The following is a 56,537-nucleotide window of genomic DNA, read 5'->3' as shown; positions in this document are numbered from 1 at the left end:
AGTTCAGTCCGACGGTGAAATGCGCGAAACCGAACCACCAGCCGAGCCAGGCCGCAGCCCGTGGGCGCTCCGTCCGGGCGACCAGCGCGCAGAAGATCGCCAGGCAAAGCAGCGCGAGCGGCCAGAGCGAGAGCGGCGCAAAGCCGGTCGCCGACACCGCGCCAAGCACGGCGGATGCGATGCGCGGGTGGCGCGCGATGCGGGTTGCGACGGGATCGAAGCGGCTCATCACGGTCCGCAATGGCGGCGCACTGTTACCGTTTCAAGCCGCTATGCGCCCTGCTCAGCCCAGCGCCTCGCGCGGGCCGTCGTCGTCGGCCGCCTTCTTGCGGACCGTGCGGCGACGGGGGGCAGGCTTTTCACCCGCATCATCGCCAGATTCGTCGCCCTTCTCGTCTCCGGCAATGGCAGGCGGCAAAACCGCGAGGTCGAGCGAGGCATCGTCGCTGCCCTTCCCGTTCGAATTCCCATTCGCATCGGCCTTGCGGCGCGGCGTGCGGGCCTTGCGCGGCTTGTCGTCGCGCGGTTCAGGGCGCGTTTCGGGGCGCGCGCTGCGCTCTTCGCCATCGTCGGCGTCATCGCCATCGTCGTCATTGTCGCGCGAGCGGCGGCGGGGCTTGCGATTGTCGTCGTCGTCGTTCCGACTGCGGCGCGGGCGGCGGTCCTGCCGATCATCCTGCTCGCCGTCGTCATCGTCGTCCGACTGATTGCGCCCGCGCTCTTCGTCGCGCTTGGCCCGGGCCTCGTCCTGCCGCGCCTTCGTGTCGGCGACGACGCGGAAGTAGTGGTCGGCGAATTGCAGGTAATATTCGGACTGCACCCGGTCGCCGTTCATCGAGGCGTCGTGGGCCAGCTTCTTGTACTTGTCGAGCAGCTGCGGGGCGTTGCCCCGCGCGCGACTGTCGATCCGGTTGGCCTGGCCGGGATTGCCGCCCCCGCCGCGGTTGTTGTTGCCACGGCCCCGACGCCGGTTGTTGTTGTTATTACGGTTGTTGTTCAAGGGAAAACCCGATCCTTAAGCAATGTCGCGCGGGCAACTCTCCATTTGCACCCGCGCCCATGACGCTTGCAGTCCGGCGCGCGCCGCATGCGCGCAGCCGGTTTCTCCTCGCTTGCGATGTGCGCAGGCACCCGGCCCGCGCGTTACCGCAAATTTTGGAGTACAGCCGCGCCGGAGGGGAATGTTCGTCCCTCGGGAGGCCGTGTCACAAGAGTTAGCTACCGATTCAACCCTTGCCAAGCCCTAATTACCGGCTTTCCCCACGGTCAAGCGAGAGAATCAGCGCGCGCGGACGCCCGCCGAGGTCCTGCCGCAGCGTCACAGAGAAGCCCGCTTCCGCCGCGATGGCGCCTACGGCCTCTGCCTGCGTGTGCCCGATTTCCAGCACGGCGACCCCGTCCCCGGTCAGCAGGGCGGGCAGCTGCGGGATGAGGATGCGGTAGTCGTCCAGCCCTTCGGGTCCGGCGAACAAGGCGCTTGCCGGCTCGTACTCGCGCACGTCGCGCTGCAATTCGGCGTCATCCTCGACGTAGGGGGGATTGCAGATGACGAGGTCGAACCGGCCGAAATCGTCCGCCCAGCCCGCTTGCGTCCAGTCGCCCAAGCGAAAATCCGCGCGTTCGGCCACATGGCGGTTCACCAGTGCGTTCTCGGCTGCAATCTCCAGCGCCGCCGCAGAGGCATCGATTCCCACTCCCGTAGCTTTCGGCAGCTTCCTGAGCAGGATGATGAGGAGCGCGCCCGAACCGGTGCCGAGATCGAGCACCCGCGTTGCACCGGGCGCAGCCTCCAAAGCCGCATCGACCACGCTTTCGCTGTCCGGGCGGGGGATGAGAACATCGGGCGTCACCCGGAATGGCCTGCCATAGAATTCGGCGGATCCGACGATGTAGGCCAGCGGCTCGCACGCCGCCCGCCTGTCCACCAACGCCTCGAAACCCTCCGGCGCGTGCCAGTTCTCCACCGCCAGGCCGCGAACCAGGAGGTCCGAGCGCGAGACCCTGAGCGCGTGGGCCATCAGCAATTCGGCATCGAGCCGTGCGGTATCGCTGGTTGCGGAAAGCCGCGCCGTTGCCTCGCGGATGGCTTCGGCGGCGGTCATGCTCGCGAGCCTCGTGACTGTCCTTCGGAAGCGAAGCTCTCGCGAAGCGACACCGGCTCAGGACGAGCGGATTCTCGATCAAGTATCCTCCACGCCCGCTCAGCCTGAGCCTGTCGAAGGCCAAGCTTGACTGCTCGAAAGCCCGTCACCCGTCCATCGCCGCCAGCCGCTTGGCCTCGTCCTCGGCGATCAGCGCGTCGACGAGTTCGCCGAGACCCGGCCCGGCGATGATCTGCGGCAGTTTCTGCAAGGTCAGGCCGATGCGGTGGTCGGTCACGCGGCCTTGCGGGTAATTATACGTGCGGATGCGTTCCGACCGGTCGCCGCTGCCGACCATCGCCTTGCGCGCCTCGGCCTCCGCGCCCTGCGCCTCTTCGCGCTGCTGTTCGTAGAGCCGCGCGCGCAGCACCTGCATCGCCTTTTCGCGGTTCTTGTGTTGGCTGCGCCCGTCCTGGCAGGTGACGACCGTGTTCGTCGGCAAGTGAGTGATGCGGATCGCGCTGTCGGTGGTGTTGACGTGCTGGCCTCCCGCGCCGCTGGCGCGATAGGTGTCGATCTTGAGCTCGGTCGGATCGATCTGGACGTCGACCTCGTCCGGTTCGGGCAGCACGGCCACGGTGGCAGCGGAAGTGTGGATGCGGCCGCCACTTTCGGTTTCCGGCACGCGCTGGACGCGGTGGACGCCGCTCTCGAACTTGAGCTTGGCGAACACGCCGGTGCCGGTGACGTTGGCGACGATTTCCTTGAAACCGCCGACTTCGCTGGCGCTCATGCTGACGGGCTCGACTTTCCAGCCCTGTTCGGCGGCGAAGCGTTCATACATGCGGAACAGGTCGCCGGCGAACAGCGCCGCCTCGTCCCCGCCCGTGCCGGCGCGGATTTCGAGCATGGCGGGCTTCGCATCGGCGGAATCGCGCGGGAGCATTGCGATGGCGAGCTGCCGTTCGGCTTCGGGTAGACGCGCGCGGATGTCCGCCAGCTCCTCAGCCGCCATATCCTTCATTTCCGGGTCGGCGAGCATCTCTTCCAGCCCGGCGATTTCGCCGCGCATGTCGCGCACGCCCAGCGCCAGCTTCGCGACCGGCTCCAGCTCGGCATAGTCGCGGCTCGCCTGCACGAATGCATCGCCTTCAAGCTGGCCCGACGCCATCCGCGCTTCGAGCTCGGCGAAGCGATGGGCGATCTGGTCGAGGCGTTCGGCGGGTACTTGCACTAGATATCTTTCACTTCGTCATCCCGGCCATCGAGCCGGGATCCCGCTACTTACCGTCCCGCCGGAAGATTGAAAGCGGGACCCCGGATCACGTCCGGGGTGACGGTCAGCGCGACTTCAGTCGCTCCACTAGCGGACGCACCGTTTCTCCAAAATGCTTTGCAGAATCATTCTCGAACAGCAGATCGAATACCCCCTGGGGTATCCATTCGCGTTTCATCGGAGCTTGTTCCCCGGATTTCATATCGCGCACGGTCACTATGCCATTTGCAATTTCGTCCTCGCCCAATAACAGCGCGTAGCGAGCACCGGCCGCCGAAGCTTTTTGCATTCTTTTCTTCATGTTGCCTTTGAACGCATATTCGCAAGAGATGCTCTCGTTGCGCAAAGCGGCGACAATCTGCTGCGCCTCATTCTCGGCATCATCACCTATTGGAATGACCGCAACAGTCCAATCGTCGCTCCATAGGGCCTTGCCTTCGTCCACCAACATCGCCAGCCGCTCGATGCCCGCAGCCCAGCCCACAGCCGGCGTCGGTGCGCCGCCGAGGCTTTCCATCAGCCCGTCGTAGCGTCCGCCGCCGAGGATCGTGCTCTGGCTGCCGAGCTTGCCGGCGGCCTCGCTACCCTCGTCGGGAATAAATTCGAAAGCCGTGTGGCGATAGTAATCGAGGCCGCGCACGAGGCTTTCTGCGCGGGTCCACTTCACGCCCGCCGCATCCAGCCCGGAGGTGACCGCCTCGAAGAAGGCGCGCGCCTCGTCCGACAGGAACTGGTCGATCTTCGGCGCATCGGCCACGAAGCGCCGGTCGCGGCGGTCCTTGGAATCGAGGATGCGCAGCGGGTTCTTCTCCAGCCGCTCCTGCGAATCCTCCGAAAGCTCGTCCTTCACGGCGCGGAAATGCTCGACCAGCGCAGCGCGCCATGCCTCGCGGCTGTCGCCGTCGCCCAGCGTGTTGAGATGCAGCGTCACGCCTTCGATGCCGACCTCCTTCAGCAGCTGGTCGGCCATCGCGAGCAGTTCGACATCCGCCTGCGGCTCTGCCGCGCCGATTATCTCCGCATCGATCTGGTGGAACTGGCGATAGCGCCCCTTCTGCGGCCGCTCGTAGCGGAACAGCGGGCCGTGGGTCGCGACCTTCAGCGGCGCGTGCTGCTGCCAGCCGTTGGAGAGAAAGGCGCGCGCTATCCCGGCGGTGAATTCGGGCCGCAGGGTCAGCGAATCCCCGCCGCGATCCTCAAACGAGTACATTTCCTTCGACACGACATCGGTCGTCTCGCCGATCGCGCGGCTGAACACCTCGGTCTTTTCGAACACCGGCATTTCCACGCGGCGGAAGCGGTAGAGCTTGCGGACGCGTTCGAACGTGTCGACGACGAAGGCGAATGCCTCCGCTTCGGCGCCGAATATGTCCTGCGTTCCGCGAATTGCCTGCAGGTTCTTGGGGGGTGTCTTTGCCATGGCCGCGCAATTAGGCGAGGCGCGGGCATTCTGCAATCGCGCTGCCGAAACACCCTTTCGCATGTGCAGCATCGCGGCTAGAGCGCGCCCCACTATGGACATCAGCAAGATCCCCACGGGCGACAACCCGCCCGAGAGCCTCAACGTCATCATCGAAGTGCCGACCGGCGGCGAACCCGTGAAGTACGAGTTCGACAAGGCATCCGGCGCGCTGTTCGTCGACCGCATCCTGCACACGCCGATGCGTTATCCGGCGAATTACGGCTTCGTGCCCCACACGCTCAGCCCCGACGGCGACCCGCTCGACGCGTTGGTCATCGCGCGCAGCCCCTTCATCGCCGGCAGCGTCGTGCGCGCCCGGCCCATCGGCGTGCTCAACCTGGAAGACGAGCACGGCGGCGACGAGAAGCTGATCTGCGTGCCGGTGGACACCACCTTCCCCTATTACTCCGACGTCGGGGAAACGAAGGACCTGCCGAGCATCATCTTCAGCCAGATCGAGCACTTCTTCACCCACTACAAGGACCTGGAAGCCGAGAAGTGGGTACGCGTCGGCAACTGGGGCGACGCGGCCGAAGCGCGGCAGATCGTGCTGGAAAGCATCGAGCGGGCCAAGGGTTCGTAATCCTCCCTGCCGTTCCCTCCGCCGGGACTGCGTTCCGGCTGCGGGGCAGGTCCGGGCGGGCGCCCTTCTGCTATCACCGCCTGGTTAGTCGACCTATTCCACCGGCCTGCCGCTATCGAGCAGGTCGGTCTCGCCCCCTGCGGCGCGTTCGCTGTCGACCATGCGGGCGACTTCGTTGTCCGGCGCGACATCGTGGTCGGCGGCGTCGGGCGAAGGCTTGGGCGCGGGCTTCCTGGGCTGCGGCGCCGCTTCCTTCGGTTTGCCTTTCGACGCCTCGATATTCTCGAACGGCAGGGTCGCGCTGCGCGGGTCGAAGCGCAGGCGATAGATCGGCTCGGGCAGGCCGAACCCGGCCTCCTCCAGCGCGACCTTGACCGCGGGGATCGTGCGGCTGCGCGCCTTGTGCCAGTCGGTCTGCGACTGGTCGATCCACGCCAGCACCTGGATGACGACGTTCGAATCGCCCACCGCGGTAACGCGCGCCTCGGGCGGCGGATCGCCGAGCACGTAGGGGAGGCCTTTCAGCGTCTCGATCGCCAGTTCGCGCGCGGCCATGGCATCGTCATCCGCATCCACGCCCAGCTCGAATTCGAAGCGGCGCTGCGGATTGCGGGTGTAGTTGAGGATGATGTCCTTGAAGACCTGCCCATTGGGGATGCGCAGGTGGTTGCCGTCCAGCGTCATCAGGATGGTAGCGCGGCTGGTCAGGCGGATGACCCGGCCTTCCTTGTCGCCGATGACCACATGGTCGTTGGCGCGGAACGGCTGGCGCAGGCTGAGCATCAGCGAGGCGACGTAATTTTCGACTGTATCGCGCATCGCGAAACCGAGCGCGAGGCCGATGACGCCCGCCCCGCCGAGCACCGCGCCGAGCAGAGCGGAAGCGCCCAGCATGTCGAGCGCGATGACGAGACCACCGACGATGAAGACGAAGCGGATCGCCGTCTGGATCACGCCGACCATGAAGCTGTTCGGCGCAACCCGCGCCCACAGCGGCTTGAACCCGGCAATCAGGTAACCGAGCATCGCGATCAGGAAAGCCACCACCAGCGCCGCGGCGATGAGCGGCAGCATGGCGACGAAATCGCGGAATTTCTCCGCCACGCCGCCGAGCCCGAAATCCTGGCCGAGCGAGGTATCGCGGGCGATATCGTTCTGCACCGTCACGACGTCCTCGCCGCGGGCGGCGATTTCCTCCGCCCGGGTGATCGATTCGGCATCGGGAGCCAGCCCGCCGAGCGTCACGACGCCTTCGTTGACGCTGACCTCGACCTGCTCCAGCGCCGGGATCGCGGTGTAGATCGCGCGCAGGCGGGCGGCGGTCGCCTCGTCGGCGCTGGCGTCACGGGTGCTCGAAATGGCGCCTTCGGGTTCTGCCGTCGCTTCGGCCGGCGCAGGCTCGCCTAGCGGGATGGCAGCCTGGGAGGAAGCGACGGGAATGATGGCCAGCGCGATGAGCACGAGCACGGCGAAAAGCGCGGCTCTAACTCGTTGATATGGGGCGCGCTGGTACAGGATGGTAAGCCAAAGCATGGCCGGCGAACGGGCGGTCGCTGCCATAGGTTCCGCGTAAGGCTGCCTCAGGCGAGAAGGACCTTTGCGAGCGCCGTGAGGGCGAAGGGCAGGCCGATGGCCACGCCCCACAGGATCAGGACGTCGCGCGTGAAACGCGATTTCACGCCGGATGCAGCTTCGCCCTGCTCGTCGAACGCCAGCCAGCGCGCTTCGAACTTGCGGCAGGCCGGGATGATCAGCGCGACGAGGATCACGAGCGAGAAATAGGGGAGGAGCGACATGGAGCTGCCGCTCTTGTCGAGCGCGCCCATGGTGACGAAGATCAGGAGTCCGGTATAGACCAGCAAGGCGTAGGCGACATGGTCGCTCATCCGCTGGCCCAGTGTCTTGTGATGGCGCTTGCCGGTCGTTGCCGGTGCATCGCGATGGCCCGTGCGACGAATTGCCTCGCCCATGGCTCTCTCCTCTCTCTATCCCACCGGGCATCCTGCGCCCGCCACGGGCACCTCGTCAAGGGCAGTAACCCTATGGACGTGCATACGTGTTCGCAGTTGCAAAAATACGGATGTTTCGCCATGAGGGGATTTCACGACATTTTCTGGGCGTAGCGGTCGGGAAATCGTGCCATAGTTGCAATTGTAACTATCGGCCCGCTTCCCGTTCAGGCCGCCGCTTCGCCGATGGAAAACCGCCGGAAGGCCCCGTATTCACGCCTCGTCAGGGCAGGAGAGCAAATGGACCGCACGCTGCGCCTCGAAAACACGACCCGGGACGGCCTGTACGATTCCCGGAACGAACACGACGCGTGCGGGGTCGGCTTCATCGCCCATATCAAGGGCAAGAAAACCCACGACATCGTGACGCAGGCGCTGCAGATCCTTGCCAATCTCGACCATCGCGGCGCGGTCGGCGCGGACCCGCTTCTGGGTGACGGCGCGGGCCTGCTGATGCAGGTGCCCGATCCGCTGCTGCGCAAGTGGGCCGACGGCGAAGGCGTCACCCTGCCGCAGCCGGGCGACTATGCCGTCGCCATGTGCTTCCTGCCGCAGGACGAGGCAGCGCGCGATTTCGCCGTGGCGCAGCTCGAGAAGTTCGTCGCCAAGGAAGGCCAGCAGGTCCTCGGCTGGCGCGACGTGCCGACCACGCTCGACGGGATCGGCAAGGCGGTGCTCGAATCGATGCCGGTGATCCGCCAGTGCATCGTCGCCCGGGGGGACAATTGCGCCGACCAGGACGCGTTCGAGCGCAAGCTGGTCGTGATCCGCAAGCAGACGCTGAACCCGCTCGCGGCGCTGGCCGAAAAGCACGACCTGCCCGGCCTGAAGCAGACCTACATGCCGAGCTTTTCCAGCCGCACGCTCGTCTACAAGGGGCTGCTGCTGGCGACGCAGGTGGGCACGTTCTACGACGACCTGCGCGATCCCGACTGCGTGTCCGCGCTCGGCCTCGTCCACCAGCGTTTCAGCACCAACACCTTCCCCAGCTGGCGGCTCGCCCACCCCTATCGCTTCATGGCGCACAACGGCGAGATCAACACCGTGCGCGGGAACGTGAACTGGATGAACGCGCGCCGGCGGACGATGGAATCCGAATTGCTCGGCCCCGATCTCGACAAGATGTGGCCGCTGATCCCGCACGGGCAGAGCGACACGGCCTGCCTCGACAACGCGCTCGAGCTGCTGGTCGCGGGCGGATACAGCCTCGCCCACGCGATGATGATGCTGATCCCGGAGGCATGGGCGCGCAACCCGCTGATGGATGCCGATCGTCACGCTTTCTACGAATACCATGCCGCGCTGATGGAGCCGTGGGACGGGCCGGCGGCAGTTGCGTTCACCGACGGGCGCCAGATCGGCGCCACGCTGGACCGCAACGGCCTGCGCCCGGCGCGCTACCTGGTGACGAAGGACGACCACGTCATCCTCGCCAGCGAAAGCGGCGTGCTGCCGGTCGCGGAGGAAGACATCGTGCGCAAATGGCGCCTGCAGCCCGGCAAGATGTTCGTGATCGACCTGGAGGAAGGCCGCATCATCGAGGATGCCGAACTGAAGGCCGAGCTGAGCAGCGCGCATCCCTATGCCGAATGGCTGGAAAAGGCGCAATACAAGCTGGCCGATCTCGACACGATCGACCCCGAACTGGCGGAAACGCCCGAACATTCGACCACGCTGCTGCAGCGCCAGCAGGCGTTCGGCTACACGCAGGAGGACCTGACCAAGTTCCTCGAGCCGATGGCGATCCACGGTGAGGATCCGATCGGGTCGATGGGCACCGACACGCCGATCGCCGTGCTGAGCGAGAAGAGCCGCCTGCTCTACGACTATTTCAAGCAGAACTTCGCGCAGGTCACCAACCCGCCGATCGACCCGATCCGCGAAGAACTGGTGATGAGCCTGCTGTCGATGATCGGCCCGCGCCCGAACCTGCTCGGCCGGGATGCCGGCACGCACAAGCGGCTGGAAGTCAGCCAGCCGATCCTGAACAACGAGGACCTGGCCAAGATCCGCAGCGTGGAAAGCGCGCTCGACGGCGCGTTCCGCACGGCCACGGTCGACATCACCTGGGATGCCGCGTCGGGCGTCGAGGGGATCGGCCTCGCGATCAAGGAAATGTGCTGGGCGGCGACCGAGGCGGTGTTGCAGGACCACAATATCCTGATCCTGTCCGACCGCGCGCAGAGCCGCGACCGCGTGCCGATGCCCGCGCTGCTCGCAACTGCGGCGGTCCACCACCACCTCGTGCGGCAGGGCCTGCGCATGCAGACCGGCCTTGTCATCGAAACCGGCGAGGCACGCGAAGTGCACCATTTCTGCGTCCTTGCCGGTTACGGCGCGGAAGCGATCAACCCCTATGTCGCGCTGGAAACGCTGGAAGACCTGCGTGCCCGCAAGTTCCCGACCGTCGATGCGGACGAGGTGCGCAAGAACTACATCAAGGGCGTGGGCAAGGGCATCCAGAAGGTCATGTCCAAGATGGGCATCTCGACCTACCAGTCCTATTGCGGGGCGCAGATCTTCGATGCCGTGGGCCTCAACCACGATTTGATCGACCGCTATTTCACCGGTACCGCCACCACGATCGAAGGCATCGGGCTGACCGAAGTCGCTGAAGAGGCGGTGCGCCGCCACGCCATCGCGCATGGCGACAACCCGATCTACAAGTCGATGCTGGATGTGGGCGGCATCTACCAGTACCGCCTGCGGGGCGAGGATCACGCCTGGACCCCGGCCAACATCGCCAATTTGCAGCACGCGGTGCGCGGCAACCTGCCGGAAAATTACAAGGCCTTCGCCCAGTCGCTGAACGACCAGGCCGAACGTTTGCTGACCATCCGCGGGCTGATGGAATTCCGGCGCGCCGACAAGCCGGTGCCGCTGGAGGAAGTCGAACCGGCCAGCGAAATCGTCAAGCGTTTCAGCACCGGGGCCATGAGCTTCGGGTCGATCAGCCACGAGGCGCATTCCACGCTGGCCGTGGCGATGAACCGCATCGGCGGGCGCAGCAACACCGGTGAAGGCGGGGAGGAGCCGGAACGCTTCCAGCCGCTGGCCAACGGCGATTCGATGCGCAGCCGCATCAAGCAGGTCGCTAGCGGCCGCTTCGGCGTGACCACCGAATATCTCGTCAATTCGGACGATATCCAGATCAAGATGGCGCAGGGCGCGAAGCCCGGCGAAGGCGGTCAGCTGCCCGGCCACAAGGTGGACAAGCGCATCGGCAAGGTCCGCCATTCGACGCCGGGCGTGGGCCTAATCTCGCCCCCGCCGCACCACGACATCTATTCGATCGAGGATCTGGCGCAGCTGATCCACGACCTGAAGAACGTGCAGCCGAGCGCGCGCATTTCGGTGAAGCTGGTGTCCGAAGTGGGCGTCGGCACGGTCGCCGCGGGCGTTTCCAAGGCGCGCGCCGACCATGTCACCATTTCCGGTTACGAAGGCGGCACGGGCGCATCGCCTCTGACCAGCCTGACGCATGCGGGCAGCCCGTGGGAAATCGGCCTTGCGGAAACGCAGCAGACGCTGCTGCTGAACGATCTGCGCAGCCGCATTGCGGTGCAGGTCGACGGCGGCCTGCGCACCGGGCGCGACGTCGCCATCGGCGCGCTGCTGGGCGCGGACGAGTTCGGCTTCGCCACCGCCCCGCTGATCGCGGCAGGCTGCATCATGATGCGCAAGTGCCACCTCAACACCTGCCCCGTTGGCGTGGCGACGCAGGACCCGGAACTGCGCAAGCGCTTCACCGGGCAGCCCGAACACGTCATCAACTACTTCTTCTTCGTCGCCGAGGAACTGCGCGCGATCATGGCCGAAATGGGCTTCCGCACGCTGCAGGACATGATCGGCCGGGTCGACCGGCTCGACATGCGCCGCGCCCTGTCGCACTGGAAGGCGAAGGGCGTGGACCTCGGCCGCATCCTGCACCAGGTCCCGCTCGAAACGGGCGAGCAATATTACCAGACCGGAACGCAGGACCACGGCCTTGCCGCCGCGATGGATGTCGAGCTGATCGAGGCGGCAAGGGGCGCCATCGACGGCGGCGACCCGGTCGTGCTCCAGCGCACCATCGGCAACACCAACCGCACGGTGGGCACCATGCTGTCGGGCGAGATCGCGCGGGCGCATGGCCATCGCGGGTTGCCGCAGGACGCCATCCGGATCGAACTGACGGGCGTCGCCGGGCAGAGCTTCGGCGCATGGCTCGCCCACGGGGTGACGCTCAGCCTGACGGGCGATGCCAACGACTATGTCGGCAAGGGCCTGTCGGGCGGCCGCATCGTGGTGCGCCAGCCCGACAGCGTCGGGCGTGAGCCGACCGAGAATATCATCGTCGGTAACACGGTGCTTTACGGTGCGATCGCGGGCGAAGCCTATTTCGCCGGCGTCGCGGGCGAACGGTTCGCGGTGCGCAATTCGGGCGCCGTCGCGGTGGTCGAAGGCGCGGGCGACCATGCCTGCGAGTACATGACCGGCGGCGTCGTCGCCGTGCTGGGCGCGACGGGCCGCAACTTTGCCGCGGGGATGAGCGGCGGGGTCGCCTATGTCTACGATCCGGACGGCGACTTCGCGAAGCGTTGCAACACCGCGATGGTCGATATCAAGGCGATTTCGCCCGGCCGCGATGAAGAAGACGGCACCGGACGGCCCAGTCAGCGCGCCGCCAGCGTGGACGATACCGGCATGGGCGACATGCTGCGCCACGATGCCGAGCGGCTGCGCATCCTGGTCGAGCGGCACCAGCTCCACACCGGGTCGGCCCGCGCCGCCGCGTTGCTGGAGGATTGGGACGCCGCGCTCGGCAAGTTCGTCAAGGTCATGCCCCGCGATTACCGCGCCGCGCTGCAGGCGCTGGAAGCTGAGCGGGAAGAAGCTGCCAGCGTGGCGGCGGAGTAGGTAGAATGGGCAAGGAAACCGGATTTCTCGAAATCGAGCGGCGCGAGCGGGACTATCTCGCGCCCGAAGAGCGGCTGAAGAACTACGACGAATTCGTCGTCTCCCCGCCGGAGGACATGCTGCAGGGGCAGGCCGCGCGCTGCATGAACTGCGGCATCCCCTATTGTCACAACGGCTGCCCGGTGAACAACCTGATCCCGGACTGGAACCACCTCGTCTACGAGGCGGACTGGAAGAACGCACTCGACCTGCTGCATTCGACCAACAATTTCCCGGAATTCACCGGCCGCATCTGCCCTGCCCCGTGCGAAGCGAGCTGCACGCTCAATATCAGCGACCAGCCGGTGACCATCAAGAGCATCGAATGCGCGATCATCGACCGCGGGTGGGAGGAAGGCTGGGTCAAGCCGCAGCTGCCGCAGCGCAAGACCGGCAAGTCGGTGGCCGTCGTCGGCTCCGGCCCCGCCGGAATGGCCTGCGCACAGCAGCTGGCGCGCGCCGGCCACGCGGTCACCGTGTTCGAAAAGAACGACCGGATCGGCGGGCTGCTGCGTTACGGCATCCCCGACTTCAAGATGGAAAAGCACCACATCAACCGCCGTGCGGTGCAGATGGAGGCGGAAGGCGTCGAATTTCGCACCAGCACGGAAGTGGGCGTGACCGTCAGCCTCGCCTCGCTGCGGGAGAATTTCGATGCGGTGGTGCTGGCCGGCGGGGCGGAAGAACCGCGCCAGCTCGACATCCCGGGCGCAGAGCTTCCCGGCGTGCGGCTGGCGATGGAATTCCTGACCCAGCAGAACAAGCGCAATGCGGGTGACGACGAAGTGCGCGCCGCGCCGCGCGGCAGCCTGACCGCGACCGGCAAGCACGTGGTCGTGATCGGCGGCGGCGACACCGGCAGCGACTGCGTGGGCACATCCAACCGGCAGGGCGCGAAAAGCGTCACCCAGCTGGAAATCATGCCCAAGCCGCCGGAAAAGGAAGACAAGGCGCTGACCTGGCCCGACTGGCCGCTGAAGCTGCGTACTTCGTCCAGCCACGAGGAAGGGGCGGAGCGCGACTGGGCCGTGCTGACCAAGCGCGTGGTCGGCAAGAAGGGCGAAGTCGCCGGGCTGGAATGCGTGCGCGTCGAATGGAAGGATGGCCGCATGCAGGAGATCGAAGGCAGCGAATTCACGCTGGAAGCCGATCTCATCCTGCTCGCAATGGGCTTCACCGGCCCCAAGCGGCGCGGCCTGCTCGACCAGTCGGGCGTGGCGCTGACGGATCGCGGTGCGGTTTCGGCGGACGAGATGGCCTATGCCACCAGCGAGGCGGGCATTTGGGCCTGCGGCGACATGCGCCGCGGCCAGAGCCTGGTCGTCTGGGCGATCCGCGAAGGCCGCCAGGCTGCCCGCGCAGTGGACGAGGCGCTGATGGGCAAGACCGAACTGCCGCGATGAGCGGGCGATGCCGCACGGCCGGCCGCATGGCTGTGCGGCCGGGGCACGGGTGCATCAATCCGGAACAAAACGGAACGCCGCTCTAGGCGCTCCGGCCGCCGCGTGTTAGCCATCCCGCGATGGAAGCCGACCACGCCTCCGACACCGCGTTCGTGATCAAGGCCGTCGAGCTGGCGGCGCTCAACTTCCTCCCCGACAGCCATCCGCGCCCGATCGAATCGGAATGGATCAACCGCGCGACCGACCAGGTGCTGCGGCCGATGTCGGTCGAACAGATGCTGCGCACGCTGCACCGGCCCCACCTGTCGGACAGCGCGGCCCGGCTGCGGGAGAATGCCGGCCTGCGCCTGTGGTTCGCCCACGCGGCAGCGCGCCACGCCTTCGCCCGCGATTTCGCCGCCGCGCACGAGGCCTTGTCCACGCTCGACGAATACACCGTGCTCGCGGTGTTCGAGCGGCGGCAGCAGGCCGACCGCGCCATCGGCGAACTGCTCTATGCCGGCGTTCCCAAGGACCGGATCAGCAAGTTCTGGCGCGCAAGCCGCTTCATGGACACGCAGATCGGCTGGCAGCAGGGACACAGCCCGATGCAGGTCGCGGGCACGGTTGCGGGCACCGGCCTTGCGGGCGCGTTGTTCGGCCTCGCGGTGTTTTCCATTCCCGGCGTGGGGCCGGTTGCCGCCTCGGGCGCGATCCTCGCCTCGACCTATGGCTCGATGGCGACGGTCAGCGGCATGCTCGGCGCGACCGGCGGGGCGATCGCCCGCATGCTCGACGATGTCGACGTGGACGAGGTCGCGGCCAACCACCTCGAAAGCCAGATCCGCACCGGCAAGACCTTCCTCACCGTCGATACGCGCAGCCTGCATGCCGAACCGGCCGACGTCGCAGCATTGCTGCGCGCGGAAGGCGGCGAGGTTATCTGAGGCCGGGGCGAAGGCGGCGCGCGGTCAGGCGGCCAGCGTCTCGTCGCTCGCCACCAGTTCGCGCAGCGCGGCAAAGCATTCGGGATCGACGGCCTTGCCGACCTCGCCCGCCATGACGCCGAGCGCCTTTTCCACCGGCATCGCCCCGCGATAGGGGCGGTCGGCGGTGAGCGCGTCGTAGAAATCGCAGGTCGTGATGATCCGCGTCTCGCGCCGGATCTGCGTGTCCCTGAGTCCGAGCGGATAGCCCGCCCCGTCGAGCCGTTCGTGATGGGCAGAGGCGATCTCGGCCATTTCCGCGAACGGGCCGATGCGCCCCAGGATGCGCGCGGTGTGGGCGGCATGCTCGCGCATTTCGCCCCACTCCCCGTCGTCCAGCTTGCCCGGCTTTTCCAGCACCGCGCTTGAGACGCCGAGCTTGCCGATATCGTGCAATGCCGCCGCACGGCGCAGCTGGCGCACGCGGCCTTCGGGAACGTCGAGCTTGCGCGCCAGCCCTTCGGCAAAGTCGGCGACCCGCGTCGAATGACCCGCCGTGTAGGGGCTCTTCGCATCGACCACGCGCCCGAACGCGGCGGTAACCGCGTCGAGGTAATCCTCGTCCACCGCGACGAGATCGCGCGGGGCGCGGGCATTGACGATGGCATCGACCAGCGGCGATTCGAGGTCGCGCCAGAAATCGGTTTCCCCGGCGAGGCCCCGGAAGACCAGCACCAGTTCGGGATCGAGCCAGCCGCCCATCCGCCGCACGACTTCCATCCGCGCCCCATCGCGCCCGCCGGCCTGGTGGAACACGTCCGCGATCTGGGCGAGCAGCGCCACGCGCGAGGCGAGCGGGATCGCGGTGCCGGCAAGCCCGTCCGGGCGGCCCGACCCGTCCCAGTGCTCGTCGAGGTGGTAGATGCCCCGCGCCACGGTGTCGTCGAGCTGCAGGTCGCGCGCCACGTTGGCCCCGCGGGTGCAGCGCGACACGATCATTTCCTGCGCCACCTCGTCACCGTTGCGCAGGATGTTGGCGATGGCGCCGATCTTCTGCCCGAAGCGCGCGGTCTTACCCGTCTCCCCGAAGACGAAGCGCAGGGTGGACGGCAGGCCGGTCGGGATGGTCTTCCAGCGCTGCTTGAACTCGCGGTCGTCGGCCAAATAGAGCTCGGCAATCCGGGCGGCGTTCGAACTGCAGCCGAGGTCCTTCATCAGCGCGGTCATGTGACAGTGGCCGCGGTCCACGCTGTCGAGGCCGAGGCGGTCGGCAATGCGCCCGGCGATGTAGGCACAGCGGACGGAATGGCCGGCCGGCTGCCCTTCCGTCAGGTCGAGCGCATAGCTGAACGCGCCGAGGAGGTCGCCGATGGCAACCGTCCCGGTGGCCCCATTCGTAAAGATTTCATGCCGCATCGGGGCGCATTAGGCCCAAGCGGCTTAGCAAATACTCCCGCAGCATGGTTAACGCTGAGTATGCGGGAGCGCGTTTATCAGGGCCGCCAGTCGATCCCGCCGCGTCCCTTGGCATCGAGGAAGGCATTTGCACGGCTGAACGGGCGGCTGCCGAAAAAACCGCGCCGGGCGGACAGCGGGCTGGGATGCGGGCTCTCGATCACCAGGTGCCTCCCGTCCGAAAGGCCGGGAATGCGCGCGGCCTTCTTCTGCGCGTGGCTGCCCCACAGGATGAACACCGACGGCGTGTCCTGCGCGGCGATGGCGGCGACGCAGGCGTCGGTGATCGCGTCCCACCCCTTGCCCGCGTGGCTGCCGGCCTTGCCGTCCTCCACCGTCAGCGTGTTGTTGAGCAGCAGCACACCGCGCTGCGCCCAGCGCGTCAGGTCGCCGTGGCCGGGCCGGACGATGCCGAGATCGCTTTCCAGCTCGGTGTAGATATTGCGCAGCGACGGCGGGATACGGACGCCTTCGGGCACGGAGAAGCTGAGTCCCATCGCCTGCCCCGGCCCGTGATACGGGTCCTGCCCCAGGATGACGACCTTGGCATCCTCCGGCGCGGTCAGTTCCAGTGCGCGCAGCCGCTGCCCGCGCGGCGGGTAGATTGCCTTGCCCGCCGCCTCCTCGGCCTGCAGCCAGCCGCCCAGCGCCCGCGCTTGCGGAGAGGCGAGCACCGGCTCCAGGATTGCGCGCCAGGCGGGGGGGACGGGATCGTCGGTCATCGGCCCGCCCTGCCTAGGCCCGCCGCAGCGCACCCGCCAGCGCCTCTTCCCCTCAATCCCCATGTCGCCTAAGGCGCTCAGCCTATGGCTGTATATTTCCACGAAGAAGACCTGCCCGAAGGCGTCCTCGCGCCGGGCCCGATTGCCGTCGATACGGAGACGATGGGCCTCGTCACGCCGCGCGACCGGCTGTGTGTCGTCCAAATCAGCGATGGGCAGGGGGACGAGCATCTCGTCCGCTTCAACTCCGGCAGCGATTACGACGCGCCGAACCTCACCGCCGTGCTCGCCGATCCGGAGCGGCTGAAGCTGTACCACTTCGCCCGTTTCGACCTCGCCGCCATCGAATATTACCTCGGCGTGATGGCCGCGCCGGTGTTCTGCACCAAGATCGCCAGCAAGCTGGTGCGCACCTACACCGATCGCCACGGGCTCAAAGTGCTGGTGGAAGAGCTGGTGGGCGAGAATATCTCCAAGCAGCAGCAGTCGAGCGACTGGGGCGGCAAGGAGCTGTCCGAAGCCCAGCGCGACTATGCGGCGTCGGACGTACGCTATCTCCACCGCATGCGCGAAAAGCTGGTCGAGCGGCTGGAACGCGAAGGGCGGACGGAACTCGCGCAGGCCTGTTTCGATTTCCTTCCCACGCGGGCGCGGCTGGATATCGCCGGCTGGGCCGACCACGACATCTTCAGCCACATGTAAGGCGGCAGGGACCACAAGCAGCAGATGACCGCAGCCGCCGACCAGATGCGCAACCGCCGCCAGCGCCTCGCCGCGCCGGGCGGCGCGCACGACCGGCTGGTGCGCATCCTTGCCGTGGCACTGCCCGCGGCGGTCGGCGTGGTCGCCGCGCTGATGGTGGTCACCCCGCTGGCACCGCGCGGAGAGATCAGCTTCCTGCTCGATCGCAACAAGGTCGCCATCGCGCCCGACCGGCTGGCAGTGCGCCAGGCAATGTACCGCGGGCAGGACGACAACGGCCGGCCGTTCTCGGTCATGGCAGCCAGCGCGGTACAGGAAACCAGCACCGACACCACGGTCGAGATGGGCCGGCTGGAAGCGCGCATCCTGCTCGATGCCGGGCCCGCCATCCTGCAGGCGACCGGCGCGGTCTACGACTTCGCCAAGGAACTCATTTCGGTGGGCGACACGGTCGAATTCGAAGCGGCCGACGGCTACCGGATGACCGCGCGCAACGTGACCGTCGACATTGCCGAACATACCGTCACCGGGTCTGGCGGCATCGAAGGCGCCATTCCCGCCGGCAGCTTCAGCGCCAACGCCATTCGCGCCGATCTGGACGCGCGCGAGATCACCCTGTCCGGCAATGCGCGGCTGCGCATGGTGCCGGGCAAATTGAGGATGCCGTGATGACCGCCTACCTCCGCCGCTTCGTTTTCGGTTTCCTTGCCGCCACCGCCGCGCTGCTGGGCCTGCAGCAGGTCGCGGCGCAGGCGATCGCCGACCACAACTCCAACGCGCCGGTGGATTTCGCCGCCGACCGGATCGAGCTGCAGGACCGGCAGAACCGCGTCGTGCTGTCGGGCGATGTCGTGATCCGGCAGGCAGGCCTGACGCTCACGGCGGCGAACACGATCATCAACTACACCGACGCCGGAACGCTGCAGATCCAGCGCATCACCGCGACCGGCGGCGTGAACGTCACTCGCGGGAACGAGGCGGTGCGGGGCAATGTCGCGGTCTACGATTTCAATCGCCGCATCATCACCGTGTCAGGCGCGGTCGGGATCGATCGCGGATCCGACCGGCTGCGCGGCGGTAACCTCGTCATCGACTTGCGCAGCGGGCGTTCCGCCATCGAAGGCAGCGGCGCACCGGCCGCCAATGGCGAGCCGTCGGGCCGCGTGACCGGGCGCTTCTCCGTCCCCGACTGATGCAATGAGCGAGGCCGCGCGGACCGCCCTGCTCGCCCTCCTCGGCGACGATGCGGGACCGGCGGGCGCGCTGGACGAGCGCGAATGGAGCGCGCTCGCGGCGATGGCTGCGGACCACCGGCTCGGCCCCCTGCTCCATCGCCTCCACTCCGGAAGCTTGCCTGCCTCCCTTGCGGCGGAATGCGCCGCCGCCCATCGCCGTGCGGCGCTGTCGGCCATGGCGCTCCAGCGCGCGCGACTGGCTCTGCGCGACGTGCTGGGCGAGCGGGGCATCGAGCCGTTATTCCTGAAAGGAAGCGCGCTGGCGCTCCATGCATACGCGGAGCCTGCGCTGCGGCCGATGCGCGATCTCGACGTGCTCGTCCCGCCGGACAAGGCACAGGCCGCGTGGTACGCCCTGCTTGCCGCGGGATACGAACCCGCCGAGCCGGTCCGGCACGATTTCGCAACGCTCGCCGCGGCGCATCACCATTTGCCGCTGCTGGTCGGACCTGACGGCGTGGAGGTGGAGCTGCACATGCGGCTGTGGAGCCGGGCGGACGACCCGCTGATGCCGCGCGAGCCGGAGGATGTCTTCGGCAAGATGGTCGGGGTCGATGGCTTGGCCTTCCCGTCACCCGAACACCAGTTCGCGCATCTCGTGGTCCATGCGGTCCATGTCCATTCGCTCGATGCCGGGCCGCTGGTGCTGGTCGATATCGCGCGGCTTGCGGAGGCACATCCGCTCGACTGGGACGCGATCTGGGCCGAGGCCGACAGGGCCGGCTGGGCCCGCGCGGCTGCCCTGATCGTGACGCTCGCCGAGAGATGGGTGGCGCCGGGACTGCTCGCCCGGAGTCGATGCCCGCTGCTTGTGCCCGACAGCGTAGTCGCGGCGGCGCCGGACCTGCTCCTCCAGCCCCTTGCGGAACGGCATCGGGCCATCATGCTGGCCGGGCTTGGCAAGAGCGAGCTGCCGCAGACCCGTGCCACTGCCCCGCGGCCTTGGCGCGATCCGCGCTGGCTGGCGAACCGGGCGGGACGGCTGGCGAACGCGGTCATGGATCCCGGCGCACGGCGGAGGGCGGCGCAGATGACCGCGCTCCACGCCTGGCTGGGCGACTAATTCGGCGTCAGTGGCGCGCGATTATCGGCGGGGTGCTGCCTGCCGGGCGATCGCGGTCAGTTCCTGCACCAGCAGCACGTCGGCGCTGCGGCTGTCGCCCAGCATCCGGCGATGGAGGTCCACCAGCCGCTGCGTCAGCCGCGCCAGTTTCGGCCCGCGCCATGCCCTCAGCTGGACGGCGAGATCCCGTTCGTCCTTGAAGAAGATGCGCCGCGCGCGCTTTTCGCCTTCGATGAAGGACTGGATATCGCCGCGCGGCCCCATCCGGGCGGCAAGGCCGGCCAGCTGCGCCGCGCGTCGCTCCATCGCCAGCACCAGCCCGACGGAATTCAGCCCGACCTCGCGCATCCGCCGCATTTCCGCCGGCAGCTTGTGCGCCTCGCCCGACAGGACCGCGTTGACCAGCGGCATGAAGCCGTCTTCCTCGGTCGTCGCGCCGATGGCGCCCAAGACTTCCGCATCGACCACCTTGGGCGACTGGATCGACGCGTCGAGATATAGCGCCAGCTTGTCGATCTCGCTTTGCGCCAGCCGCGAATCGAGGCCCGTGCCGCGCGCGATCCGTTCCGCAATGTCGCCGTCGAGCCGCAGGCCCGCCTTGTCCGCCATCTGCCGCACCACGGGCGTGAAATCGTGCAGCGTCGGCTGGTAGAACATCGCCACCAGCGCATCCTTGCGCTTTTCCAGCAGCTTGGCCGTGCGCGACTTGTCGGTGGCGGAGGTCGCCACGACCAGCACGGGGCAGGGCTCCACCCCGTCGGCCTCGACCTGCTCGATCAGCGTGCGCAGCGGCTCCGCCATTTCATCGCCGCTGGCGCGCACGCGGATGTGGCGGGTCTCGCCGAACAGCGATGAAGACCGTGCCTCGTCGCCCAGCAGCGCGGGGTCGCGCTTGAGGTCGCCGCCGGACAATTCGACCTTCTCGCCCGGATCGTCGAGCATTCCGGCGAGCGTGTCGGCCGCCGCCGCGGCTCCCGCTTCGTCTGGCCCGCAGAAGAAGAAATAGCGGCACTGCGCCGCGGCCCCCTTCGCGGTGCGGGCGAAATCGCGCTGAGTCGCCTTCACGGCTCGCGAAGTTCGAGGCTGAGGCGGGTGACGATCCGGTCGGCCACTTCGAGCGCGAGGTTTTCGAGCGCCCGCTCCTCCGCCGCGACCGTCGCATACTCGGAGGAGACGACGTCGATCCCCGCGTCGGACCCGGCAGTCGCGTCGAGCAGCACGGTGTCGCTGGCGACGTCGACCAGCTGGTAGCGCGCGCGCAAGGTGCGCCGTTCGCGGCCGATGGTCTCGTCGGTCAGCAGGCCCAGCCCTTCGAGCTGGTCGTCCAGCACGATGTCGAGCCGGTAGCGGGCCGAACCCTGCCCGGATGTTCCCAGCCGGTCGATCAGGGCGTTGCGGACCAGCCAGCCCGCCCGCCCTTCGATGGCCGGGACCTCGATATCCGCCAGCCCGCGCGCGACCGCCCCGTCCCCGCCGCCGGCATAGAGCGGCTGCAATCCGCATGCGGGCAGCGCTAGGGCCATGGCCAGGGCAGCGATGGGGGCAGCAAACGGGGCGGCAGCAATTCGCATCAGGTGACGATATTCACCAATCTGTCGGGCACGACAATGACCTTGCGCACCTCTGCCCCGTCGATCGAACGCCGGACCTTGTCGCACGCCAGAGCGCGCGCTTCCAGTTCCTCTTTTGCGAGACCCTTGGGCACGGTGAGCGTGTCGCGCAGCTTGCCCTTGTGCTGGACGGCGATGATCACTTCGTCCTCGACCAGCAGCGCCTCATCCACCTGAGGCCACGGGGCATCTGCAACGAGACCGGCCTGGCTCATCGCGGCCCAGCCTTCCTCGGCGACATGCGGCATCATCGGCGCGACCATCTTGAGCAGCGCCAGGATCGCCTCGCTGCGCGACGCGGACGGCGCGGCTTTCTCCACCGCACCGGTCAGTTCGTAAATCCGCGCCACCGCCTTGTTGAAGCCCAGCGCCTCGATGTCCGAGGCGACCGCGGCGATCGCCTGGTGGGTCTTGCGGGCCAGAGGCTTGTCCTCGCCCGCGGCAGCCGCATCGTACTGCCCGAAGATGCGCCACAACCGCTGGACGAAGCGCCAGCAGCCTTCGATCCCGCTTTCGGACCATGGCAGGTCGCGTTCCGGCGGGCTGTCGGACAGCATGAACCAGCGCACCGCGTCCGCACCATAGCGGGCGATGATCGTGTCGGGGTCGACGACGTTCTTCTTCGACTTCGACATCTTGACGACGCGCCCGGTGGTGACCGGGTACCCGTCTGCCTTCAGCACGACGGCTTCGCCCTTTCGCTCAACTTCCTCGGGCAGGAAAAAGGTCTGCTGGCCGCCGTCGGGATTGCGCCGGTAATAGGTCTCGTGTGTCACCATGCCTTGCGTAAACAGACTGGCGAAAGGCTCGGCGAAATCGAGCTTGCCGATGTGGGCGAGCGCGCGGGTCCAGAAGCGGGCGTAGAGCAGGTGCAGGATCGCATGTTCGATCCCGCCGATATATTGCTCCACCGGCAGCCACTGAGCCACCTCGTCCCGGTCGAAAGGCCTGTCCGCCGGCTGGCTGGCGAAGCGCAGGAAATACCACGAGCTGTCGACGAAGGTGTCGAGCGTATCGGTTTCGCGTAACGCGTCGCCGCCGCAGCCGGGGCAGGTCACGTTCTTCCAGCTATCGTGGCGCGCCAGCGGGTTGCCGGGCTCCTTGAAATCGACGTCTTCGGGCAGGGTGACGGGCAACTGGTCCTTGGGCACGGGCACGATTCCGCAGGCATCGCAATGGATGAAGGGGATCGGCGTCCCCCAGTACCGCTGGCGCGACACGCCCCAGTCGCGCAGGCGCCACACGGTCTTGCCTTCGCCCCAGCCTTCGGCCTCAGCCTTGGCGATCACCGCGGCCTTGGCCTCGTCCACGCCCATCCCGTCGAGCGCGCCGGAATTGACCAGCACGCCGTCGCCAGACTCCGCCTCGGTGCCGAACTTCTCGTCCGCCTTCGACGGGTCGCTGGCGACCACGCGCAGGATCGGCAGGTTGTATTTCATCGCAAATTCGAAATCGCGCTGGTCGTGGCCGGGCACGCCCATCACCGCGCCGGTGCCGTAATCCATCAGCACGAAATTGGCGATGTAGACGGGCAGCGTGCGCCAGCTTTCACAGGGATGGCGCGCGGTAATCGTGGTCCGGAAACCTTTCTTCTCGGCCGATTCGACTTCCGCCGCGGTCGTGCCGCCGCGCTTGCATTCGGCGATGAAGTCGGCCGCCGCGGCGTCCTTTTCCGCCGCCGCCTGCGCCAACGGGTGGTCGGGCGCAACCGCGAGGAAGCTGGCGCCGAAAATCGTGTCGGGCCGGGTCGAATAGACCGCGACCGTCCCGCCGTTCGACAAGTCGAAGGACAGCTCCATCCCGCGCGACTTGCCGATCCAGTTTTCCTGCATCAGCCGCACCTTGTCGGGCCAGCCGTCGAGTTCGCCCAGCCCGTCCAGCAGGCCCGGTGCGAACTGGGTGATCTTCAGGAACCACTGCGACAGCTTGCGCTTCTCGACCTCGGCACCGCTGCGCCAGCCGCGCCCGTCGATGACCTGCTCGTTGGCGAGCACGGTCTGGTCGACGGGGTCCCAGTTGACCTCGCTTTCCTTGCGATAGACGAGGCCCGCTTCGTACAGGTCGAGGAACAGCGCCTGTTCGTGGCCGTAATATTCCGGATCGCAGGTGGCAAACTCGCGCGTCCAGTCGAGCGCGAAGCCGAGGCGCTTCAGCTGCGCCTTCATGTTGGCGATATTGTCGCGCGTCCAGCCGCCCGGGTGCACGCCCTTTTCCATCGCCGCGTTTTCCGCCGGCATGCCGAAAGCGTCCCAGCCCATCGGGTGGAGCACCGCGTGCCCCGTCGCCTTCTTGTAGCGCGCCAGCACGTCGCCCATCGTGTAATTGCGCACGTGGCCGATATGGATGCGCCCGCTGGGATAGGGGAACATCTCGAGGATATAGCTCTTGGGCCGCGGATCGGCGGCGGGGTCTTCGGGCGCGACGAAACACGCACCCTCTTCCCAGGCACGCTGCCACTTGCCGTCGGCCTGCGACGGATCGAATTGCTCGGTCATTCGGTTAGCCCCCGTCAGGTCCGGATCGCGCGCGGAAATTGTGCGGCGGCGATCAGCCGACCGCGTTGCGGCGCAATTCGCGGGCGCGGGTCAGGATGATGTCTTCCAGCTTCTGCACGGTGGCGGCCTGGACCGGTGCGGCGACCCATGTGCCGCCCTGGTTCACCTGCCGCGTGGCGCCGACCCGCAGCGCATCGGCGCGCAGGTCCGTGTCGAGGATCGCGACCGACAGCTTCACCCGCTCGTTCGGATTGCTCGGCGGCGAATACCAGTCGGTGATCACGATGCCGCCGGCCGCATCGGCCTGCAGCAGCGGGGCGAAGGACAGCGTGTCGAGGCTGGCGCGCCAGAGGTAGGAATTGACCCCGATCGTATTCACCTGTGCTGCCGCCAAGGTGGCAGCCGGACGGTCGCCGCCGCCGCAGGCGGCAAGTCCGGCAAGCGCCGCAGCGCCGATCGCGCCGCGCAGCAGGGTCCGGGTGAACGAAGGGGTGGTGATGGCGGTCATCGCAGGCAAACTCTCTTTATACGCGGGGGCCGCCGGGCAGCCCGTCCGAATTGCAGGTCGCCAGCGTCTCTACCCACCCCGTGCCCGCGCCACAAGCCCGATGGGCCGCATGCGGGAACGGTCGGCGGACCGGGGTCGGGTCGAGGCAAAGCCGCCAGGGCGTGAACGCCTGCTGAAGCGCCGCCACAGGACGGGCGCCAATGTTGACAAAGGGCAACACTCCGGGCCCCGATTGGCGCAATTTTTCGATAAGGACTCGCCAGTTGCCCGGCACGGGCGTAACGCTATCGACTCGAAGGGGCGCCTGCCGATAGCGGCAAGCCGAAATCAGGAACCGTTCATCACTTCGGGTATTGAATGGTTGCTCGACATTCGGTGGGCATTGGCCCTGAACAATTGGCGGGCAATAGCCCGGACAGGGGACGAGAGAGCAACGATGGCACGGCTTGGAACATCGGCAAGGGCAGGCGGTTTCGCCGCCGGCTTGCTGTGCGCCGTCGCCGCGTTCGGCCTCGTCCTGCCCGCCTCCGCGCAGGTTCGCAGCGTGGCGAGCGACGTGGTCGACCTTGCCGCACGCGGCAGTTTCGCCTCTTTCACGCCCGCATCGGTCGACGATCGCCTGGCCGCCTATCTTGCCGAGCGCAGCACCGGCAAGGGCCGGATGATGCGCTTTACGCCCGCAGGGTCCGCCAGCCGTCCCGATCGCTCCGTCACCGTGGCCGTCCGCGTGGACGAGGAAACGGCCCGCGCCATCTCGGTCCGCAGCGCGATCCGGCAGGTCGCCGAACGGCCCCCGACCGCCGCGACGCTTGCCGTTGCGCCGACCAGCTACAGCCTCGGCATCGCGAAGGATTACCAGAGCTTCGCGCCGACGCAGGTTACCCTGCCCGACAGCGTGGCCAAGGTGCAGATGCCCGACCTGTCCAAATTCCGCCCGGCCCGCGGCGAAGAGGGTAAGCCGAGCCGCTTCGGCGCGGATATCTCGCTCGCCAGCGAAACGCCCGCCGGCCGCGCGCCGCGCTCCATGTCCGGCCTCGGCGACCAGAGCGTCGATATCGAAGGCCGCTACAGCGTGACCCGCAATCTCGACGTGACCGCCGGTGTCCGCGTGTCGCAGGATCGCGAACGGCTGGCCCCGCTCGAAGACAGCAAGGATGCCGGCGCCGTCTATGTCGGCACCAAGCTGCGCTTCTAAACCGTTTCCGCTACATCGCTGAATTCGTATGAGCGCGCCTGCGCTCTCATCCGCGCGCTTGCCGCGAAGCCTCCCCATGCCGTAACGTCACCTGACCCAAGCGACCGCAAAGCGGCGCGGCATCTGAGAGGACACCCATGGCACGTATCGCAATCGTCACCGGCGGCACCCGCGGCATCGGCAAGGCCATCTGCCTTGCGCTGAAAGAGGATGGCCACACGGTCGTCGCCAATTACGGCGGCAACGACGATGCGGCGAAGCGGTTTTCCGACGATACCGGCATCCCGGCGGTCAAGTTCGATGTCGGCGACCACCAGTCGGTGCTGGACGGATGCAAGCAGGTCGCGAGCGAGCACGGCTATGTCGACATCGTCGTCAACAACGCCGGCATCACGCGCGACGGCACGCTCCACAAGATGAGCTGGGACGACTGGAACGAGGTCATGCGCATCAACCTCGGCGGGTGCTTCAACATGGCCAAGGCGTGCTTCCCAGGCATGCGGGAGCGCGGCTGGGGCCGGATCGTCAATATCGGCAGCATCAACGGCCAGGCCGGGCAATACGGCCAGGTCAATTACGCCGCCGCCAAGTCCGGCATCCACGGCTTCACCAAGGCGCTGGCGCAGGAAGGCGCGCGGTCCGGCGTGACGGTCAACGCCATCGCCCCGGGCTATATCGACACCGACATGGTCGCCGCCGTCCCGCCGCAGGTGCTGGAGAAGATCGTCGCCAAGATCCCTGTCGGCCGGCTCGGCCAGGCGGAGGAAATCGCCCGCGGCGTGCGCTTCCTGGTGAGCGACGAAGCCGGCTTCGTCACCGGCTCCACCATGAGCATCAACGGCGGCCAGCACATGTATTGAACCGGCGCTGCCGGCGCGGCGTCACTCGACGAAGACGCCGGCAACCCGCCATGTGCCGCCTTCGCTGACGAGCGATACGGTCTCGGTCATCGCCGCCTCGCGGTTTTCGAACCGGGTGGCGAATTTCACGATCGTGTAGCCCTGCGGCGTGGGCGGCGTCTCGACCGACACGAGCTGCCGCGAAACGGTCGCACCCAGCGGCGTGCGGACGGACGCGGACACACGGGTCCACGTTTCCAGCGTGTTGAGTTCGCGGAACGCCTCGCTCGTCAGGGCATAGCTTGCGTCCGCATTGCCGGCATCGACCAGTTCCAGCCAGCTGCGCGCAGCCGCCTGCATTTCTTCCTGCCGCACTTCTTCGGACGCCGGCGCGTGGCCCAGAGGGGAAGGGATGACGCCCATGGCGAGGGCGGCGAGTAGAAGGGTCATGAGCGTTACTCCTGCAAGAATGAAAAGCCGGCGCCGGCCGTGTGCCGGGCCTTGTCTGGCCTCAGCACCGTCTGCCGCAGCCGATCGCGCACCCGCATCCCCCAATTCCTTGGGTACGAGCGAATCGGGGTGCGCTCCCTCCTCTTCCCGCAGCAGGCGGGCGGCTTCCTTGCTGCTGGTCACGCCAAGCTTGCGCCGCGCATTGCGCAGGCGTTCGTTGACCGTGTGGACCGACAGGTCGAGCGCGAGCGCCATCGACTTCGCATCGTGGCCGAGCAGCAGCAGCCGCAGCGGCTCCTTTTCCTTCTCGGTCAGCTGCGGCGCGTCGCTTGCCATGGCACCGGACTATGGCCGCAGCGGTTTTCCGGCCACCCCAAAAAATTCGTAGGTCCGGCGGGCAGGCAGCGGCTAGGCTGGCGACCGATGGCCACCGACTACCACCCACCGGTCAAGCGCTCGGTCGAGATTGCCGGGCACAAGACCTCGATCAGCCTCGAACCCGTGTTCTGGGACCTGCTGCGAAAGGCGGCGGAGGCCGAGGGCGTTCCGGTCAACGCGCTGGTCGCGCGCATCGATGCGGAACGCATCGTGGCCGACGTGCCGCCCGGGCTGGCGGGTGCGGTGCGGCTGTGGCTCGTCGCGCGCATGACGCGGAGCGATTAAGGCGCGATTCACGGGTGCGGTCGCAATTCTCCGCCGGAAACGGAGGGGAGCCTTTTCATGCGAGCAATTATGGTTCTGCTGCTGGCGGCAATGGCCCTGGGCGGTTGCGCAGGCACGATCCGCGACCGGATCTACCAGCCGATCCCGCTTGCCGAGACGCCGGTCGAATTTGCAGGCGAAGCGCCGCGGTCGGTCTCGACAACCACTGCCGACGGCCTGGTCCTGCAAGGATATTACTGGCCGGCCGAAGAGGGCGACGACACGCTGGTCGTCTATTTCCACGGCAACAGTTTCAACCAGCTGGTCGGCGCGCAGCGGGCCGAGCCGCTGCGTGCAGGCGGTCACGGCGTGCTGGTCGCGTCCTATCGCGGCTATGGCGGCAACCCCGGTTCGCCGAGCGAGGCCGGCCTGTTCGCCGACGGCGAGGCGTGGCTGGCGGAGGCGCGCAGGCTGGCGCCCGATGCGCGCATATTCCTGTTCGGCCATTCGCTGGGCGGTGCGGTGGCGCTGGAAATGGCCGCACGGCAGGATGTCGAGGCTGTCGCCACGCTGGGCACCTTCGCCCGCTTGGCCGACCAGGCCCCTGCCCTGGCGCGCGGGCTCGTGCCCGACCGGTTCGACAATGTCGCCGCGATCGCCCGCGTCAGCGAACCGGTGCTGCTGCTTCACGGCACGGAAGACGCGGTGGTGGATCCCGCAGCAGCTATAGAGCTGGAGGCCGCCGCTACCGGTCCCGTCACGCTGGTCCGCCTGACCGGCGCCGGACACCAGGTCGACCTCGCCAAGATCGCCGGGAGGCTGTGGGAAGCCTGGCTCGGCGACTGACACGAAAAGGGCGGCACAATAGCCGCCCTTTCCACATCGTTTCGCGAAGCGTCAGTACTTCGCCGTCGCGTCGCTGGCCGGATAGGTTTCATCCAGCGCCTCGTCGGTTGCGCTCATCGGCTCGTGGCTTGCGGTCGAATCGGCGCCGGCATTGCGGAAGGTGCCTTCCGGCTCGCCATCGGCGAATGCTACGCCGTTCTGGTCCGTCTTGTGCTGCTCGTAAGCCTTGTAACCGAGGTAACCGAGGGCGCCGAGCGTTGCGAGTTTCAGAATTGCCATATGTAATCTCCTTTCCCCACCAACGCGCGAAAGGAAATACGGGTCCGGAAAGTCACTCCGGTAATCGCACGGCCCGCACGACATAGCGCCCGGGCGGCAGCGCCAGTCGCACGTCTTCCCCCGGCTCGAAATAGACGCGGTCTTCAGGCACCGCGTCGAAAGGCTCCCCTTCGCGAAATGCCTCGACGACAAGCGGCGCGGCCGAGCCGGCAAACGGCTGCGGAATGCCGACGGCCTGCTTCCCGTCGAAACGCCATGCAGCGCGGCCGTATCGGAAGCCGTCGAGGGGATGATCGATGGCGAAGTCGAAAGGCGCTGACCCGTCGTCCGGCATGGGCAGCAGGCGAACTTCCTCGCTGCCGCCCCGGCAGATGGTCTGACCGATGGTCAGCGGATCGATACCGGTCAGCCGCCGCAAGCGTGCCGCCATCCAGATCGCGCTATGCTCGTCCTCGATCTCGCGCTCGTCGGCGTGCGAATATCCGACATGCACGACCAGCTTTTCATCCGGCCCCATCGCCGACAGGATCGCGCCAAGATTGTCCGCCTGTGCCTGCTCCCGCGCGGCGACACGGACCCGCCAGTCCTCGTCCCGGGGAGCATCCGGATCGTGGACCTGTTCGTAGGCGGCCAGCCGGTAACCGGACTGCCGGGCCGTCCTCACCAGGCGCCCGAATACGGGTTCCCCGCTATACCAGCCGTCTCTCATGTGCGGATAGGTGAGCATGGCATGGTCATCGACCGGATCGGGGCCATCGTCGCGGTTCGCGAAAGTCTCCGCCGCGAAAACCGTGTATCCCAGCGGGCGAAGCCGCTCGACCAGGCGGCGCGAGAAGTCGCGGTGCCGGGTCACGTGGTGGCTCTCGTTGATGATGACGACCCGCGCGCCTGCCGCCTCCGACACCAGGGCATCGAGAATCGCGTCGGTCCCGGATACCGTTTCGCCTTTCGCGGCGCAGGCGGCGGGATTGTACTCGTTTCCGCCGGAGACGCTGGCCGCACGATCTTCACGCCCGAGCAACGACCAGCCTTGTTCGATCATGCCGCCGGATACCTCGCCTTCGGTAAGGGCGGGGACCTCGTAGATCATCGGCGTCGCGGTGTCGGCAGCGGCGACGGGTGGGCCGGCGACCATCAATTCGACCGCCGGTCGGTCCGGTGCGGAAACGCATCCGGCAAGCGCGAGCGCGGCGACTGCTACGATCGCCCGCATCCGATTACTCCGCGCCGACCCGCTCGATATCGGCGCCGACCAGCTGCAGCTTCTCTTCCAGCCGCTCGTAGCCGCGGTCGAGGTGGTAGAGGCGGTTGACGTTGGTCGTGCCCCCAGCCGCGAGACCGGCGATCACCAGGCTCATCGAGGCGCGCAGGTCCGTCGCCATCACCTCGGCACCGGTCATGCTGGCCACCCCGTGTACGATCGCCGTGCGGCCCGACGTCTCTATCCGCGCGCCCATGCGGGTAAGTTCCGGCACGTGCATGTAACGGTTCTCGAAAATGGTCTCGGTCAGCACGCTGGTGCCTTCCGCGCGGCACAGCAGCGCCATCAGCTGCGCCTGCATGTCGGTCGCAAGGCCGGGATAGGGCGCGGTGTTAAGGTTGGTGGCCAGCAGCTTGCCGTTCGCGGCAATGTGGACGCCGTTCTTCACCTCTTCGCACTCCACACCGATATTGCGCAGGGCATGGAGCGTGGCGGCCATGTCGCCCGCCTTGGCCCCGTCCAGCGTGACTTCGCCGCCGGTGATGGCGGCGGCGCAGGCATAGGAGCCCGCCTCGATCCGGTCGGGCATGACGCGGTAGGTCGCGCCGTGCAGTCGCTTGACCCCGTGGATCGTGAGGTCGGAGGACCCGATGCCCTCGATCTCCGCGCCCATCGCGACGAGGAGATTGCACAGGTCGACGATCTCCGGCTCGCGCGCGGCGTTGCCCAGCCGGCTGGTGCCGTTCGCCAGCGCCGCGGCCATCAGCGCATTCTCTGTTGCGCCGACCGAGACCACGGGGAAATCGAAATTGCCGCCGGGCAGGCCGCCGTCGGGCGCATGCGCGCGGACGTAGCCTTCGGCGAGCTCGATCTCCGCCCCGAACGCCTTCAGCGCTTCCAGGTGCAGGTCGATGGGCCGGTTGCCGATCGCGCAGCCGCCGGGAAGCGAGACGGTCGCCTCGCCCATGCGCGCCAGCATCGGACCGAGCACGAGGATGGAGGCGCGCATCTTGCGCACGAGATCGTAAGGCGCGACCGTGTTGGTGACGCGCGTCGCCTCGTAGGTGACCACGCGGCCGAAATCCTCCGGCCGGTTGCCCTGAATGCTCACGGTTACGCCGAACTGCCCCATCAAGTGCTGGAAGCCGTCGATATCCGCGAGCCGCGGAAGGTTGCGCAGCGTCAGCGGCTCTTCGGTGAGCAGCGCGCAGGGGATGAGGGTGAGTGCGGCGTTCTTCGCGCCCGAAATCGGCAGCGCGCCCGACAGGCGGTTGCCGCCCTTGATGACCAGTTTGTCCATGGCGAAGCGTTTAGCGCGAATCGCGTGTGCCGCAAGGTCGGCGGTTGCGGCGGGCGCGGCGGCGACCTATCGCAAGGCCCCATGAGCAATCGCAAACCGATCCGCAAAGCCGTGTTCCCCGTCGCCGGGCTCGGCACCCGCTTCCTTCCCGCGACCAAGGCGATCCCGAAGGAATTGCTCCCCATCGTCGACAAGCCGCTGATCCAGTATGCGGTGGACGAGGCGCGCGAAGCGGGGATCGAGCAGATGATCTTCGTCACCGGGCGCGGCAAGACCGCCATCGTCGAACATTTCGATGTCGCCTACGAACTCGAAAGCACGATGGAAGAGCGCGGCAAGGACATGTCGGTGCTCGATTCCAGCCGCTTCACGCCGGGCGATATCATCACCGTGCGCCAGCAGGTGCCCATGGGCCTGGGCCATGCGATCTGGTGCGCAAGGGCGATCGTGGGCGACGAGCCGTTCGCCATCCTCCTGCCCGACGAGATGATGTGGGGCGAGCCGGGGTGCATGAAGCAGATGGTCGATGCCTACGAGGAAACTGGCGGCAATCTCGTGAGCGTGCTGGAAGTGCCGCACGAAGACGTGTCGAGCTACGGCGTGATCGATCCGGGCGCGGAAAACGGCGCACTGACCGAGGTGAAGGGCCTGGTCGAGAAGCCCCCGGTGGACGAGGCACCGTCGAACAAGATCGTCTCCGGCCGCTACATCCTGCAGCCCGAAGTCATGCGCATCCTCGAAGACCAGGAAAAGGGCGCGGGCGGCGAAATCCAGCTGACCGACGCGATGGCCAAGATGATCGGGCAGCAGCCCTTCCACGCCGTCACCTTCGAAGGCCGCCGGTTCGACTGCGGCAGCAAGCTCGGCTTCGTGGAAGCGACGCTCGCCATCGCGCTGGAGCGCGAGGACATGGGCGGCGACGTGCGCGAAATGGCGCATCGCATCCTGGGCGACTGACGCCGAGGGCCCGGCCGGTCAGTCGGTGCCGGCCGCCTTCGCCGCGAATTCCTCGCGCAGTTCGCGCTTGTAGAGCTTGCCGTTCGCCTCGCGCGGCAGTTCCGGGCGGAAGTCGAACTGCTTGGGCATCTTGATGCGGCTGAGCTCGCGGCCGAGGAAGTCGCGCAGTTCCGCCTCCAGCGCATCGCCCGCATCGCCCATATCGACCGGCTGCACCACCGCGACCACGCGTTCGCCGAGGTCGGCATCGGGCGCGCCGATGACGGCGGCGTCCATCACCTTGTCGTGGGTGACGAGCAGGTTCTCGATCTCCTGCGGGTAGATGTTCACCCCGCCCGAAATGATCATGTGGCTGGCCCGGTCGGTGAGGTAGAGATAGCCGTCTGCATCGACATGGCCGATGTCGCCGATGGTCATCCAGCCATCGCGGTGCATGGCCTCCGCCGTCTTGCCCGGATCCTTGTGGTACTGCGGCAGGATCTCGTTCTCGAAATAGACGAGGCCGTCGGTCCCGGCAGGCACCTCTTCCCCGTCAGCGCCGCAGATGTGCAGCTTGCCATAGATCGCCTTGCCCACAGAGCCGGGATGGGCGAGCCAGTCTTCCGCCTTGATCAGCGTCATGCCGATCCCTTCGGACCCGGCGTAATATTCGTTGATGATCGGGCCCCACCATTCGATCATTTCGCGCTTTACCGGCACCGGGCACGGCGCGGCGGCGTGGAGTGCGCGCCGGTGGCTGGATAGGTCGTATTTGCTGCGCACCGCCTGGTCCAGCTTCAGCATCCGGACGAAATGCGTCGGCACCCACTGGCTGTCGGTGACCTTGAATTGCTCGATCGCCGCCAGCGCGGCTTCGGGATCGAACTTCTCCATCACGACGACCGTACCGCCGAGGCGGTGCACCGTACTGCACCAGCCGAGCGGCGCGGCGTGATAGAGCGGGGCGGGCGATAGATAGACCATGCTGCCGTCGGCGGGCATGCCCGCACCCATCGTGGCGAGGCCCATCAGCGCGACCGGCGCCGTGACGTCGTTTGTCGGGGGCGCGGCCGGGCGGATGCCCTTGGGCCGGCCGGTCGTCCCGGAGGAATAGAGCATGGTGAGGCCGGGCGCCTGGTCTTCGATCGGCTCGTCCGGCTGCGCGGCGATGGCGGCGTCGAGATCCTCGCCATCGCCGCCGCCCATGACCAGCACCGGCAAGTCGGGCAGCAGCTTGCGGACTTCCGCCACGACGCCGGCGTAGGCGGCCGACGTCACGAGCAGGCGGCTGTCGCTGTCTTCTAGGATATAGGCGATCTCCGGCGCGGTGAGGCGGGTGGCGACCGGTACCATCATCGTGCCCGCGCGCTGCGATCCCCAGACGAGCTCAAGGCTCCGCGGATGGTTTTCCATCAGCACCGCAAAGGCATCGTCGCGCTTCAGACCGCGGGCGCGGAGCAGCTGCGCGATGCGGTTGGCCTGGCGATCGAGCTCGCCATAAGTGACCGTCTCGCCGCTGCCGGCCATGACGATGGCAGGATGGTCGGGGCGCGCCTGCGCATGAAGAATGGGGTGCATGGTATCAGCCTCTCATGCGCGCTCTTCATGGCGCGTCATGGGCCGAGTTTAAGCGATCGATTAAAATGCGCAAGGGGCGAAGATTGCCCCCGGTGCCCGCGCAAAGAAAAAGGCGACGGCCCGTGAGCCGTCGCCTTGTAAGGTAAGCACCCTCTCCAAAGTGCTTGCGAGGCTGGTTAGCAGCCCCGCCCTGTCGGTGCAATTGCGGTCAGCTTATTCCGCGCCGCGGATGGCGCCAGCGCCGTTCGAAGCCACGCGGATCGTCGAAGGTGCGTCTTCGATCATGTAGGGGCGCGGATCGACGGCAACGCCGGCGATGCGGATTTCGTAGTGCAGGTGCGGGCCGGTCGAGCGGCCGGTCGAGCCGACGTAGCCGATGATGTCGCCCTTGCGGACACGCTCGCCTTCGCTGACGGCGAGGCGCGACATGTGTGCGAAACGGGTCTGGATGTCGTCGCCGTGTTCGATCGAGACATAGAGGCCGTAGCTGCTGAAGCGGTCGGCGCGCGACACGATGCCGTCGGCGGTGGCGAAGATCGGCGTGCCGGTGGGCGAGGCAAGGTCCACGCCCTTGTGCGCGGCGCGGCGACGCAGGACCGGATGGTCGCGCATGCCATAATCGCTCGACAGGCGGGTATCGACCACCGGCATGCCCGACGGCACCATGGCCGACGGGGCGGCCGAATAGCTTGCCGCCATTTCGGGCTCGTCTTCGCTCTGCCAGTCGGCGAACAGTTCGCGGAATTCACCGTCCGATTCGCCCAGCGCCGACTGGGTGTTGTCGACGATCAGCATGTCGTTGCCCTGTGCTGCGGCCGGTGCGGCGAATGCGCACGTGACGGCTGCGGCGGCGAGGGTTGCGGCGGTGCGTAGCGACTTGAGCATCCGGGCGAGTGTCCTTCCCGACGTGCGATCCAGCACGTCTGTTGCGTCCCTGCGCAGCATCTTTCCTGCTGCGCTTCACAAATTTTTCCCTGGGAAGGAACAAATCCCCTCCCGTCCTGTTGTGATGGGTAACCGGAACTTCTTACCGTGCAACCGCCGCGTAGAATTCCCGCGACAAACCGGCTGCCTGACGCGCTGAGTCGTTGAACGGCGGTTTCAGCGCGCCGCGAAAATGCCGGTTTACTAACAAATTCCAAAGATTCGGGGGGTTCTGCCCGCGTCGTGACGCCACGCGCAGAAAGTGCTTCGTGCCGTAGCCGACATGGCGAATCTCGTCGTCAAGGATTCGCTGCAGGATCCGTGCGCCGGCCGAATCGCCCTGTGCCGCTACGCGGTCGCGGGTTGCCGGCGTGATGTCGAGGCCGCGCGCCTCCAGCACCATCGGCACGATGGCGAGCCGCGCCGCGACGTCATGACGCGTCTCTTCTGCCGCCTGCCACAGCCCCGCATGGGCCGGCAGCGCGCCGTAATGGCTGCCGTGGTTGCGCAGCTTGCGCGCCAGCAGGCCGAAATGCATCGCCTCGTCCGCCGCGACATCGAGGAAATCGTCCACGAACTCCCGATCCATGTCCGCCCCGAACCGCCCCGCCATGTCGAGCGCTAGGTCAATGGCGACGAATTCGATATGGGCGAGGCTGTGCCACAGCGCGATCCGGCCCCGCTCCGACCCGCCCTTGCCCCGCCGCGGCATGTCGCGCGGGGCGAGCAGCTCGGGCCGGTCCGGCCGGGCGGGCCTGTCCGGCATCGCGGTTTCGAAGGCGAAGGCCAAAGCGCCGTGGCGCCAGTCCCGCACCAGCGCGCGCGTCGCCATCGCCTTGTCACGGGGATCGGGCGTCAGCAGCACCGCGCGGATCGCGGCGGAGACGGTAGCGTGTGACGTCAAAGTGCCTTCGCGGCGGCGAGCACCTCGTCCGCGTGGCCCTTCACCTTTACCTTGCGCCAGACGCGCGCGATCGTCCCATCCGCTGCGAGGAGGTACGTCGTGCGCTCCATGCCCATGTAGGTGCGGCCGTACATCTGCTTTTCCGCCCAGATGCCGAGCGCGTCCGCAAGACCATCGGTCTCCGGGTCGCTGGCCAGAGGGGCGGCGAGATCGTGCTTGGCGATGAACTTGCCGTGTTTCTTCGGCGGGTCCTTGCTGATGCCGAGCAAGGTCACGCCGGCGGCATCGAATTCGCCCTTGAGCGCGGAGAAATCCTTGTTTTCGGTCGTGCAGCCGGGCGTGTCGTCCTTCGGGTAGAAAAAGACGACGGCCTTGCCGAGGCTGCCGGTGTCGATGCTGCCGCCCTCGGGCGTTTCAAGGGTGAAGGCAGGGAAGGCATCGCCTTCGCCGGGTCTGTCGGTCATGGTGTCAGCTCCAGTGTTTGCCCGAAAATGTCATGCCACTCGCGCGCGATGTCGCGGCGCGCCCCCGCTATCCGATCGAGCAATGCATCGCCATCCCCCACCCCGCATGCGCGCGCGAGGGCGAGCATGGCGGCGGGGTGCGCAGCGACGCCATCGGGCGCGAGCAGCCGCCCGCAGACGAGAACGCGGGTGAGGAAATCGTGCGCGCGGGAAAGCGACGACGTCACCGTGCCGGCCGCCTCCAGTTCCGCAATGGCGTCATGCAGCGCGGGTTTGAATGCGGCGGCGTCACGCAATTGCAGGAAGTGGACGAGGAATTCGCAGTCGACCAGCCCGCCGCGCAACAGCTTGACGTCGAGCGGGCCGCGCGGCGGCTTGTGCTCCGCCATCTCGGCCCGCATTGCCAGCACATCCTTGCGCAAGCCGTCCGCATCGCGCGGTCGGCACAGGACTTCCCGGACAAGGCCGGCCAGTTCGGCCCGCCGCGGGTCGGAGCCGTAGACCGGCCGCGCGCGGCACAGGGCCATATGCTCCCATGTCCACGCGTCATCTCGCTGGTAGCGGGCAAAGCTTTCGAGGCTGGCGGCGAGCGGTCCCTGCTTGCCCTGCGGCCGCAGCCGCGTGTCGACCTCGTATAAGGCGCCTTGCGCGGTCGGGACGCTCAGCGCCGCACCGGCACGCTGGGCGAGGCGATTGAAATAAAGCGTCGGGCCGAGCGGCTTCGCACCGTCCGATTCCCCGTCGAGCGATCCGGTGAAGAGATACACGATGTCGAGGTCACTGGCGTAGGTGAGCGACCCGCCGCCCAGCCGCCCCAGGCCCAGCACCAGCAGCTCGCGCTCGGCGAAGCGGCCGTGCCGCGTGGCATATTCCGCCTCCGCCGCCTCGGTCGCCACGACAAGCGCGGCCTCCGCCACCCGGCCCAGCCCGGCAGCGACATCGAGCGGGTCCTGCGCCGCCTCGATCAGCTGCACGCCCAGCATGAAGCGTTGTTCGCCCACCGTGCGGCGCAGGCGTTCCAGCCGGGCTTCGTAATCGGCATCGGGCGCGCTGCGCATCCGCTGCGCCAGTTGCCCGACCGAACCCGGCAGGGCGAAAGCGCCCTTGTCGATCAGCGCGTCGAGCAATTCGGGCCGGCGCGAAAGTTCATCGGCCAGCGGCGGGGCGAGAGTGAGGATGCGCATCAGCTGGTCGGCCAGCGCCGGGCGCGCCTCCAGGAGGCGGAACAGGTTGATGGCGCTGGGCAAGCGCTGCAGCAGGGTCTCGAACCGGGCGAGCGCGGTTTGCGGATCGGGTGCCTGCCCCAGGGCTTCCAGCAAGCCCGGCAACACCGCGCGAAAGGCGGTCTGCGCCGCAGTGGAGCGCAGCGCCTGGTAGCGCCCGTCCTGCCACTTCTCGATGCGCGCGCTCAGCGCTCCGGTGTCCGCCAGTCCTGATGCCGCCAACGCCTCGCCCAGCGAGGGCGCGGCATCGTCCTCGCCATCGATCAGCTCGCCGTAGATGCGCGCCACCCGCTCGGTGTGCTCGTGGAGGTGTGCGCACCATTCCTGCGCGCCCGCGAATCCTGCCAGCCGGGCGACATTGGCAAGCTCTTCCGCCCCGCTCGGGAGCGTATGCGTCTGGCGGTCCTGCACCATTTGCAGCCGGTGCTCCGCCGTGCGCAGCGCGACATAAGCCTCGCCCATGATCCGCGCGCTGTGCCCGTCGATATGACCCGCCACGGCAAGCGCCTCCAGCGCGGAGAGGATGCGCGGATCGCGCAGCGACGCATCTCGCCCGGCGTGGATCAGCTGGTGCGTCTGGACGAAGAACTCGATCTCGCGGATGCCGCCCAGGCCGCGCTTGACGTTGTAACCGGGTCCGGGCTGCGCCGGACCGCCCTGGTCGGCGCGGATGCGGGCGGTCAGGCGGCGGATCTCGTCGATCGCCCCGAAATCGAGGCTGCTGCGCCAGATGAACGGCCTGATCGCATCTAGGAAGCGCGCGCCGAGCCCGGTATCCCCTGCCGCCGCCCGCGCCCGCATGAAGGCCGCGCGCTCCCACGTGAGGGCGGAGCTTTCGTAATGCGAGATCGCCCCGTCGATGGGCAGCGCCGGCGGCGTGACCTCGGCAGCGGGGCGCAGCCGCAGGTCGACCCGGAAGACGTAGCCGTCCGCCGTCACGCGGCCGAGAGTCTCGACCACGCGCCGGGCGATGCGCTGCGCCGCTTCGGCAGGCTCGTCCCGCTCGCGCCGCGGCAGGGCCTCGGGATCATAGATCAGGATCGGGTCGATGTCGGAACTGTAATTGAGCTCGCGAGAGCCGTGCTTGCCCAGCGCGATGGCGGCAAAGCCCTGCGGCCGGGCATCGGGCGTGCGGTGGCGGATCGCTTCGGCAATCGCTGCGTCGAGCGCCCGGTCGGCGAATTCGGACAGGGTCGCGGTCACGCGCTCCAGTGTGAAGGCCCCGGCCAGGTCACCGATGGCCAGCGCCAGCGCCAGCGCGCGCTTTTCCCGCCGAAGCGCGACGCCGACGTCCTCGATGCCTTCGCCCGCGCCCTTCGCCGCTGCCAGCGCCGCGTCCCCCTCGCCCGCGAGCAGCAGGTCCCGCAAGCCCGGCATGTCGTCCAGCGCGCGCGCGAGGAAGGGCGAATGCGCCCGCGCCCGCGTGATCGCTTCCTGCCAATCGGCTCTCATGTGCCACGCCTGCCTGCGCCCGGCCCCACACGCAAGCCTGACACGCAAGCCCGCTTGCCGCCCGCCGTACCCTCTGCCAGACAGGCGCGCAGCAATACGACCGACCGGACGGGGACCAGACCGACATGAAACGCACATTCCTTGCCATTACCGCCGCGCTTGCGCTTAGCGGCTGCGACATGGCCGCGATCGATGATAGCGGCAGCGAAATCCCCTCGGTCGAACCGGGCGACATCTCGCAGGAAACGATGGTCGAGGTCACCCGCACGCTCAGCGGCGACGATTTCGAAGGCCGCGCCCCGGGCACCGAGGGCGGGCGCAAGACCATCGCCTATCTGATCGAACAGTTCGAAGCGGCTGGCCTCCAGCCGGGCAACAACGGTTCCTGGACGCAGGACGTGCCGCTGGTGGAAATCACCGGCAAGAATTTCACGCCGCTGGCCGTTGCGGGCGAAGATGGCGAGCCGATGGAATTTCAGTACGGCAGCGACTGGGTCGGCGTGACCTACAAGGAAGAGGTCGACACCAAGCTGGAAGACAGCGAACTGGTGTTCGTCGGTTACGGCATCAACGCGCCGGAAAAGGGCTGGAACGACTACGAAGGGATCGACATGGCGGGCAAGACCGCCGTGATCCTGGTGAACGATCCCGACTTCGGCACCGAGGAACTGGACGGCCCCTTCGGCGGGCGGGCCATGACCTATTACGGCCGCTGGACCTATAAATACGAGGAAGCCGCGCGGCAGGGCGCGGCCGGCGCGATCATCGTGCACGACGAAGCGCCCGCGGCCTATGGCTGGGGCGTGGTCGAATCGAGCTGGTCCGGCCCGCAGGCCTACGCCCAGCGCGGCGAGGATGCGCCTGCGACCACCACCATGAACGGCTGGGTGCAGAAAGGCGTGGCCGAACGCATCATGAAGGCGGCGGGGCAGGACCTCGGCAAGCTGGGCATGGCCGCGAAGAAGGACGGTTTCACTGCCGTGCCGCTGGGCCTCACCGCATCCACCAGCTTCCGCAACGACATCCGCAGCTTCTCCTCGCAGAACGTGATCGGCATGCTGCCGGGCAAGACGCGGCCGGAGGAATATGTGCTCCACACCGCGCACTGGGACCACCTCGGCCGCTGCAAGCCCGACGAGACGGGCGACGACATCTGCAACGGCGCGGTCGACAATGCCACGGGCACCGCCGCGCTGGTCGCGCTGGGCGCCGCCCATGCGAAGGCGGGCGCTGCCGACCGGACGCTGGTGTTCTTGGCCGTGACGGCGGAGGAATCGGGGCTGCTGGGCGCGGATTATTACGCCGCCAATCCCGTCTTCCCGCTGGCGCAGACCGTGGGCGGCATCAACATGGACGCCTTCCTGATGGCAGGCCCGGCCAACGACGTAACCGTGGTCGGCAGCGGGAAGAGCGAGCTCGACCGCTTCCTCGACAAGGCGCTGGGCGACGAGAACCGCGTCGCCACCCCCGAACCGACGCCCGAAAAGGGATACTACTACCGCAGCGACCACTTCGCCTTCGCCAAGCGCGGCGTGCCGATGCTGTATGTCGACGGGGGCGAGGACCTGAAGGACGGCGGCAACGCTGCCGGGGCCAAGGTCGCCAAGGATTACACCGACAACCGCTATCACGGGCCGAAGGACGAATTCGACGAGAACTGGGACTGGTCGGGCGTGATGGCCGACCTGCAGCTGTTCTATCGCATCGGCCGGATGCTGGCGATGAGCGAGGACTGGCCGAACTGGGTCGAAGGCGACGAGTTCAAGGGCATCCGCGATACTGACTGCGAAGGTGCGGGCGCGGGTTGCGGGGCCTGACGCACAAACCATGAGCGTGACGATGCCGCCCGAATGGGCGCCGCAGGACTGGCTGTGGATCGGCTTCCCCCACGATGCGGAGGAGTGGCCGGACACGCTGCCGCGCGCGCAGGAACAGATCGCCGCTTTCGCCAACGCGGTCGCCGAAAGCGGGTTGGAAGTGCGGCTGCTGGTCCGCGACGCGGCGAACGAGGCGCGGGCGCAAGGCCTCGTCTCGCCCGCCGTCACGCTGGAGTGGCGCGAATATGGCGACATCTGGCTGCGCGATACCGGGCCGCTGGTCGTGCGCAGCGGCGACGGCCTCGCCGCACGGCGCTTCGGCTTCAACGGCTGGGGCGGCAAGTTCCTGATGGACGGCGACCAGACCGTGGGGGCGAAGCTTGCCCGCGACGCCGGCCTGCCGCTCGAGACCGCGGACTGGATCTTGGAAGGCGGCGCGATCGATACCGACGGCACCGGGCTCGTCGTCACGACCGAGCAATGCCTGCTCAACCCGAACCGCAACCCGCAGCTTTGCCGCGAAGATATCGAGATGCGCCTTGCCCGCGAACTCGGCTTTAACCGGGTCCTGTGGCTGGGCGACGGATTGCTGGGCGACCATACGGATGGTCACGTCGACAACCTGGCTCGCTTCGTCGGCGAAAACACGCTGGCGCTGCCGGTGCCGAGCGGGGCGGACGATCCCAACGCCGCGATCTATGCCGACGCGCGCGCCCGGGCCGTGTCGTTCGGCGTGAAGGTGGTGGACATCCCCTCTCCCGGCCTCGTGAGCATGGGCGAGGACGCGGAGCCTGCCAGCTACATGAACTTCGCCATCACCTCGAACCTCGTGGTGGTGCCGACCTACGGCTCGGTCCATGACGAGGCGGGCGTGGCGGCCATCGCCGCGCTGTTCCCCGACCGCGCAACCATCGGCCTGCCAGCGGACGCCGTGTTGGCGGGCGGCGGCAGCTTCCACTGCGCGAGCCAGCAGATGCCCCGCGCCTGAGGCGTTTACCTTTCGTTAGGCCACGGCTGGGAAAATGCCCGGCATGAGCAAGGCCATCGCACTCGTCCGGCAGACCGCCACGCAGGCATCGCTGGATGCCGCCGACTTGGCGCGCACCGCGATCGTCGGCGCCTGCGCCATCGCGCTGATCGCCGCCGGCCCGTTCCTGCCGCTCTAGGCCGTATACTCGTGAATCCTACCTACGAGGCGCCGGAATGACGAACATATCGGGCGAAAGCGCGCGCCGGGAAGGCTGTCTGCCTTTCCAAGCGTGTTTTTGTTTGAGATGGAAGTCATTCCCGCGTCCCGCAGGGATTTGACCAAAATGGGCCATCACCGCGTTACAAAGGCTTGCAAGACCGCCGGTATTGCTGCGCCTTTGCTCCTTGTGCTGGCCCATTTTGCTTCAAACCTCGAAGGTGGGATTCACGAGTATACGGCCTAGTTCACCAGCTTGATCAATGACGCGAGCGCCGTCGCCCCCAAGACGGCGGCGGTAAAGCCGCGCCACGCCTTGTCGCCGACGCGGCCCGATGCCGCCATGCCGATGCGGTTGCCGACAAGGATGAACGGGAACAGCAACAGCGCGAGGCCGAGGAAGCGCCACTCGAAAGCCCCGATGGCGAGCCCCGAACCGATGCCCGCCAGCGCGGCCACGGTGAAGATCAGCAGCATGGAGGCCTTGGCGACCTTCCGGGCGATGTCGCGCGCGACGTAATAGGGCACGACCGGCAGGCCGGGCATGCCCGCAAAGCCCGTCAGCAGCCCGCTCAGCACGCCGGTAATGCCTGTGACGACCGGACCGGGCGGCGTTGCCGGGCGCACGGGAAACAGGACCGCCCCGAACGCCGTCATGGCGGCAATGGCGATCAGCACGCGCGCGATGTCGGGCGGCGTGGCGGCAAGTAGGATCAGCCCCGGCGCGGTGGTCAGGATCACCAGGCCGGAAATAACGAGCGCGGATTTTTCCGCATCGCGCACCAGCCGCACGAACTCTGTCGCGCCAATCATCACCGCCAGGCAATTCGTGACCAACACCGCTTCCACCGGCAGCATGGCGAGCGCGAGCACCGGCACCAGCAGGATCGCCATGCCGAAGCCCGCGAGCCCGCGAACGAACGCCGCCGCCAGCGCGGCGATGACCGCCAACGCCAGCTGCCCCGCGCCGTAGCCTGCAAGGATTTCCACCCGGCCGGTCGCGTCAGGCGAGGTCGGGCGGGGTCGCGGCGGCGGTCAGCATGGCGACCGCTTCGTCCAGCGTCATCACCTTCTGGTGCTGTTCGCCCAGCGTGCGGACGGCGACGGTGCCTTCCTCCGCCTCTCGCTTGCCGACCACAAGCAAATGCGGGACCTTGGCGAGCGAGTGTTCGCGCACCTTGTAGTTGATTTTCTCGTTCCTGAGGTCGCTTTCGACGCGGATCCCTGCAGCGGCCAGCCTGGCGGAGACCTCTCCTGCATAGTCGTCGGCGTCGGACACGATGGTCGCCACCACCGCCTGAACCGGGGCGAGCCACACTGGCAGCTTGCCGGCAAAATGTTCGATCAGGATGCCGATGAAGCGCTCGTACGATCCGAAGATCGCGCGGTGGAGCATCACCGGGCGGTGCTTGTCGCCATCCTCGCCGATGTAGCTCGCATCGAGCCGTTCGGGCAGGACGCGGTCGCCCTGGATCGTGCCGACCTGCCACGTGCGCCCGATCGCGTCGGTGAGGTGCCATTCCAGCTTTGGCGCGTAGAACGCGCCTTCGCCGGGCAGCTCTTCCCAGCCGAATTCCTCGTTATCCATGCCCGCTTCGGCCACGGCATCGCGCAGTTCCTGTTCCGCCTTGTCCCAGTCCGCCTCGCTGCCGAAGCGCTTTTCCGGCCGCAGGGCCAGCTTGACGTGGTAGCTGAAGCCGAAGTCGCGATAGACCTCGTCCGCCAGCTGGCAGAACTTGCGCACTTCTTCGACCACCTGGTCTTCCGTGCAAAAGATATGCGCGTCGTCCTGTGTGAACTGGCGCACGCGCATCAGCCCGTGGAGCGCGCCGTGCGGTTCGTTGCGGTGGCAGCAGCCCATTTCGCCCAGCCGGATCGGCAGGTCGCGGTAGCTGGTGATGCCCTGCTTGAAGACCAGCACGTGCGCCGGGCAGTTCATCGGCTTGATCGCCATCCAGTCGGCGTCCTTGGCCACCGAAGGATTCGCCGGACCGTCTCCCAGCTCGTCCACCTCCGGCACCATGTCGGGCACGGCGAACATGTTCTCCGCATACTTGCCCCAATGGCCGGACTGTTCCCACTGGCGCACGTCCATCAGCTGCGGCGTCTTGATCTCGCGGTAGCCGCCGCCGTCCATCTTGCGGCGCATATAGGCCTCCAGCTCGCGCCAGATGCGATAGCCCTTGGGGTGCCAGAAAACGCTGCCGTGCGCCTCTTCCTGCAGATGGAACAGGTCCATTTCGCGGCCCAGCTTGCGGTGGTCGCGCTTGGCGGCCTCCTCCAGCCGCACGAGGTGCGCGTTCAATTGCTTCTTGTTGAGCCAGCCCGTGCCGTAAATGCGCGTCAGCTGCGCATTGTTCTGGTCGCCGCGCCAGTAGGCGCCGGCCACGCGCATCAGCTTGAACGCCTGGGGGTCGAGCTTGCCGGTGCTGGCAAGGTGCGGGCCGCGGCACATGTCGAGCCAGTCGTCACCCGAATGGTAGACCGTCAGCTCCTCGCCTTCGGGCAATTCGCGGGCCCATTCGGCCTTGAACGTCTCGCCGTCGGCTTCCCATTTCGCGATCAGGTCCTCGCGGCTCCAGACCTCGCGGCGGAGCGGCTTGTCGGCCTTGATGATGCGGCGCATTTCCTCCTCGATGGCGGGGAGGTCGTCCATGCTGAAGGGCTCGCGGCCCTCGGGTGCCTTCACGTCGTAATAGAAGCCGTCGTCCGTCGCCGGCCCGAAGGTGATCTGCGTGCCGGGGAACAGCGACTGGACCGCTTCGGCCAGCACATGCGCGAAATCGTGGCGGGCGAGCTCGAGCGCGTCCTCCTCGTCGCGGGCAGTCACCAGAGCCAGCTCGGCATCGCCTTCGAACGGACGATTGATGTCGCGCAGCTCGCCATCCACGCGTGCGGCGATGGCGGCCTTGGCCAGACCGGGGCCGATCGCGGCGGCGATGTCGGCGGGGGTGGCCCCGCGCTCCACTTCGCGCACCGATCCGTCGGGCAGGCTGATCTTGAGCAGTTCCGTCATTCTCTCTCGTCCAATCGCATTGCGCACGCGCCATGGCATAGCGGCGCGCGGGCTGGAAGGCGTCTGTTGGTGTCGGGATCGGGAGGGACGCCGCGCCACCCGGTCCCGGGCGGCACGGTCGGGCGAATCAGGCCGCGACCATACGCCCCGGGCAAGGCCCGGTGGTGGTAGTGGTCGTGGTCAGGATCTTGATCCGCATGGGAGCGATATAGCGCCCCTTAAGCCCCCCGCCAACCCGCGGAAATCCGCCATTCCTGACAAGGTCGGCAATCATTTTGTAAATGACGCTTGACTTGTCGGGATGGGAAGTCTAGTTTCCTTGACATCAGTTAAAGGGAGTTTGACACATGAAATTCGACAAGCCTTCGCTTGCAATCGGTATCGCCATCCTGATGGTTGCCCTGATGAACTACATCGGCGCGCTGACCGACAATCTGGCCTACACCGGCTTCATCGTCGTCCTCGTCATGGGCTACGCCACGGCGCGGCAGGAGGTCTGCCGGCTCAAGTCTGCGCGGACCGCGGCATGAGCGGCCTCGCACAGAACCGCAGCGGGCTCTACGGCGGCCTCATGCTGGCCACGGCCGCGATCATTCTCGGCCTGCGGTCGAGCGGCGCGATCAATGCGACCACGGCCTATATCCTCGCCATCGTGCCCGTCGGCTTCATGCTCGCGGTGCTCCGCCAGGCGACCCGCGCCTCGAACAAGGACGCGCACACCAACAGGGCGGCGCTGCGATACACCAAGGGCATCATCGCGAGTTCGCTTGCCTACATGCTCGGCCTCGGCATCGCGATCTGGGTCTGGCGCAATCTCGATCCGTCGACCGGGCTGACATGGCTCCTCGCCATGCTGCCGGTAATCCCGATTTTCGCCATGCTGTTCGTCATGGGCCGCTACATCGTGGAGGAGCAGGACGAGTATCTTCGCCATCGCGCCGTGATGGCATCGCTTGTCGGGCTCGGCGCAGTCCTCGCCATCGGCAGCTTCTGGGGCTTCCTCGAAACGTTCGAGCTTGTGCCGCACGTTCCGGGCTGGTGGGCGGTGCCGATCTGGGCGATGGGCATGGGTCTCGGCCAGGCGTGGCTCACGATGCGCGACCGGTCGGGAGACGACGCGTGAAGAACCGCCTCAAGGTCCTCCGGGCCGAGCGCGACTGGAGCCAGCAGGACCTCGCCGAACGGCTCGAAGTCAGCCGCCAGTCGGTCAACGCCATCGAGACCGGGAAATACGATCCCAGCCTCCCCCTCGCCTTCCGCATCGCCGACTTGTTCGACATGGCGATAGAGGAAATCTTCCTGCGCGACTGAGGCGCAGCCACACAAAAGGTCCAATAATATGAAGACGTTCCTTCTCGCCGCGCTTGCGGCGCTCACCCCCCTTGTGCCTGCATCGGGCCGGGAAGCTGCCCCTGCGACCGTACAGGTCCCAGCCGTCCCCGCAGTGGAACGCGGCCACATCCGCAGCTGGCTTTACGGTGACACCGGCCCGGTCGTCGTCCTCGTCCCCGGCATGTCGACCCCCGGCGCGGTGTGGAACGATGCGGTCGCGCAGCTATCGGGCGACCACCGCGTACTGGTGGTCGAGGTCCGCGGCTTCGACGGGGAGCGCGGCACCGCCAACGAGCGGGACGGCGCGATCAAAGGGATCGTCACCGACATCGCCGCCGACCTCGTCGCCCGCGACCTCGGCCCCGCGACTATCGCGGGCCACAGCCTGGGCGGGTTGATCGCCATGCGCTTCGGCCTCGACCATCCCGAATTCGCCGCGAACCTGCTGATCCTCGATTCGCTGCCCTTCTTCGGCACGGTTTTCTCCGCCGACATGACGCTGGAGACCGTGCGCCCGCAGGCGGACCGAATGCGGCAGATGCTGATCGATGGCGCAGACGCGATGCGCGCCGCAGGGGTCGAAGGCACGGCGTCGGGCGCCGGGGCCATGGGCATGTCGGTGGACGAGGCGCGCCGCGTCAAAATCGCCAACTGGTCGCTCGACGCGGAACCGCTGGCCGTGGCGCAACTGGTCTGGGAAGACACGATGATGGACCTGCGGCAGGATATCGCCGCGCTCGCAATGCCGGTCACGGTCGTGCACTTCGCAACCGGGGAATACGCCGACATGGCACGCGAACGCTATGCCACCGATTACGCCGCCCTGGACAGCGTGCGGATCGTGCCGGTCGATAACAGCAGCCATTTCGTCCAGCTTGACCGGCCCGAAGTCGTCTATGCCGAACTGCGGCGCCTGACCGGGACGAGCGCCGGCACGAACTAGGTTTCGAACCGCCGCGCGCCGGCCGGGGCCACCATGCGGTGCGTCCCGGCCAGCTGCGTGGAGCGTTCGCGTATCGTGCCCATGAAGCGCCATTCGCACGCGGCGTGTTGCGGCGTCAGCTCCAACGCCATGTAGCCGCGCTGCGACGTGTCCGCCCATTTGAGCTGGTCGTTGCGATCGACAGCCGCGCGGCCGAACTGGTCGGCAGGCAGGCCAGGCAGGTAGGTTTCCGCCCCCGGCGAGGTGACCGAGTGGCCCGCGAACTCCACCCCGGCCGGGGCTCCATCGAGGTCGAGGTCGAATGCCCAGGCGTTGTGCGAATCGCCCGCCAGCACGACCAGCTCCGCCTCCGCCTCCAGCGCCGCTTTCAGCAGCCGTTCGCGCGCGGCGGGATAGCCGTCCCAGGCATCCATGTTGAACGGCAGGCCCGCCCGGCTCGCCGCGACGCCGGCCTGCACCCGCGCCTTGTAGGCATCGGGCAGCAGCGCGGCATAGGCTGACAAGAGGTCGGGCGGGGCGGACAGGTGCCCCATGATGACCTGCTGCGCGAGCACCTGCCAGCGCGTGCCGGCAGCTTGCGACTGCTGCATGCCGCGCGCCAGCCACGCCTGCTGGGCGGCGCCCATCAGCTCGCGCGACGGATCGGCGTAATCGGTCTCGCGGAACCGGATGAGCGCCCCTGCGACATCCTCCGGCGAGGATTTGCCGGCGAGCACGGTCGCCAGGTCGAGCGGCTTCGCACGCGCTTCCAGCCGGGTTTCGAGGCGATAGAGCGTGGCAAGGTCGCCGACCTGGTAGCTGGCCCACGGATCGTCCGATACCGGCAGCCATTCGCGATAGGCGCGCATCGCCGCGCGCTTGCGCACGTCCCACTCGCCTTCCGTGTGCGGCTGGTGGTTTTCCGCCCCGCCGCGCCAGCTGTCGTTCGCGCTTTCGTGGTCGTCCCAGACCGAAATCATCGGATAGAGCTGGTGCAGGCGGCGCAGGTCGGGGTCGGAGCGGTAGGCCGCGTGCCGCAGCCGGTAATCGGCCAGCGCGACCGTCTCCCCCGCCGGCATGATGTCGCGTCCGCCCAGCGCCTGCTCGGCGGAAGGATAGGTGCCGCGGCCGTATTCGTAGAAATAGTCGCCCGTGTGCACCGCGCAGTCGAAATCGTCCGCCGCGGCAGCGTGGGCATAGGCGTTGAACCAGCCGAAGCCGATATTGGAGCAGGAGAAGACCGCCATCCGCCAGCGCCCCGTCGGCCCGGTCGGCAAGGTGCGCGTGCGGCCGGTCTCCGACATCCGGCCATCGGGCGCGACGAAGCGGTAGTAATACCACCGGCCCGCTTCCAGCCCTTCGGCAAAAGCCTTGGCGCACCAGTCGCGATCGGGGCTCGCCACCGCTTCGCCCACCGCGCGGGCGCGGGCGAAATCGAGCGTGTCGCTGACTTCCATCGCCAGCCGCGTCTCCGCCTCCGCCACGAAGCGGGTCCACAGCAGCACCCGGTCCGCACCCGGCTCCCCGCTGGCGACGCCGTGCGTGAAGCCGCTGGCGAGCTGGGCTGAAAGCGGCGCGGCGGCGATCGCCAGCGTTCCCCCGGCAAGGCCGAACAGCGAGCGGCGGGTGAGGGCGGAAAGCGGCGGCTGGCCGGTCTTGGAAGATATCATGGCGGCAGTCATGCGCGCCCGCGATGACATTGTGAAGTCGCTTCTGTAGGGCCCTTGCGTGATGACCGATACGCAATTCCTCCAGCTGGCGGACGGCCGCCGCATCGCCTTTCGCTACACCGCCGGAACCGGCCCAACCATCGTCTTCCTGCCGGGCTACATGTCCGACATGGCGGGCGGCAAGGCGACCGCGGTGTTCGACCGGGCGCAGGCGCGGGGGCAGGCCTGCCTGCTGCTCGACTACAGCGGCTGCGGGATAAGCAGCGGGGACTTTGCCGACGGCACGCTGTCGAAATGGCGGGGCGAGGTGCTGGCCGTGCTGGACCACGTCGGCGCGGACCGCGTGCTGGTGGTCGGCTCTTCCATGGGCGGGTGGCTGATGCTCCTTGTCGGCCTCGCGCTGAAAGAGCGGCTGGCGGGCATGGTCGGCATCGCCGCCGCACCCGACTTCACCGATTGGGGCTACGGCGAGGCGCAAAAGGCCAGGTTGCGCAGCGGGGAGACGGTGTTCGAGGAAAATCCCTACGGCCCCGAGCCCACCCCGACCCATGCCGCGTTCTGGCAAGACGGCGAGGCGCTCAAGCTGCTGGACGGCACGATCCCCATCGATGCGCCGGTCCGCCTGATCCACGGACAGCAGGATGCCGACGTGCCGTGGGAAGTCTCGCTTCGCCTCGCCGCGGCCTTGCGTTCAAGCGCGGTGCAGGTCTCGCTTGTAAAGGACGGCGAACATCGCCTGTCGCGCCCGCAGGATATCGCCCTGCTGCACACGGCCATCGACGACCTGCTGGAGCTTTAGCGACGCATGCCCTTTTCCGCCCTTCTCATGTCCACCCTCATGATTGCCCAGGTGGTGCCCGACGTGCCGACCGATCCCGCCGAGACAAGCCCCGTTGCCGCGCCGATGACGACCGAGGAAGCGCGCCTCGCCGCATGCATGGACATGCTGCGCGAAGACGTGCCTAGCGCGATTGCCGAGGCCAGCCGCTGGGCAAGCGAGGAGCCGGGCGCCGGCCGCGCGCTGCCGCTGCAGTGCCTGGGCACGGCCTATATGTGGATGGGTCGCCACGCCGCCGCGGCCGAGGCTTTCGGCGAAGCGCGCGACATCACGCCTGCCGAACAGCGCCCGGCGCGCGCCCGCTACGGCGCGATGGCGGTGATCGCGCTGGAAGCCGCCGGCGACATGGCGGGTGCGGTCGAAGCGGCGACGGCGGCGGAAGCCGATGCGATCGCAACCGGCGACACGGTCCTTGCCGCAGCGATCGCCCGCGATGCGGCGAGCCCGCTGGTCCAGCTCGGCCGGGCGGAAGAGGCGGATGCCGCCCTCGCCCGCGCGCGGGGAAACAACCCCCAGGATCCGCTCACCTGGCTCATCAGCGCCCGCTTCAGCCGCAGCCAGGAGCGGCTGGCCGAAGCGCAGGGCTTCATCCAGACCGCCGCCGCGCTGAGCCCACGCGATCCCGAAGTCGGGCTGGAAGCGGGCATCATCGCCGCGCTCGCCGGGCGCGACGGGGCGGCACGCCTCAGCTTCGCCTCGGTCATCGAAGTCGCGCCGGGATCCCCGCTGGCGGAACGCGCCCAAGCCTATATCGACCAGCTGCCCGCGCCCGCAGGCCGCTAGTCACCTCACCAGCCGTTTGCCTTGGATGCCGTAAGGGCATCGGGCCTTTCGTGCATACGAATGAATTATCGCGATTGCGCCTGTTGCCGCCGCTGGCGCACGGGCGTAAGGGCGGGCCGATTGCTGCCGGCGGCGGCAATTTTGTTGCGGCAATCGTGCCGCTTCCCGCCGGCACGCCAGGGTTCTTGAGGAGCAGCGCAGATGGGTAAAGGCCGGACGAAGCGGACGGACGACGTGCCCGGCAAGCTGGTCGACGCGCTCGGCAAGCAGATTTCCGCCTCGCTCCTCCTCGGCGACCCCGCCTTTCCACCCTCGGCGCGCAAAGATGCCGCAGCCTTTCTGCTGGCCGCCGCCGCCGGCCGCAAGCCGGGCAAGCACAACATCACGCTGGAATCCGCTTCCGAAGAGCGGCGCTTCATGCGCATTGCCATCATCAACGACGACATGCCTTTCCTGGTCGATTCGGTCGCGGCCGCTATCGCGGAACATGGGTTGACCATCGACCGGCTGGTCCATCCCGTGGTCCGCGTGTCGCGTGACGAAGGCGGCGCCATCGACGGGATTTCCGCTTACGACCGGCGGGAGAACGGCAACGGCGCGGCTGCGGAATCGATGATCTATGTCGAATGCTCGCGGGCCGATGCCCGCCAGCGCCGCGCGCTGTGCGAACACCTGGCCGAAACGCTCGACGATGTGCACGCGGCGGTGAAGGACTGGCCCAAGCTGCGCGCCGCGATGCAGCGCGATGCAGCCGCACTCGACGGCTGCAAGGGCGAAGGCGCGGAACTGATGCGCTGGCTGGACGACGGCAACCTGACCCAGCTCGGCCACATCATCCACCAGCGCGGCGGGGAGACCAAGGCACCGCTCGGCATCTGCCGTGCCAGCGCGAGCCCGCTGCTGGCACCCGAATCGATCGAGCGCGCCTTTGCCTGGTTCGCCGACCGCGACGCGTGCGAGGCCGCGCCGCTGGCGATCAAGGCCAACCGGATCAGCAACGTGCATCGCCCTGTTCCGCTCGACCTGTTCATCGTGCCGCTGTTCGCGGATGACGGCACCACGGTGACCGCGCTGTCGATCCATGCCGGCGTATGGACCAGCGCCGCGCTCACCACCCGCCCGCAGAACGTCCCGCGCATGCGCGCGCAGCTGGAAGCGCTGACGGGCAAGCTTGGCTTCGACCCGCAGGGGCATGCCGGCAAGTCGCTGGTCCATTCGCTCACCACCCTGCCGCACGACCTGGTGATCGGGTTCACCGACAAGGACGTCGAGCGCGTGGCGACGACGATGATGCGGCTGGTCGACCGCCCGCGCCCCCGCCTCGCGCTGGTGGAAGCGCCGCTGGCGCGCCACCTGTTCGTGTTCGTCTGGCTCCCGCGCGACCTCCTCAGCACGGCAGTGCGCAACCAGGCGCAGACGCTGGTCAGCGAAGCGGCGAACGGCAAGCTGCTCGACTGGAGCCTGGAAGTGGACGGCGGCCAGCTGGCGACACTGCGCTTCGTCCTCGACATCCGCGAAGGCGGCAGCGTGCCCGATGCGGCAAAGCTGGAAGAAGAGCTGGAAGTGATGCTGCGCGGCTGGGGCGAGGCCGTGGAGCGCGAGCTCGGCAAGACCGAGGAAGCAGGCCGCGCCGCCGCCATCGCCGGGCGTTTCGCCGAAAGCTTTCCGCAAGGCTACCGCCTGCGCAACACGGCGGCCGAAGCCGCGCGGGACATCACCGCGCTGCGCACGCTCGACGGCAAGAGTGCCAGCAAAAGCGAAGGCGCGCCCGATCGCGGCGTCCGCCTCTATCGCAAGGACGACGACGCCGACGGGTCGCTGCGCCTCAAGGTCTACCAGCAATCGGGCAGCCTGCCGCTTTCCGATGCCGTCCCCGCGCTGGAGAACTTTGGTTTCCGCGTGCTGGAAGAAGTGCCCACCCTGCTCGACCGCGGCAAGCTCGGCACGATCCACGATTTCCATCTCGACCTCGGTGCGCAGCAGGATACCGATGCCTTGCTGGACCGCGCGGGAGATATCGAGGCCGCCATCGCCGCCGTGCTGAATGGCGAAGCGGAGGACGATGCGTTCAACGTCCTCGTCACCACGACCGGCATCAGTGCCGCCGCGACCGGCTGGATGCGCGCGTTCTACCGTTACCTGCGCCAGACGGGCATGACCTTCGTCATCTATACCGTGGTGGGCGCCCTGCGCGGCGCGCCGCAAGTCACCCATGCGCTGATCGACCTGATCCACGCGCTGCACGATCCCGACTTCAAGGGCGACCGCGAGGAGGCCGCCGCAGATGCCCGCCGCGCGATCCGCACCGGCCTGTCGCGCGTCCAGGCGATCAACGATGATCGCCTGCTGCGCCTCTATCGCGACACGATCATGGCAATGCTGCGGACCAACATCTTCGCCCCCGCGGCGGCAGAGGCGCTGGCGTTCAAGTTCGATTCCGCCAAGGTGCCGGGCCTGCCCAAGCCGCTGCCGTGGCGCGAGATCTTCGTCTATTCGCGCCGGGTCGAAGGCATCCACCTGCGCGCCGGCCCCGTGGCGCGCGGCGGCCTGCGCTGGTCCGACCGGCGCGACGACTTCCGCACCGAAATCCTCGGCCTGATGAAAGCCCAGCGGGTCAAGAACGCGGTGATCGTCCCGACCGGCGCGAAGGGCGGCTTCTATCCCAAGCAATTGCCCGATCCCGCGCAGGACCGCGACGGCTGGGCGGCCGAAGGGCAGGCGAGCTACGAAGTCTTTATCCGCACCCTGCTGTCGATCACCGACGACCTCGACGGCGACAAGGTGATCCACCCGGAACGCGTCGTCATCCGCGACGGGGACGATCCCTATTTCGTGGTCGCGGCCGACAAGGGCACCGCGCGCTTCTCCGACGTGGCCAACGCCATCGCCGAAGACCGGGATTTCTGGCTGGGCGACGCCTTCGCCAGCGGCGGCTCCAACGGATACGACCACAAGGCGATGGGCATCACCGCCAAGGGCGCGTGGATTTCCGTGCAGCGCCATTTCCTTGAAATGGGCGTCGACGTGCAGTCCGATCCGGTCCGCGTAATCGGTTGCGGCGACATGTCGGGCGACGTGTTCGGCAACGGCATGCTGCTGTCGAAAGCGATCAAGCTGGTCGCCGCCTTCGACCACCGGCACATCTTCATCGATCCCGATCCCGATCCGGCGAAAAGCTGGAAGGAGCGCAAGCGCCTGTTCGACCTGCCGCGGTCGAGCTGGGACGATTACGACAATGACCTCATCTCCAAGGGCGGCGGCGTGTTCCCGCGCGACGCAAAGCAGATCAAGCTGACCGCCGCGATGCGCAAACTGCTGGATGTCGAGGACAAGGCGATGGAGCCCGAAGCGCTCATTTCCGCAATCCTCAAGTCGCCCACCGACCTGCTGTGGTTCGGCGGCATCGGCACCTATGTGAAAGCCTCGGCAGAGAACAACGCCGCCGTGGGCGATCCCGCGAACGACCCGATCCGGGTCAATGGCGACGATTTGCGGGTGAAAGTGATCGGCGAAGGCGCGAACCTTGGCGTCACGCAGGCCGGGCGGATCGAATTCGCGCTGGGTGGCGGGGCGATCAACACCGACTTCATCGACAACTCCGCCGGGGTCGATTGTTCGGATAACGAGGTCAATATCAAGATCGCGCTCGCCGCCGCGAAGCGTGCGGGCAAGCTGAGCGAGCCCAAGCGCGTCAAGCTGCTGGAAGAGATGACCGACGAGGTCAGCGCGCTGGTGCTGGAAGACAACCGGCTACAGGCGCTCGCCCTGTCGATCGCCGGCATCGGCGGCGCGAATGCCACCGGCTCGCAGTTGCACCTGATCGAGACGCTGGAAGACGGCGGCAACCTCGACCGGCGGACCGAAGGGCTGGCCGACAACCAGGCGCTGCAACGCCGCGCGAGCGACGGGCGCGGCCTGACCCGGCCCGAACTCGCGGTGCTCCTGTCCTCCGCCAAGCTGGTGTTGCAGGGCGCGATCGAGGCGAGCGACCTGCCCGACGATCCGGTGCTGCACGATCTCCTGCTGCGCAGCTTCCCGGAGCCGATGCGCAAGGGGTTCAAGACGCAGATCGAAAACCACCGGCTCCGCCGCGAGATCATCGCGACCAAGCTGGCGAACGCGATGGTCAACCGCCTGGGCATCGTCCACCCGTTCGAACTGGCGGAGGAGGAAGGCGTCGAGCTGGCGCAGGTGGCGGCGAGCTTCGTGGCCGTGGCGCACCTCTTTAACCTGCGCGACCTCTGGGCCGAACTCGACACGGCCAAGATGGAAGAAAGCGCGCGCCTGTTCCTGTTCGACCGCCTGGCGGCCGCCTCCGCCAACCTGATGTCGGACGTCCTGCGCACGGCAGCCGGGCGGGTGCGTCCGGCAGCCATGGTGAAGGAGCTGGGCAAGAGCGTGGACGTGCTGGCGAGCGACACCGAACAGTTGCTCGGCCGCGAACTGAAAGCCCAGTCCGCCAGGCTACGCCAGCGCTTCACCGAAGCGGGTGCCAGCGATGCGATGGCGGCGCAGGTATCGCGCATGTTCGAATTCGACGGTGCGGTCGGCCTCGCCCAGCTGGCGAGCGACAGCGATATCCCGGCCCGCCAGATCACCCATGGCTTTACCGAAATCGGCTCCGCGCTCGGCATCGACTGGGCGCAGAGCACGGCAGCGACCATGAACCCGTCCGACGTGTGGGAGCGCCTGCTCGTGTCCGGCCTGGCCCGCGATTTCCAGCAGATGCGTTTCGAATTCCTGCGCCGCCTGTCGCGCCGCAAGGGCGCGAAGGAAGATCCGCAAGGCGCGGTCGAAAATTGGGTCGAGCAGAATGAGGAGGCGATCCGCCAGTTCCGCTCCATGATCACCCGCGCGCAGAATTCGGTCGGGGTGGCCCCTGCCATGCTGGCGCAGATCGCGAGCCAGGCCCGCAACCTGCTGCAACGCTGACGCGGTTAAAGCCGGGTCGCCGCCCAGTCGGCGGCCTCGGCAACCACCGGGTCCGGATCGCTCCGCAACGCCTCCACGGGTGCGCGCAAATCCGCATTGCCGCTGTTGCCCGCAGCAATCAGGCAGTTACGCACGAAGCGATTGCGGCCGATGCGCTTGATCGGCGATCCGGAGAACAGCTGGCGGAAGCCCGCATCGTCCAGCGCCAGCAGCTCGGCGAGCCGCGGCGCGACCAGCTCCGCCCGCGGCACGAATGCCTTGTGGCGCGCTGCCGCGTCGGCGAACTTGTTCCACGGGCAGACCGCCAGGCAATCGTCGCATCCGTAGATGCGGTTGCCCATCGCTTCGCGGAACTCCTCCGGGATCGGGCCGTGATGCTCGATCGTGAGATAGGAAATGCAGCGCCGCGCATCGATGCGGTAGGGCGCCGGGAAGGCATCGGTGGGGCAGGCGTCCTGGCAGGCCCGGCATGATCCGCAGCGGTCGGCGTGGGTCTGGTCCGGCGCGAACGGCAGGGCGACGTAGATCGCGCCGAGGAACAGCCAGCTGCCATGGTCGCGGCTGACGAGGTTGGTGTGCTTGCCCTGCCACCCCAGGCCCGCCGCTTGCCCGAGCGGCTTTTCCATGACCGGCGCCGTGTCGACGAACACCTTGAGTTCCGGCGTGCCCAGCCCATCGCGCTCGGCTTCCGCCACCAGCCAGCGGGCGAGCGCCTTCAGCGCCTTTTTCACCGTGTCGTGGTAATCGCGCCCCTGCGCATAGACGGAAATGCGCGCCCTCTCGTCATCGCCCTCCAGCGCCAGCGGGTCGACCGAAGGCGTGTATGCCATGCCGAGGGCGATGACGCTTTGCGCGCCGGGCCACAGGACTTGCGGATCGGCGCGCTGGTCCTTGCGCGCCTCCATCCACTCCATCGAACCGTGGTGCCCCTCGCCCAGCCACTCTTCCAGCCGGGCCTTGCGCACAGGGTCGCCCGCAGCGTCGGCAAAGCCCACAGCCGCGAAGCCGAGCGTCGCCGCCTGCGCCCGCAACCGGTCCTGCAAGCCTGCCAAATAGCCCGAATTAACCAAACTTGCAGTTGCTCCCGTTCACTCGCGACGGTTAAGTCGCTGCAATGCTTACCGACAGCGGAGCCGCCGTGCCAACCCATTCCCCCGACGAAACCGGCGAAGCGCCCGTGCGCAATGCCATCGTCGCGCGCGGGCTGGTCAAGCGGTTCGACGAAACGCTGGCGGTGGACGGCGTCGACCTGACCGTGCCGGAAGGCGCGATCTACGGCATTCTCGGCCCGAACGGCGCGGGCAAGACGACGACGCTGCGCATGCTGCTGGGCATCATCGATCCCGACAGCGGGACGCGCG

General features: G+C 67.6%; 50 protein-coding genes (2 of these 50 cut by a window edge). 24 read left to right on the top strand and 26 right to left on the bottom strand.

What is annotated here, in order from left to right:
- The 5 genes from lnt to hisS all read right to left on the bottom strand — a co-directional run.
- Window positions 1-229, bottom strand: partial view of an apolipoprotein N-acyltransferase gene (lnt, locus tag VCJ71_RS10575; protein WP_324641068.1) — the start only. Its footprint begins 1,349 nt before the window's first position; 229 of the gene's 1,578 nt are visible here — the first part of the coding sequence; its start codon is at window positions 227-229; its stop codon lies beyond the left edge, outside the window.
- A 54-nt stretch (window positions 230-283) separates the two neighbouring features.
- Window positions 284-1,000 carry a DUF4167 domain-containing protein gene (locus VCJ71_RS10570; RefSeq protein ID WP_324641067.1) on the bottom strand — a complete coding sequence of 239 codons (717 nt, stop codon included), beginning with the start codon at window positions 998-1,000 and terminating at the stop codon, window positions 284-286.
- Between the two features lie 247 nt (window positions 1,001-1,247).
- Window positions 1,248-2,102, bottom strand: a complete 855-nt coding sequence (gene prmC, locus VCJ71_RS10565) for a peptide chain release factor N(5)-glutamine methyltransferase (protein WP_324641066.1) — start codon at window positions 2,100-2,102, stop codon at window positions 1,248-1,250.
- Between the two features lie 145 nt (window positions 2,103-2,247).
- Window positions 2,248-3,315 carry a peptide chain release factor 1 gene (prfA, locus tag VCJ71_RS10560; protein WP_324641065.1) on the bottom strand — a complete coding sequence of 356 codons (1,068 nt, stop codon included), beginning with the start codon at window positions 3,313-3,315 and terminating at the stop codon, window positions 2,248-2,250.
- A gap of 106 nt (window positions 3,316-3,421) precedes the next feature.
- On the bottom strand, window positions 3,422-4,777 hold the full coding sequence (hisS, locus tag VCJ71_RS10555) for a histidine--tRNA ligase (protein WP_324641064.1): 1,356 nt from the start codon (window positions 4,775-4,777) through the stop codon (window positions 3,422-3,424).
- A gap of 94 nt (window positions 4,778-4,871) precedes the next feature.
- On the opposite strand from hisS, the gene ppa reads away from it, so the two are divergent.
- Window positions 4,872-5,402, top strand: a complete 531-nt coding sequence (gene ppa / locus VCJ71_RS10550; RefSeq protein ID WP_324641063.1) for an inorganic diphosphatase — start codon at window positions 4,872-4,874, stop codon at window positions 5,400-5,402.
- Window positions 5,403-5,495: 93 nt separating this feature from the next.
- On the opposite strand, the gene VCJ71_RS10545 is transcribed toward ppa, so the two are convergent.
- Complete coding sequence (locus tag VCJ71_RS10545; protein WP_324641062.1) at window positions 5,496-6,935, bottom strand: mechanosensitive ion channel family protein; 1,440 nt, start codon at window positions 6,933-6,935, stop codon at window positions 5,496-5,498.
- A gap of 47 nt (window positions 6,936-6,982) precedes the next feature.
- Window positions 6,983-7,372: a hypothetical protein gene (locus VCJ71_RS10540; RefSeq protein WP_324641061.1), complete on the bottom strand. Its 390-nt coding sequence runs from the start codon at window positions 7,370-7,372 to the stop codon at window positions 6,983-6,985.
- Between the two features lie 279 nt (window positions 7,373-7,651).
- Between VCJ71_RS10540 and gltB the strand changes: the two genes are divergently transcribed.
- The 3 genes from gltB to VCJ71_RS10525 all read left to right on the top strand — a co-directional run bounded on the left by gltB (window position 7,652) and on the right by VCJ71_RS10525 (window position 14,678).
- Complete coding sequence (gene gltB / locus VCJ71_RS10535; protein WP_324641060.1) at window positions 7,652-12,310, top strand: glutamate synthase large subunit; 4,659 nt, start codon at window positions 7,652-7,654, stop codon at window positions 12,308-12,310.
- Between the two features lie 5 nt (window positions 12,311-12,315).
- Window positions 12,316-13,752, top strand: coding sequence for a glutamate synthase subunit beta (locus tag VCJ71_RS10530; RefSeq protein ID WP_324641059.1), 1,437 nt, complete (start codon window positions 12,316-12,318; stop codon window positions 13,750-13,752).
- Between the two features lie 119 nt (window positions 13,753-13,871).
- On the top strand, window positions 13,872-14,678 hold the full coding sequence (locus VCJ71_RS10525) for a hypothetical protein (protein ID WP_324641058.1): 807 nt from the start codon (window positions 13,872-13,874) through the stop codon (window positions 14,676-14,678).
- A gap of 24 nt (window positions 14,679-14,702) precedes the next feature.
- On the opposite strand, the gene VCJ71_RS10520 is transcribed toward VCJ71_RS10525, so the two are convergent.
- Together VCJ71_RS10520 and VCJ71_RS10515 are read right to left on the bottom strand one after the other, a co-directional pair.
- Window positions 14,703-16,073, bottom strand: a complete 1,371-nt coding sequence (locus tag VCJ71_RS10520; protein WP_324641057.1) for an HD-GYP domain-containing protein — start codon at window positions 16,071-16,073, stop codon at window positions 14,703-14,705.
- Window positions 16,074-16,150: 77 nt separating this feature from the next.
- Window positions 16,151-16,834 (bottom strand): uracil-DNA glycosylase, encoded by a 684-nt coding sequence (locus VCJ71_RS10515; protein WP_324641056.1) that lies wholly within the window; start codon window positions 16,832-16,834, stop codon window positions 16,151-16,153.
- 84 nt (window positions 16,835-16,918) lie between these two features.
- On the opposite strand from VCJ71_RS10515, the gene VCJ71_RS10510 reads away from it, so the two are divergent.
- Genes VCJ71_RS10510 through VCJ71_RS10495 form a run of 4 tightly spaced genes read left to right on the top strand, consistent with a single transcriptional unit; the run spans window position 16,919 to window position 19,834 of the window.
- Window positions 16,919-17,536: a ribonuclease D gene (locus VCJ71_RS10510; protein WP_324641055.1), complete on the top strand. Its 618-nt coding sequence runs from the start codon at window positions 16,919-16,921 to the stop codon at window positions 17,534-17,536.
- A gap of 24 nt (window positions 17,537-17,560) precedes the next feature.
- Window positions 17,561-18,205 carry an LPS export ABC transporter periplasmic protein LptC gene (locus VCJ71_RS10505; RefSeq protein WP_324641054.1) on the top strand — a complete coding sequence of 215 codons (645 nt, stop codon included), beginning with the start codon at window positions 17,561-17,563 and terminating at the stop codon, window positions 18,203-18,205.
- The gene (locus tag VCJ71_RS10500) at window positions 18,205-18,729 is read left to right on the top strand and encodes an LptA/OstA family protein (protein ID WP_324641053.1); all 525 of its coding nucleotides are present in this window, start codon (window positions 18,205-18,207) and stop codon (window positions 18,727-18,729) included. The genes VCJ71_RS10505 and VCJ71_RS10500 overlap by 1 nt, the downstream gene beginning before the upstream one ends.
- 4 nt (window positions 18,730-18,733) lie before the next feature.
- Window positions 18,734-19,834, top strand: a complete 1,101-nt coding sequence (locus VCJ71_RS10495) for a nucleotidyltransferase family protein (protein ID WP_324641051.1) — start codon at window positions 18,734-18,736, stop codon at window positions 19,832-19,834.
- Window positions 19,835-19,855: 21 nt separating this feature from the next.
- Here VCJ71_RS10495 and holA read toward each other — a convergent pair whose 3' ends face one another.
- From holA to VCJ71_RS10475, 4 genes are read right to left on the bottom strand one after another with little or no spacing between them, the layout of a single operon-like run.
- Window positions 19,856-20,899 carry a DNA polymerase III subunit delta gene (gene holA / locus VCJ71_RS10490; RefSeq protein WP_324641050.1) on the bottom strand — a complete coding sequence of 348 codons (1,044 nt, stop codon included), beginning with the start codon at window positions 20,897-20,899 and terminating at the stop codon, window positions 19,856-19,858.
- Window positions 20,896-21,357, bottom strand: coding sequence for an LPS assembly lipoprotein LptE (gene lptE, locus VCJ71_RS10485; protein ID WP_324641049.1), 462 nt, complete (start codon window positions 21,355-21,357; stop codon window positions 20,896-20,898). The genes holA and lptE overlap by 4 nt, the downstream gene beginning before the upstream one ends.
- Before the next feature lie 47 nt (window positions 21,358-21,404).
- Window positions 21,405-23,939: a leucine--tRNA ligase gene (gene leuS / locus VCJ71_RS10480; RefSeq protein WP_324641048.1), complete on the bottom strand. Its 2,535-nt coding sequence runs from the start codon at window positions 23,937-23,939 to the stop codon at window positions 21,405-21,407.
- A 52-nt stretch (window positions 23,940-23,991) separates the two neighbouring features.
- Window positions 23,992-24,447 carry a DUF3576 domain-containing protein gene (locus VCJ71_RS10475; RefSeq protein ID WP_324641047.1) on the bottom strand — a complete coding sequence of 152 codons (456 nt, stop codon included), beginning with the start codon at window positions 24,445-24,447 and terminating at the stop codon, window positions 23,992-23,994.
- 436 nt (window positions 24,448-24,883) lie between these two features.
- Between VCJ71_RS10475 and VCJ71_RS10470 the strand changes: the two genes are divergently transcribed.
- Entirely contained in the window at window positions 24,884-25,642 is a 759-nt protein-coding gene (locus VCJ71_RS10470; protein ID WP_324641046.1) for a hypothetical protein, read from the top strand.
- A 137-nt stretch (window positions 25,643-25,779) separates the two neighbouring features.
- Window positions 25,780-26,502, top strand: a complete 723-nt coding sequence (gene phbB / locus VCJ71_RS10465) for an acetoacetyl-CoA reductase (RefSeq protein WP_324641045.1) — start codon at window positions 25,780-25,782, stop codon at window positions 26,500-26,502.
- A 21-nt stretch (window positions 26,503-26,523) separates the two neighbouring features.
- Here phbB and VCJ71_RS10460 read toward each other — a convergent pair whose 3' ends face one another.
- Window positions 26,524-27,267: a helix-turn-helix domain-containing protein gene (locus VCJ71_RS10460; RefSeq protein WP_324641044.1), complete on the bottom strand. Its 744-nt coding sequence runs from the start codon at window positions 27,265-27,267 to the stop codon at window positions 26,524-26,526.
- An 87-nt stretch (window positions 27,268-27,354) separates the two neighbouring features.
- On the opposite strand from VCJ71_RS10460, the gene VCJ71_RS10455 reads away from it, so the two are divergent.
- Together VCJ71_RS10455 and VCJ71_RS10450 are read left to right on the top strand one after the other, a co-directional pair.
- The gene (locus tag VCJ71_RS10455; protein ID WP_324641043.1) at window positions 27,355-27,594 is read left to right on the top strand and encodes a ribbon-helix-helix domain-containing protein; all 240 of its coding nucleotides are present in this window, start codon (window positions 27,355-27,357) and stop codon (window positions 27,592-27,594) included.
- A gap of 57 nt (window positions 27,595-27,651) precedes the next feature.
- The gene (locus VCJ71_RS10450) at window positions 27,652-28,419 is read left to right on the top strand and encodes an alpha/beta hydrolase (protein WP_324641042.1); all 768 of its coding nucleotides are present in this window, start codon (window positions 27,652-27,654) and stop codon (window positions 28,417-28,419) included.
- A 51-nt stretch (window positions 28,420-28,470) separates the two neighbouring features.
- On the opposite strand, the gene VCJ71_RS10445 is transcribed toward VCJ71_RS10450, so the two are convergent.
- Genes VCJ71_RS10445 through murA form a run of 3 tightly spaced genes read right to left on the bottom strand, consistent with a single transcriptional unit; the run spans window position 28,471 to window position 31,199 of the window.
- Entirely contained in the window at window positions 28,471-28,698 is a 228-nt protein-coding gene (locus VCJ71_RS10445) for a hypothetical protein (RefSeq protein ID WP_324641041.1), read from the bottom strand.
- Window positions 28,699-28,750: 52 nt separating this feature from the next.
- On the bottom strand, window positions 28,751-29,911 hold the full coding sequence (locus VCJ71_RS10440) for a TraB/GumN family protein (RefSeq protein ID WP_324641040.1): 1,161 nt from the start codon (window positions 29,909-29,911) through the stop codon (window positions 28,751-28,753).
- Window positions 29,912-29,915: 4 nt separating this feature from the next.
- On the bottom strand, window positions 29,916-31,199 hold the full coding sequence (gene murA / locus VCJ71_RS10435) for a UDP-N-acetylglucosamine 1-carboxyvinyltransferase (RefSeq protein WP_324641037.1): 1,284 nt from the start codon (window positions 31,197-31,199) through the stop codon (window positions 29,916-29,918).
- Window positions 31,200-31,280: 81 nt separating this feature from the next.
- Here murA and galU point away from each other — a divergent pair, with 81 nt between their 5' ends.
- The gene (galU, locus tag VCJ71_RS10430) at window positions 31,281-32,156 is read left to right on the top strand and encodes a UTP--glucose-1-phosphate uridylyltransferase GalU (protein WP_324641034.1); all 876 of its coding nucleotides are present in this window, start codon (window positions 31,281-31,283) and stop codon (window positions 32,154-32,156) included.
- 18 nt (window positions 32,157-32,174) lie between these two features.
- Here galU and VCJ71_RS10425 read toward each other — a convergent pair whose 3' ends face one another.
- From VCJ71_RS10425 to glnE, 5 genes are all read right to left on the bottom strand, one after another.
- On the bottom strand, window positions 32,175-33,713 hold the full coding sequence (locus tag VCJ71_RS10425) for an acyl-CoA synthetase (protein ID WP_324641032.1): 1,539 nt from the start codon (window positions 33,711-33,713) through the stop codon (window positions 32,175-32,177).
- A gap of 213 nt (window positions 33,714-33,926) precedes the next feature.
- Window positions 33,927-34,658, bottom strand: a complete 732-nt coding sequence (locus VCJ71_RS10420) for a M23 family metallopeptidase (RefSeq protein WP_324641030.1) — start codon at window positions 34,656-34,658, stop codon at window positions 33,927-33,929.
- Between the two features lie 82 nt (window positions 34,659-34,740).
- A complete protein-coding gene (locus VCJ71_RS10415) occupies window positions 34,741-35,541 on the bottom strand; it encodes a ferritin-like domain-containing protein (RefSeq protein ID WP_324641029.1) in 801 nt (266 codons plus the stop codon).
- Window positions 35,538-36,005 carry a peroxiredoxin gene (locus VCJ71_RS10410; RefSeq protein ID WP_324641026.1) on the bottom strand — a complete coding sequence of 156 codons (468 nt, stop codon included), beginning with the start codon at window positions 36,003-36,005 and terminating at the stop codon, window positions 35,538-35,540. The genes VCJ71_RS10415 and VCJ71_RS10410 overlap by 4 nt, the downstream gene beginning before the upstream one ends.
- A complete protein-coding gene (glnE, locus tag VCJ71_RS10405) occupies window positions 36,002-38,680 on the bottom strand; it encodes a bifunctional [glutamate--ammonia ligase]-adenylyl-L-tyrosine phosphorylase/[glutamate--ammonia-ligase] adenylyltransferase (RefSeq protein WP_324641024.1) in 2,679 nt (892 codons plus the stop codon). The genes VCJ71_RS10410 and glnE overlap by 4 nt, the downstream gene beginning before the upstream one ends.
- Window positions 38,681-38,805: 125 nt before the next feature.
- Here glnE and VCJ71_RS10400 point away from each other — a divergent pair, with 125 nt between their 5' ends.
- From VCJ71_RS10400 to VCJ71_RS10390, 3 genes are read left to right on the top strand one after another with little or no spacing between them, the layout of a single operon-like run.
- Complete coding sequence (locus tag VCJ71_RS10400; RefSeq protein WP_324641022.1) at window positions 38,806-40,497, top strand: M28 family peptidase; 1,692 nt, start codon at window positions 38,806-38,808, stop codon at window positions 40,495-40,497.
- Between the two features lie 10 nt (window positions 40,498-40,507).
- Window positions 40,508-41,485, top strand: a complete 978-nt coding sequence (locus tag VCJ71_RS10395; protein WP_324641020.1) for an agmatine deiminase family protein — start codon at window positions 40,508-40,510, stop codon at window positions 41,483-41,485.
- A gap of 43 nt (window positions 41,486-41,528) precedes the next feature.
- Complete coding sequence (locus tag VCJ71_RS10390) at window positions 41,529-41,663, top strand: hypothetical protein (protein WP_324641017.1); 135 nt, start codon at window positions 41,529-41,531, stop codon at window positions 41,661-41,663.
- A gap of 263 nt (window positions 41,664-41,926) precedes the next feature.
- On the opposite strand, the gene VCJ71_RS10385 is transcribed toward VCJ71_RS10390, so the two are convergent.
- A complete protein-coding gene (locus VCJ71_RS10385) occupies window positions 41,927-42,673 on the bottom strand; it encodes a sulfite exporter TauE/SafE family protein (protein ID WP_324641015.1) in 747 nt (248 codons plus the stop codon).
- Between the two features lie 13 nt (window positions 42,674-42,686).
- Window positions 42,687-44,699 (bottom strand): threonine--tRNA ligase, encoded by a 2,013-nt coding sequence (gene thrS, locus VCJ71_RS10380; RefSeq protein WP_324641013.1) that lies wholly within the window; start codon window positions 44,697-44,699, stop codon window positions 42,687-42,689.
- 347 nt (window positions 44,700-45,046) lie between these two features.
- On the opposite strand from thrS, the gene VCJ71_RS10375 reads away from it, so the two are divergent.
- Genes VCJ71_RS10375 through VCJ71_RS10360 form a run of 4 tightly spaced genes read left to right on the top strand, consistent with a single transcriptional unit; the run spans window position 45,047 to window position 46,974 of the window.
- Window positions 45,047-45,229: a hypothetical protein gene (locus tag VCJ71_RS10375; RefSeq protein WP_324641011.1), complete on the top strand. Its 183-nt coding sequence runs from the start codon at window positions 45,047-45,049 to the stop codon at window positions 45,227-45,229.
- Entirely contained in the window at window positions 45,226-45,822 is a 597-nt protein-coding gene (locus VCJ71_RS10370; protein ID WP_324641010.1) for a hypothetical protein, read from the top strand. The genes VCJ71_RS10375 and VCJ71_RS10370 overlap by 4 nt, the downstream gene beginning before the upstream one ends.
- Complete coding sequence (locus VCJ71_RS10365; RefSeq protein WP_324641008.1) at window positions 45,819-46,010, top strand: helix-turn-helix transcriptional regulator; 192 nt, start codon at window positions 45,819-45,821, stop codon at window positions 46,008-46,010. Before VCJ71_RS10370 ends, VCJ71_RS10365 begins: the two co-directional genes overlap by 4 nt.
- Window positions 46,011-46,038: 28 nt before the next feature.
- Window positions 46,039-46,974: an alpha/beta fold hydrolase gene (locus VCJ71_RS10360; protein ID WP_324641006.1), complete on the top strand. Its 936-nt coding sequence runs from the start codon at window positions 46,039-46,041 to the stop codon at window positions 46,972-46,974.
- Here VCJ71_RS10360 and VCJ71_RS10355 read toward each other — a convergent pair.
- Window positions 46,971-48,623, bottom strand: coding sequence for an alkaline phosphatase D family protein (locus tag VCJ71_RS10355; protein WP_324641004.1), 1,653 nt, complete (start codon window positions 48,621-48,623; stop codon window positions 46,971-46,973). The genes VCJ71_RS10360 and VCJ71_RS10355 overlap by 4 nt on opposite strands.
- A 61-nt stretch (window positions 48,624-48,684) precedes the next feature.
- Here VCJ71_RS10355 and VCJ71_RS10350 point away from each other — a divergent pair, with 61 nt between their 5' ends.
- From VCJ71_RS10350 to VCJ71_RS10340, 3 genes are all read left to right on the top strand, one after another.
- Window positions 48,685-49,422 carry an alpha/beta hydrolase gene (locus tag VCJ71_RS10350; RefSeq protein ID WP_324641003.1) on the top strand — a complete coding sequence of 246 codons (738 nt, stop codon included), beginning with the start codon at window positions 48,685-48,687 and terminating at the stop codon, window positions 49,420-49,422.
- Between the two features lie 27 nt (window positions 49,423-49,449).
- On the top strand, window positions 49,450-50,244 hold the full coding sequence (locus VCJ71_RS10345; RefSeq protein ID WP_324641001.1) for a tetratricopeptide repeat protein: 795 nt from the start codon (window positions 49,450-49,452) through the stop codon (window positions 50,242-50,244).
- A 201-nt stretch (window positions 50,245-50,445) separates the two neighbouring features.
- Window positions 50,446-55,176, top strand: coding sequence for an NAD-glutamate dehydrogenase (locus VCJ71_RS10340; RefSeq protein ID WP_324640999.1), 4,731 nt, complete (start codon window positions 50,446-50,448; stop codon window positions 55,174-55,176).
- Between the two features lie 5 nt (window positions 55,177-55,181).
- Here VCJ71_RS10340 and queG read toward each other — a convergent pair whose 3' ends face one another.
- Window positions 55,182-56,219, bottom strand: coding sequence for a tRNA epoxyqueuosine(34) reductase QueG (gene queG / locus VCJ71_RS10335; RefSeq protein ID WP_324640998.1), 1,038 nt, complete (start codon window positions 56,217-56,219; stop codon window positions 55,182-55,184).
- Between the two features lie 95 nt (window positions 56,220-56,314).
- Between queG and VCJ71_RS10330 the strand changes: the two genes are divergently transcribed.
- Window positions 56,315-56,537 carry the 5' end (the start) of an ABC transporter ATP-binding protein gene (locus VCJ71_RS10330; RefSeq protein WP_324640996.1) on the top strand. The gene runs 770 nt beyond the window's last position, so only the first 223 of its 993 coding nucleotides appear in the window; the start codon lies at window positions 56,315-56,317; the stop codon falls past the right edge of the window.

This window comes from Pseudoblastomonas aquimaris, assembly GCF_035481675.1.
In the GTDB taxonomy this organism is placed as follows: Bacteria; Pseudomonadota; Alphaproteobacteria; order Sphingomonadales; family Sphingomonadaceae; genus Alteriqipengyuania_B.
This window is presented reverse-complemented; position numbering and strand designations above follow the sequence as displayed.

Excerpts from the sequence above, each read along its gene's own strand:
- phbB (WP_324641045.1), top strand. The coding sequence starts at position 25,780 with ATGGCACGTATCGCAATCGTCACCGGCGGCACCCGCGGCATCGGCAAG.
- VCJ71_RS10390 (WP_324641017.1), top strand. The coding sequence starts at position 41,529 with ATGAGCAAGGCCATCGCACTCGTCCGGCAGACCGCCACGCAGGCATCG.
- VCJ71_RS10515 (WP_324641056.1), bottom strand. The coding sequence starts at position 16,834 with ATGACCGACGATCCCGTCCCCCCCGCCTGGCGCGCAATCCTGGAGCCG.
- VCJ71_RS10475 (WP_324641047.1), bottom strand. The coding sequence starts at position 24,447 with ATGACCGCCATCACCACCCCTTCGTTCACCCGGACCCTGCTGCGCGGC.
- lptE (WP_324641049.1), bottom strand. The coding sequence starts at position 21,357 with ATGGCCCTAGCGCTGCCCGCATGCGGATTGCAGCCGCTCTATGCCGGC.
- murA (WP_324641037.1), bottom strand. The coding sequence starts at position 31,199 with ATGGACAAACTGGTCATCAAGGGCGGCAACCGCCTGTCGGGCGCGCTG.
- VCJ71_RS10500 (WP_324641053.1), top strand. The coding sequence starts at position 18,205 with ATGACCGCCTACCTCCGCCGCTTCGTTTTCGGTTTCCTTGCCGCCACC.
- VCJ71_RS10445 (WP_324641041.1), bottom strand. The coding sequence starts at position 28,698 with ATGGCAATTCTGAAACTCGCAACGCTCGGCGCCCTCGGTTACCTCGGT.
- ppa (WP_324641063.1), top strand. The coding sequence starts at position 4,872 with ATGGACATCAGCAAGATCCCCACGGGCGACAACCCGCCCGAGAGCCTC.
- glnE (WP_324641024.1), bottom strand. The coding sequence starts at position 38,680 with ATGAGAGCCGATTGGCAGGAAGCGATCACGCGGGCGCGGGCGCATTCG.
- VCJ71_RS10505 (WP_324641054.1), top strand. The coding sequence starts at position 17,561 with ATGACCGCAGCCGCCGACCAGATGCGCAACCGCCGCCAGCGCCTCGCC.
- VCJ71_RS10395 (WP_324641020.1), top strand. The coding sequence starts at position 40,508 with ATGAGCGTGACGATGCCGCCCGAATGGGCGCCGCAGGACTGGCTGTGG.
- VCJ71_RS10360 (WP_324641006.1), top strand. The coding sequence starts at position 46,039 with ATGAAGACGTTCCTTCTCGCCGCGCTTGCGGCGCTCACCCCCCTTGTG.
- VCJ71_RS10540 (WP_324641061.1), bottom strand. The coding sequence starts at position 7,372 with ATGGGCGAGGCAATTCGTCGCACGGGCCATCGCGATGCACCGGCAACG.
- VCJ71_RS10520 (WP_324641057.1), bottom strand. The coding sequence starts at position 16,073 with ATGCGGCATGAAATCTTTACGAATGGGGCCACCGGGACGGTTGCCATC.
- VCJ71_RS10470 (WP_324641046.1), top strand. The coding sequence starts at position 24,884 with ATGGCACGGCTTGGAACATCGGCAAGGGCAGGCGGTTTCGCCGCCGGC.
- VCJ71_RS10510 (WP_324641055.1), top strand. The coding sequence starts at position 16,919 with ATGGCTGTATATTTCCACGAAGAAGACCTGCCCGAAGGCGTCCTCGCG.
- VCJ71_RS10425 (WP_324641032.1), bottom strand. The coding sequence starts at position 33,713 with ATGCACCCCATTCTTCATGCGCAGGCGCGCCCCGACCATCCTGCCATC.
- VCJ71_RS10460 (WP_324641044.1), bottom strand. The coding sequence starts at position 27,267 with ATGGCAAGCGACGCGCCGCAGCTGACCGAGAAGGAAAAGGAGCCGCTG.
- thrS (WP_324641013.1), bottom strand. The coding sequence starts at position 44,699 with ATGACGGAACTGCTCAAGATCAGCCTGCCCGACGGATCGGTGCGCGAA.
- VCJ71_RS10355 (WP_324641004.1), bottom strand. The coding sequence starts at position 48,623 with ATGATATCTTCCAAGACCGGCCAGCCGCCGCTTTCCGCCCTCACCCGC.
- VCJ71_RS10345 (WP_324641001.1), top strand. The coding sequence starts at position 49,450 with ATGTCCACCCTCATGATTGCCCAGGTGGTGCCCGACGTGCCGACCGAT.
- VCJ71_RS10450 (WP_324641042.1), top strand. The coding sequence starts at position 27,652 with ATGCGAGCAATTATGGTTCTGCTGCTGGCGGCAATGGCCCTGGGCGGT.
- leuS (WP_324641048.1), bottom strand. The coding sequence starts at position 23,939 with ATGACCGAGCAATTCGATCCGTCGCAGGCCGACGGCAAGTGGCAGCGT.
- VCJ71_RS10530 (WP_324641059.1), top strand. The coding sequence starts at position 12,316 with ATGGGCAAGGAAACCGGATTTCTCGAAATCGAGCGGCGCGAGCGGGAC.
- VCJ71_RS10525 (WP_324641058.1), top strand. The coding sequence starts at position 13,872 with ATGGAAGCCGACCACGCCTCCGACACCGCGTTCGTGATCAAGGCCGTC.
- VCJ71_RS10455 (WP_324641043.1), top strand. The coding sequence starts at position 27,355 with ATGGCCACCGACTACCACCCACCGGTCAAGCGCTCGGTCGAGATTGCC.
- prmC (WP_324641066.1), bottom strand. The coding sequence starts at position 2,102 with ATGACCGCCGCCGAAGCCATCCGCGAGGCAACGGCGCGGCTTTCCGCA.
- VCJ71_RS10340 (WP_324640999.1), top strand. The coding sequence starts at position 50,446 with ATGGGTAAAGGCCGGACGAAGCGGACGGACGACGTGCCCGGCAAGCTG.
- VCJ71_RS10370 (WP_324641010.1), top strand. The coding sequence starts at position 45,226 with ATGAGCGGCCTCGCACAGAACCGCAGCGGGCTCTACGGCGGCCTCATG.
- VCJ71_RS10410 (WP_324641026.1), bottom strand. The coding sequence starts at position 36,005 with ATGACCGACAGACCCGGCGAAGGCGATGCCTTCCCTGCCTTCACCCTT.
- VCJ71_RS10420 (WP_324641030.1), bottom strand. The coding sequence starts at position 34,658 with ATGCTGCGCAGGGACGCAACAGACGTGCTGGATCGCACGTCGGGAAGG.
- VCJ71_RS10545 (WP_324641062.1), bottom strand. The coding sequence starts at position 6,935 with ATGCTTTGGCTTACCATCCTGTACCAGCGCGCCCCATATCAACGAGTT.
- hisS (WP_324641064.1), bottom strand. The coding sequence starts at position 4,777 with ATGGCAAAGACACCCCCCAAGAACCTGCAGGCAATTCGCGGAACGCAG.
- VCJ71_RS10375 (WP_324641011.1), top strand. The coding sequence starts at position 45,047 with ATGAAATTCGACAAGCCTTCGCTTGCAATCGGTATCGCCATCCTGATG.
- VCJ71_RS10495 (WP_324641051.1), top strand. The coding sequence starts at position 18,734 with ATGAGCGAGGCCGCGCGGACCGCCCTGCTCGCCCTCCTCGGCGACGAT.
- VCJ71_RS10350 (WP_324641003.1), top strand. The coding sequence starts at position 48,685 with ATGACCGATACGCAATTCCTCCAGCTGGCGGACGGCCGCCGCATCGCC.
- VCJ71_RS10400 (WP_324641022.1), top strand. The coding sequence starts at position 38,806 with ATGAAACGCACATTCCTTGCCATTACCGCCGCGCTTGCGCTTAGCGGC.
- VCJ71_RS10440 (WP_324641040.1), bottom strand. The coding sequence starts at position 29,911 with ATGCGGGCGATCGTAGCAGTCGCCGCGCTCGCGCTTGCCGGATGCGTT.
- galU (WP_324641034.1), top strand. The coding sequence starts at position 31,281 with ATGAGCAATCGCAAACCGATCCGCAAAGCCGTGTTCCCCGTCGCCGGG.
- gltB (WP_324641060.1), top strand. The coding sequence starts at position 7,652 with ATGGACCGCACGCTGCGCCTCGAAAACACGACCCGGGACGGCCTGTAC.